The sequence below is a fragment of the Aequorivita iocasae genome, from assembly GCF_016757735.1.
Lineage (GTDB): Bacteria > Bacteroidota > Bacteroidia > Flavobacteriales > Flavobacteriaceae > Aequorivita > Aequorivita iocasae.
The window spans coordinates 230,687-288,062 of record NZ_CP068439.1; the positions used below are offsets into that span (position 1 = coordinate 230,687).

The following is a 57,376-nucleotide window of genomic DNA, read 5'->3' on the forward strand; positions in this document are numbered from 1 at the left end:
TCTTCAATTTTTCGCTCCGCATTTTGCTGCAAACCACGGATGCGCTGTGCCTTTATAAAAATTTGGTCGGTAAGGGACGGAAGCCTGAGAATGCGCCACGCGCTTCCGTAATCGTGCATTTTCTTGATAAACAGCTCCCTGCATTTTTCAATCTGGTCGTTATATTGATTTGAAGTATCGGCCATTAGTGATGTCTAAGATTTTGCGTAAATTTCGCTTAAATATATCAATTTAAAAAATTGCAGACCCTTAATTGCCGAGGCCAACTCATAGACCTTTCCAAGCCCAAAGTGATGGGCATTATAAATATTACGCCAGATTCGTTTTATGACGGCGGAAAAACTTTTTCAGAAAAGGAAATTTTGAAACAAGCCAAAAAATTGCTTTCGGAAGGCGCTACATTTTTGGATGTAGGCGGTTACAGTACACGCCCGGGTGCTGAGGAAGTTTCAGAAAAAGATGAGATTGAAAGAGCTGCTGGAGCAATTGAAACTATTCTGAAAAGTTTTCCACAAGCGTTGATTTCCGTAGACACTTTCCGAAGCGAAGTTGCAAAAAAAGCCGTGGAAGCTGGAGCAGCGATTGTTAATGATGTTTCCGGTGGAACTTTGGATGCTGAAATGTATAAAGTTGTTGCAAAACTGAAGGTGCCGTATATTTTGATGCACATGCGCGGTAACCCAAAAACGATGGCAAAACTTACCGAATATAAAAATGTAACCATTGATGTATTAAAAGATTTAGCTGAAAAAATAGCGCTTGCTAAATCGGAAGGCATCAACGATATCATTGCCGATCCGGGTTTTGGCTTTGCCAAAACCCGACAACAAAGTTTTCAGCTTTTGAATAATCTGGAGCTTTTTCAAAATTTGGACGTTCCAATTTTAGCGGGTATTTCCCGAAAATCCATGATTTACAAAACGTTGGATACTTCCGCAGAAAATGCATTGAACGGAACCACTTCGCTAAATACAATCGCGCTTTTAAAAGGTGCATCCATCTTAAGGGTGCACGATGTAAAAGAAGCCGTGGAATGTGTAAAATTGTTTGAAAACCTAAAATCTTGACGGCAATCCATTAAAATTTTTAAAGTACTTTTACAAAAAAACGCACACCTTTGGATTTTCTCGACATTCGGATTATAGACATAGTAGATATTTTACTGGTGGCTTTCCTATTGTATTACCTCTATAATTTGGTAAAGGGTACCGTGGCCATCAATATTTTGGTTGGAATAATTATAGTTTATGCCATTTACGTAGTCACCCAACTTTTGGAGATGGAACTTTTGAGCAAGATTCTGGGCGGCTTTTTAGGTGTTGGTATGTTTGCCTTGGTGGTAGTTTTTCAGCCCGAAATCAGGAAGTTTTTGTTGATGCTGGGCTCTACCAATTTCAACGCGCGACGAAGGTTTTTAAAACAGTTTAAATTCTCGGGAAATGATTCCACCCTTAAAACAAATCTGGAAGGAATTATAGCGGCCTGCAAAAAAATGTCTGCTTCACACACCGGAGCTTTGATTGTACTTCAGCGTAACAATAGCCTTGATTTTGTTAAAAACACTGGTGATGAAATGAACTTGGAAGTAAACCAGCCAATTATTGAAAGTATTTTTTTCAAGAACAGTCCGTTGCATGACGGCGCCATAATAATTGAGGAAAACCGAATTACTGCAACGCGCGTTATTTTGCCCGTTTCAAACGACAGAAAAATTCCGTTGCGTTTTGGGCTCCGGCACCGCGCCGCAGTGGGTATTACTGAAAAGACAGATGCGGTGTGCCTTGTTGTGTCGGAAGAAAACGGACAGATTTCGTATTTAAAGGATGGTGATTTTGTACTGTTTGAAAATGTGGATGAACTTATGAAAATTTTGAAAAAAGATTTAAGTTAAAGAGCTTCCTCAGCCATGAATTGTACTTCATAGAGATTTCTATATAAACCTTTTTCGAGTTTCAGCAATTTTTTATGAGTACCTTCTTCCACAATCTTTCCAGCGTCCATTACTATTATTTTATCCGCCTTTTTGATGGTTGCCAATCGGTGCGCGATCACAATCGAGGTTCTTCCTTTGGTAATTTTGTCTGTAGCAGTTTGAATCAATTCCTCGGAATAGGTATCTACGGAAGAAGTGGCCTCGTCCAAAACCAAAATACTGGGTTTGCTCACATAGGCGCGAAGAAAAGCAATCAACTGTCTTTGCCCAGAAGAGAGCATGCTCCCGCGTTCCTTCACATTATAATGATAGCCATCAGGAAGCGATTGTATGAATTTATGGACGCCTATTTCCTTTGCTGCTGCTATTACTTCTTCTTCGGAAATGTTTGGATTATTCAGCGTAATATTGTTTAAAATAGAATCTGCAAAAAGGAACACATCCTGCAAAACAACAGCAATTTGGCTCCTCAGTGACGCCAGTTTATAATCCTTTAAAGAAATTCCGTCTATCAAAATATCGCCGCTATTTATTTCGTAAAAACGATTCAAAAGATTGATAATTGTACTTTTTCCGGCACCGGTCGCGCCCACGATGGCCACGGTTTCACCGGGATTGGCCTTAAACGAAATTCCTTTAATCACTTCTTCATCTTCATTATACCCGAAGTGTACATTTTTGAATTCAATTTCACCGTTGGTACTGGTATAATCAACCGTGCCCGTATCTGCAATGTGCGATTTGGTATCGAGAATCCCGAAAACGCGGTTTGCCGCTACCATCCCCATTTGTAAGGTGTTAAATTTATCAGCTATCTGCCGAAGCGGTCTAAACAGCATTTCGGCATATTGTATAAATGCTGTAATTATTCCCAGTGTTACAAAACCTCCGCCAATAACATTCAAACCACCATACCAAACAACCAAACCCGTGGCTACAGCACCTGCCGTTTCTGCAATGGGAAAGAAAATAGAGTTGTACCAAACAGTTTTTATCCAAGCTTTACGATGGTCTTTGTTTATTTCCTGAAACCGTTCGTACTCGGTTTTTTCACGGGTGAAAATTTGAACTATTTTCATCCCTGTAATTCTTTCTTGAACAAAGGTATTTAGATTTGCCACTTGATTCCGAACGTCTTCAAAAGCTACTTTCATCGCTTTTTGGAACACACGGGTGGCATAGAGAATAAAGGGCAAAACAATAAAAACAATGAGCGACAACCGCCAGCTTTGGTAAAGCATAAACCCCGCGATTACGAGCATTTTCAATAGGTCACTAATAATCATAAACAAACCTTCGCTGAAAATACTTGAGATGGTTTCCACATCGTTCACAGCGCGGGTCGTCAATCTTCCGACGGCGCTCTTATCAAAATATTTCATTTTGAAACTCATCATCAAGCGGAAGAGTTTTTGGCGCATATCCCGGATTACGCTTTGGCCGAGCCAGTTTGTGTAGAATATAAAAGCGAATTGAAATATTACTTCCAGCATAAGTACAACCACCATTAAGATGATGTACTTCATAAACCCCTCTCCGTCTTTGGGAACCATGGAATTGTCTATGGCCAACTCCAAAAGATATGGACGCAGTACCGCCAGACCAGACATTACAATTGCCGCAAAAGCAACAAAATAAAACACCCCGCGATACGGCTTTGTAAAAGCCAGCAATCGCTTAAAAAGCTTAAAATCGAATGCGTTTCCTGTGGTTTCTGCCATTATGCTTTTATGTTATCGGGGTAAATAACTTTCGTTAAATACAATCCGTGTGCGGGTGCGGATGCACCCGCTTCTTCCCTACGTTTACTTTTCAGTATTCTCTTAAATTCTTCCAATGTAGTTTTTCCGTAACCCACATCTAAAAGGGTTCCAACGATTGCGCGGACCATATTCCGAAGAAAGCGGTCTGCGGCAATGGTAAAAATAAGTTTATTATCCGTAGCTTTCCAAAATGCTTTTACGATGGTGCAATTGTACGTTTTTACATCGGTTTTGGAACGTGAAAAGCATTGAAAATCTCTATGGGTAAATAGCATTTCAGCGGCTTGGTTCATTAAATCCAGTGCTGGTTTATTGTTTATCTGAAATGCAAAATCCTGAGAAAACGGGTCTTTTTTAAGCGAAATTAAATATTCATATTCTCTTTCAACCGCATCAAAACGCGCGTGAGCATCTTCCGTTACTTCAAAAATATTTTTTACTGAAATATCCTTCGGAAGAAAGGAATTCATTCTAAAGATAAATTCATCAAAATTTTCAATTTCATCAAAATCGAAATGGGCAAAAAGCTGTTTGGCGTGCACCCCGGTATCCGTTCTGCCAGCGCCCGTGAGCTTTATATCCTTTCGAAGCAAGGTTGAAATGGTTTCCTCCAAAACTTGTTGTACGCTAATCTGTTCGGGCTGGCGCTGCCATCCAAAATAATTTTTCCCGTTATAGGCTATTTCAATAAAATATCGCAATTATTTATTTTTCAGAATTGACAAAATTACAATTTAGAAATAAGCATTCGTATTATTACTTTGAAAAACTTGATACCTTCGCAAAATATTAAATACTCCATTTTGATAAAAATACTTTTGCTAAGTGACACACACAGTTACATTGACGAAAAAATCCTGAAATACGTAAAACAGGCTGATGAAGTATGGCATGCAGGCGATATTGGCGATCTTTCGGTCACAGATGCCATCAAAAAACTAAAACCACTTCGCGCGGTTTACGGAAATATTGATAACACGGAAGCGCGCATGGAGTTTCCGCTGCACAACCGTTTTATGTGCGAAGGGGTTGACGTTTGGATAACGCACATTGGCGGCTATCCGGGAAGGTACAATCCGTCGATCCGGCAAGAAATTTATTCCAATCCACCAAAAATCTTTATTTGTGGCCATTCGCATATTTTGAAGGTCATGCCCGATAAAACCACCGGACTGCTTCATATGAATCCCGGTGCGGTGGGAAAACACGGTTTTCAAAAAGTGAGAACTATGCTTCGGTTTGAGATTGATGGTGAAAAAATCCAGAATCTGGAAGTTATTGAATTTGAGAAATAGTTTTTGGCGAAAAGCGAAAAGGAATTAGGAATTGGAAAAATATTTGAAAACAAAAAACCCCCGAAGTTGGCATACTCCGGGGGTCTTGCACTAATATACCAAGATTGGTTTACCGTAAACGATCAACAGATTTTACGAGGTCCTCATCCCTTTTTATGGCCTTGTTGGCCAGCACTAAAAATACGATAGAAATGATGGGAAGAAGCACCCCAATACCCTTCTCTGAAACCAATGTTTCTCCGGATAAAGTAAGCGATCTGTAAACGAAAACTCCTAGTAATACAAAGTTTGATATGATGTTTAAACGGTTGAGCACAAACTGTAACTGCCGTTTTTTAAAACTTAAAATTGAAATGATAGTAAGCGCAATGGAAATAAATACAAGACCAAAGACCAACGGTTCATCACGCTCCATAACCGCTGCCCCATCTTCACCTAAAATAACGGGAAACCACATATATAAGGCTCCCATAATAAGTGCGGAAACGATTAAGTAAATGGTCTGGATGCGTTGAATCATGTTGCAAAAACTAAAATGTGCAGCAAAAATACTGTTTCTTTTTAAAAAAAATAACGGTACTTTTTAATTTATTGTTGTATTATTGCAGTAACAATTCGTAACCAACTCAACAAGGGTTACTTAGTCTTCGAAAAAATTTTCAACGTACTTACCTTCTCAAAAGGAACATAACAGTATCAACTTTAACAACAGTATTTTCTACATGTTTGAAATTTCAGATTTAAAAAGCAAAAAGCTACCTGAACTCCAGGAAATAGCCAAAGAACTTAATGTGCCGAAATATCGCACCCAAAAAAAATTGGACTTGGTCTATCAAATTCTCGATTATCAAGCTGCTAACCCAAAAGCGGTTAAAGCAGTCATTAAAGCCGAAGAGTCTTCTCCAGATACTAAGAAGGAGGAAAAAACTTCTTCTTCAAGTGACAATGCGGCCAAGGACCAAAAACAACGTCCTCAGAAAAATGAGAATAGGAACAAAAAACCTCAGCCTCAAAAAAAGCATCACGATAAAAAAAGTGATGACGACAAAAAACCTGCAGACGATAAGCGTTCCGGCAATGACAGAAATGAAAAAGACAGGAAGGACAAAAAGGAAAGCGATAAAAAACCGCAGCACCAAAAGTCAAGCAGCAACGACAACCGTCAGAAAAACCAACGTAACGACAATAACAACTCAGACAATCGCCAAAAGCACCAAAGCCACAAACAAAAAGATGGTAACGTGCATGACAATCGAAATAACGGAAATAAAGACTCCCGCAACCGTTATCGCGAACCGGATTATGAATTTGACGGCATTATTGAAAGCGAAGGCGTGTTGGATATTATGCAGGATGGCTACGGCTTTTTGCGTTCCAGCGACTACAACTACCTTTCATCGCCCGATGATATTTATGTATCGCAATCGCAGATTCGTCTTTTCGGATTAAAGACTGGAGATACAGTTCTGGGAGAGGTGCGCCCGCCAAAAGAAGGTGAAAAATATTTCCCTTTAATTAAGGTGAACAAAATAAATGGTCTGAACCCGAACGTGGTTCGCGACCGTGTATCATTTGAGCATTTAACGCCGCTTTTCCCTCAGGAAAAATTCAACCTTGCAGACAAGCAAAGTACCATTTCAACACGAATTATTGATCTTTTTGCACCTATCGGAAAAGGGCAGCGAGGCATGATTGTTTCGCAACCAAAAACGGGTAAAACCATGCTGTTGAAAGATATTGCAAACGCAATAGCAGCAAACCACCCAGAAGTCTATCAAATTATTCTTCTGATTGATGAGCGCCCTGAAGAAGTTACCGATATGCAACGAAATGTACGTGGTGAAGTGGTTGCTTCAACCTTCGACAAAGAGGCCAGTGAGCACGTTCGTGTGGCAAACATTGTAATTGACAAAGCAAAGCGTTTGGTAGAATGTGGCCACGATGTGGTAATTCTTTTGGATTCCATTACACGTTTGGCGCGAGCTTACAACACAGTTCAGCCTGCAAGTGGTAAAATATTGAGTGGTGGTGTAGATGCAAACGCGCTTCACAAACCAAAACGTTTCTTTGGTGCCGCCCGTAATATTGAAAATGGTGGCTCTCTAAGTATCATTGCAACCGCTTTGACTGAAACGGGTTCTAAAATGGACGAGGTGATTTTTGAGGAATTTAAAGGAACCGGTAACATGGAACTTCAGTTGGATAGAAAAATCTCCAACCGAAGAATTTTCCCTGCTATTGACCTTACCTCTTCAAGCACGCGACGTGACGATTTACTGCTTGATGAAAACACCATTCAAAGAATGTGGGTATTGCGCAAATACCTTGCGGATATGAACCCAGTGGAAGCAATGGAATTCATCAACGACCGAGTTAAACAGACACGAAACAACGAAGAATTTTTGATTTCGATGAACGGATAAAGTTTTTTAAAATAACCTAATTGAGCCCCGCAAAGTCTTGTGGGGCTTTTTTTATGACTTATAAATTACCACAGCCCTAAAAATGTTTTTATGCCTTTACTATATTTGTGAATATAATTTTCGATGAAAAAAACACTACTACATTTCAGTCTGCTTTATTTACTGTTTTGTTTCGCACTTCAGAACATTTCGGCACAAAATTTAAATACCACTTTTGAAACTTCAAACGGCCTACAAACTGCACCCTATGAAGAAGTAATTACATATTATTTAGCACTGGAGAAGAAATTTCCCTCCATCACTGTCTTTGAAATGGGCCAGACCGATAGCGGTCTTCCGCTTCATATAATCGTTTTTGATCCCCAAAATAAAAAACATTCAAAAGAAAATTTTTCAAAAAACGGAAGAAATCTATTATTGATAAACAACGGAATACATCCGGGAGAACCCGACGGAATTGACGCAACAATGCTTCTTTTTAGAGATTTTGCGGAAAATAAAATCACCCCTCCCCAGAATACAATCATCGCGGCGATTCCCGTTTACAACATCGGCGGTGCTTTAAATAGAAATAGCACAAGCCGCACCAATCAAAACGGTCCCGAGGAATACGGTTTTCGCGGCAATGCGAGGAACTATGATTTAAACCGTGATTTTATAAAAAATGACACAAAAAATGCTCGGGCTTTCGCTGAAATATATCATTGGTTGAACCCGGAATTGTTTATTGACAACCACGTAAGCAACGGCGCCGACTATCAATACGTGCTCACGCATCTTTTCACACAGCACAACAAATTGGGCGGAGACTTGGGCAACTATCTGCACACATCCCTAATGCCACAATTGGAGGATTCGCTTCAGCAAAAAAAATGGGACATCACGCCCTACGTAAACGTTTTTAACCAAGTGCCGGAAAAGGGTTTCTCGCAGTTTATGGATTCGCCGCGTTACGCCTCGGGCTATACAACGCTTTTCAACACCTTAGGCCTTACGGTAGAAACGCATATGCTAAAACCATACAATCAAAGAGTTGAAGGCACCTACGAATTGATGAAAAGTTTTATAAACATTGCTGACAAAGACGCCGAAACAATAAAAACACTTCGAAAAAATGCTTTGGAGAAATATAAAGTTGGCAGCTACTACCCCCTTTCCTGGGCAGTGGATTCCTCAAAAACCTCGACATTAAAATTTAAAGGTTTTGAAGGAAAAATGGTTCCGAGCAAAATTACAGGGGCAGAAAGGTTAAAATATTTCCGTGACAAACCGTTTACGAAAAACGTTACATATTACAATCATTTTACGGCAACGGATTCCGTTACAATTCCTTCAGCATATATTGTTCCGAAGGGGTATTGGAACGTAATTGAACTTTTGAAATTGAACAATATTAAATATTCCGAAGTTAAAAACGATTCAACCATTACTGCGGAAGTTTATCACATAAAAAGTTTTGAAACCGTTAAAAATCCTTTTGAGGGTCATTACCTTCATTATAAAACGGAAGTATCAAAAAGCACAGAAAATATTTCAGTTAAAAAAGGTAACATTTTAGTAAAAACCCAGCAGCCAGGGGTTCGCTATCTTTTGGAAACCCTCGAACCTACTGCTTCCGACTCTTTTTTCAATTGGAATTTTTTCGATGCAATCCTTCAGCAAAAAGAAAGTTTTTCATCCTATGTTTGGGAAGATATGGCTGAAAAATTTTTAACTGAAAACCCAGCAATTAAAAAAGAATTTGAAACCAAAAAGAAAAACGATCCTGACTTTGCGAATAACTGGTATGCACAGTTGGATTGGATCCACAAGCAATCGCCCAATTACGAGAAATCACACCTTCGTTATCCTATCGTTCGGGTGGGGGGTTAAGTATTCCTTTGGAAAGAGTAGTTTTATGTTTTCATAAGAATCCTGCAAAGCCTTTTGCGATTTTTCAAAATCTTTCCACTTCACTTTTTTGATTCCCTCTTGGGGCTCAGGAATAAGGGGCCCGTCGTAATCGCTGAACATTTCGTACCAATAGGTTATTTTCAGGCGGAATTTATTATTTCGGGTAAAAACGTGGTACGTTGTCATTAAAAATTCGCGAATTTCAAGATCCTTTACCCCTGTTTCCTCAATCACTTCCCGGATGGCAGCCTCACGGTGTGTTTCGCCTTTTTCAATTTTACCTTTCGGCAAATCCCACTTTTTGTTTCGCCGTATAAAAAGAATTTCCTTTTTGCTGTTATAGACCAATCCACCAGCGGCTTCAACCACTTTTATTTTCTTACGAAGAAAGCGTTCAAGTTTCTCCGCATTTTTGTGATATAGGTTCACGTAAAGGAGTTCGCCATTGTTTATTTTTTTTACCAACTTTTTAAAACGAGCCTGTTTTAAAGGAATGGTGGTGTAATGCTCCCCAATATTTTCTTCCGTAGAAAGAATAATGGGAATATCTTTTACAAAAACTTTATACATTTGCAGCATGATATTAAACAAAGAAACGGCGCAAAAAACCGCTGCCTTACTATTGCAAATTAATGCAATAAAATTGCAACCACAAAACCCTTTTACGTGGGCATCGGGATGGAAATCTCCAATTTACTGCGACAATCGCATTACGCTTTCCTATCCGATGATTCGGAATTACATCCGTGAAAACCTTGCAAAACAGATTGAGGAAATCTACGGAAAGCCCGAAATGATTGCCGGCGTAGCCACTGGCGCGATTGGAATTGGAGCTTTGGTTGCCGATTATTTAAACGTTCCTTTTTGCTACGTGCGTCCCGAAGCAAAGGGCCACGGACGCCAAAATAAAATTGAGGGCCATCTGGAAAAAAACACAAACGTTGTTGTTGTTGAAGACCTTATCAGCACCGGAAAAAGCAGTTTGTTGGCCGTAGAAGCTTTAAAAGAGGCCAATGCGAACGTGAAAGGAATGCTTGCCATTTTCAGTTACGGTTTTGATACTGCCGAAGAAAACTTTAAAAAGGCAAATGTTACCCTAAACACATTGAGCAATTATGAAATGTTGCTGGAAGAGGCCGAAAAATCCAAATATATCAATTCTGAAGAAGCTGCGCTGCTTTCTGAATGGCGGGAGAATCCTGCTGTTTGGGGGCAATAGTTTTGTGTTCAGTAGCAGTATTCACTTTTCAACTCATAAACTTCTAAACTCATAGAATGAAACTAAACAGCAAAAAAGTAACCACCCAAAAATCCGCAGCCGAACTTTGTAATTTTTTGGCTGATGTAAAGAATTTTGAAACATTGATGCCCGAAAATATCAGCAAATTTGAAGTTATCAGAGAGAATGCATTTGTGTTTGCACTAAAGGGAATGCCCGAAATTGCGCTGGAAGTAAAGGAAGTTGAAAAGCCAAACAAAATAGTTTTGGGCGCAATCAGCGATAAAATTCCGTTCACGTTAACTGGAAATATTGAAGAGGTTTCCGAAAATTCATCAACAGTGGAGCTTCTTTTTGAAGGTGAATTCAACGCGATGATGGCGATGATGGTAAAAGGGCCTATCTCCAAATTTATTGACACCCTAGCTTCTAATTTAGAACAGGTTTAGTAAATTAATTTAACCTCTTTAAGTTGAAATTTTCGCAATGCTTGGTTTTCGGTTTCAACCAAAAGCTCGCCAATTTCCGAAATGCCTTTTATTATTCCGTTGAATCGTAAACCATCGGGTGCTTCAAAAACCGAAACTTTCTCTTTTTGAAATAATTCATTTTCATACTTCAGTTTTATATCTTCAAAATTCTTTTGTGTCAGGTCTTTTAAATTTTGAAAAACTGAAATTACAATACTTTGAAATACTTCCTCCAAAAAAAAAGTTTTGCCCGTTTCAAGCTTTAGTGAACTTGCTTGCGGTAGCTTCAGGAAGTCAGTTTCATTTACATTGAGCCCAATTCCTATTATTGACTGGTTTACATAGTTGCCTTCCAGTACGTTTTCAATTAAAATCCCCCCAATTTTTTTATTGGCTGACAATATGTCGTTCGGCCATTTTATTGAAATATTTGGAACATTCAAACTTTTAAGCGCTTTCACAATAGCCAAAGAAACTGCCATAGAAATCATAAATTGCCGCTCTATCTGCAGCCTGCCAAAAGCCTTGAACATACTGAATGTAAGGCTTTGCCCTTCTCTTGATAGCCATACATTGCCCATTTGTCCACGCCCAGAAATTTGACGGTTTGTAAGCACAACCGTTTCGTCTTGCAAGCATGTTGCTTTTGCCAATTGCTTTAAGTAAGAATTGGTGGAATCGATGGCATTAAGTTTGATTATCTTCAAAACAATAATTATGTTTAGTATTCGCTTTTATGGCGCTTCAAGAAACAAAAAAGTAATAACTTTGCGAAAAAGAAAAGAAAAATAATTAATGCAGAAAAAACAAGCAGGAACAGATCAACTTATTACCCAAATTATACGAGGGATTGAAGAAGTAAAAGGAAACGATATAGAAATTCTTGACCTAAGGGAAATAGAAAACACCGTTTGTGACTATTTTATAATTTGCAATGGTACATCCAACACTCAGGTTAACGCCATTGTAAACTCCGTTCAAAAATCAGTAAGCAAAGCACTTAAGGAAAAACCATGGCACGTTGAAGGCAGCGACAACGCAGAGTGGATACTTATGGATTACGTTCACGTTGTAGTACACGTTTTCCAAAAGCATATTCGTGAATTTTATGATATTGAAGGTCTTTGGGGCGATGCAAAATCTGTTAAAATAGAAACAACACACTAAAAAGAAAATTGCCATATGGCTGAAGAAAATAAAAATAAAAAGAACGATTCAAAAAGACCCAAACCCACTTATTATTGGATTTACGCGGCAATAATAATGCTGTTCTTTGCAATTCAAATATTCGGTGGAGGCAGTTGGTCTCAGCCTGAAAAAACCAATCAGGCAAAGTTTGAGGAATTTTTGAAAAATGGTGATGTAGAAAAAGTAGATGTCATCAATAAAAAAATTGCACAAGTTTATCTTACCGACGCCGCAAAAGAAAAAGAAGTTCATTCCAAAAAAGGCAATACGCCTTCTTTTTTAGCCCCGGGTCCAAATGATCCCGATTATCAATTTGAATTTGGTGATCTCCAACTATTTCAAAATGATTTCCAAAAGATAAAAGCGGAAAACAATCTGTCCACATCCTTAAATTTCGAAACAGACAATAACGTCTGGGGCGATATTCTGATGGGCATTTTACCATTTGTTATTATTATCGCTATTTGGATTTTCATTATGCGTAGAATGTCCAGTGGCGCAGGTGGCGGTGCCGGCGGGCAACTGTTTAACATTGGAAAATCAAAGGCAAAACTTTTTGATGAAAAAACCGATGTGAAAACTTCTTTCAAGGATGTTGCCGGACTGGAAGGCGCCAAAGAGGAAGTTCAGGAAATTGTAGATTTTCTTAAAAACCCAGACAAGTACACTTCATTGGGAGGTAAAATTCCAAAAGGAGCTTTATTGGTAGGCCCTCCCGGGACAGGTAAAACTCTTTTGGCAAAAGCCGTTGCCGGCGAAGCAAAAGTGCCATTCTTTTCACTTTCAGGCTCAGATTTTGTTGAAATGTTTGTGGGTGTGGGTGCATCCCGTGTGCGTGATCTTTTCAAACAGGCAAAAGACAAATCTCCAGCAATTATTTTTATTGACGAAATTGACGCCATTGGCCGTGCCCGTGGCAAGAACAACTTTTCCGGAAGCAACGATGAGCGGGAGAATACATTGAACCAGCTGCTTACCGAAATGGATGGTTTCGGCACCAATACAAATGTTATTGTACTTGCCGCAACAAACCGTGCAGATGTTCTGGACAAAGCATTGATGCGAGCGGGTCGTTTTGACAGACAAATTTATGTAGACCTTCCAGATGTGCGCGAACGTAAGGAAATATTTGAAGTGCATTTACGCCCCATCAAAAAAGATGAAAACTTAGATACCGATTTTCTGTCGAAACAAACCCCTGGGTTTTCTGGAGCTGACATTGCAAACGTTTGTAACGAAGCAGCTCTTATTGCTGCCCGAAACGGTAAAAAATCTGTTGGCAAACAGGATTTTCTGGACGCCGTAGATAGAATTGTGGGTGGACTGGAAAAGAAAAACAAAATAATGACTATGGACGAAAAGCGCGCCATTGCATTTCACGAAGCTGGCCACGCCACCGTAAGCTGGATGCTCGAGCACGCGGCGCCTTTGGTTAAAGTAACCATTGTTCCGCGTGGACAATCCTTAGGAGCTGCTTGGTATCTGCCCGAAGAAAGGTTAATTATACACCCAGAACAAATGCTGGACGAAATGTGCGCAGCACTGGGAGGCCGGGCAGCAGAAAAAGTGATTTTTAATAGAATTTCAACTGGTGCGCTAAGTGATCTTGAAAAGGTTACAAAACAGGCCCGTGCAATGGTAACCATTTATGGTTTGAATGATAAAATAGGAAATCTTACCTATTACGACAGCAGTGGCCAGTCTGAATATAACTTCTCTAAACCATATAGTGAGAAAACTGCTGAACTGATCGATAAGGAAATTTCAGCACTTATTGAAAGTCAGTACCAACGCGCCGTAAAACTTTTGGAAGAAAACAAAGACAAGTTGACCGAACTGGCAAACGTACTTCTTGAAAAAGAAGTGATATTTAAGGACAATCTTCAAAAAATATTTGGCGATCGTCCGTTCGAAAAGCCAGAAGAAGCACCAAGAGTGGCAACAAGCTAATGTTGCCATTTTTGGCATAGTATTTAAACTTTGTTTTGCACGTAACAATACTTCAGTATAGATTTTATATATTTGAAGTTTAACGTATATATATGAACTCCTCAATTGATTATTAATGAGTCTATTCAAAAGACTTTTAAACCCTAATTATAAAAAATCGGCAGAGAAGGCCAAAAGGGCCGAAAAAGCCGAGCACAGCAGTTATTACCCAGAACAGAAACTTCCCATTGACGAAAAATTCACCTATAATTTCAAGAACAATGGCGGAAAATTTATTTATTGTGAAAACTGGGAAGAGGTAACCGAAGCTTTTGACAATATAATGTTGGAAAACGATTGGTACGAGCAGGATGTGTTTTGTATAAACGAACAGCTGTGCCAAAAATTTGATGGTTTTAATCTCAATTTTGTTAAAAAAACAGATTCAAAATTTTTTCTTTCCAACTGCGAATCGCTTATAGCCACTAACGGTTCCATACTGCTATCCTCCAATCAAATCAAAGAAAAGAAACTAAAAGAGCTCCCTTTCAATGTTGTTATTTTTGCCACTACCAGCCAAATTGTTGACACCATTAGCGAGGGGTTGCGAATTATAAAAAACCAAAGTTCAAATTACATTCCGAGTAACATTACTACTATTCAAGACTTTGAAACCGAAAAAGAAAAGAATTTTATGAGTTATGGAAGTAGCACAAAAAACCTATATTTGTTGCTACTGGAAGACTTATAATATGAAGGAAATTCTCGTACGGACCCTCTCGGGCGTATTATACATTTCGATCATCATTTTTGCAATGTTTACTTCGCGCGAATGGTTTATGGGGCTTTTCTTCGTATTGGCAGTCATTACCTTAAGTGAATACTTAAAGTTGGTGCGCCTCACCAGCTATCTAGCCTATTTTCTACTTGCCGCAGCTTTTTACTTTCTGAGTTATAATGTATTTGCCGACAATGCAGTGTATCTCTTTTTGATATTAAGTGGTTTTGTGAACCTTTATCTTTTAAAGGATGTACTGTGGACCAGCAAAATCCCAATGTTTGAAAAGAAGAAATATATTACCGTAATATTTTATATAATCAGTGGATTTGTGTTTCTTACCCTGATTCCTATAATGAATATTGATGGCAAGTTTATGCCAGAAATAATTGTAGCGGTTTTCATATTGGTTTGGAGCAACGATACCTTTGCATACTTAATAGGCAAAAATTTAGGGAAACATAAACTATTAGAGCGTGTTTCCCCTAAAAAAACTATTGAAGGCTTTGTGGGTGGTTTGCTGGGCGCTCTTTTGGCAGGATTTATTATCTTTAAAGTGTTGGAAAACTATAGCCCGCTAGAGGCTGAAAAGTACCCACTGTGGATTTGGATAGTTATGGCAATAATAGTTTCTGTGTTTGGCACCATTGGTGATTTAATTCAATCAAAGTTTAAAAGGCAGGCAGGTGTTAAAGATAGCGGCATTATCATGCCAGGGCATGGCGGATTATATGATAGACTGGACAGCATCATTTACGCAAGTCCTTTTGTTTATGCGTTTTTATTAATTGTTGACAATGTTTCATAAAGAAGGTTTCAAAATTATATTTACAGCGCTGGTAGTTGTTATCGGCCTTAGTCTTTTGGCAAATGTTTTTGTTGAAAACCCCACCATTCGCGGTGGAATTATCATTGCACTGATTATTCTTTTGCTCTTGGTTTTACAGTTTTTTAGAAATCCTAAACGGAATTTTCTGGTTCATCCTGAACGTGTGCTTTCTTCTGTAGACGGAAAAGTGGTGGTTATTGAGGAAGTTTTTGAAAAGGAATATTTCAACGATAAGCGATTACAGGTTTCAGTTTTTATGAGCCCTATAAATGTACACGTTACACGTTATCCTGTAGGTGGAAAAGTGGTTTACAGCAAATATCATCCAGGGAAATTTTTAGTGGCTTGGCATCCTAAATCTTCTGAAGAAAACGAACGTACTACTGTTGTGGTAAACAACGAGACATTTGGAGATGTACTGTTTAGACAAATTGCTGGCGCCATGGCAAAACGCATCGTGAATTATGCCGAAGCGGGCCAAGAAGTAGCGCAAGCTACCGATAGTGGGTTTATAAAATTCGGATCACGCGTAGATATATTTCTTCCACTTGATGCAAAGATTAAGGTAACCCTTAACCAAAAAGTAAAAGGTGGAATCTCTATAATTGCAGAGAAATAATGACCTCAGAAGAGCTTGACATAGCTTTTAAGAATGCCGTGAAGTGCATAAATGAACACACCGAGCCCTTTCCGGCAGATGTGCTATTGCGCCTGTATGCGTACTATAAACGCGCCACGAACGATGCCGATATTCCTACTGGAGGAAAACCACACATTTCTGCATTTAAAACCAATGCGCTTTTCCAAACACGGGGCTTAACTGAAGATGAGGCCAAACAACTTTATATTGAGGCCGTTAATCAATACTTTTTGTACAGAAAATAATCAGGCCTGTTGTGCCTTGTTGAATTTTATTTCGTACTCCTCAATAGCTTCACGGATTTTGTCAACATTTTCTGACGCCCGCTCATGCGCGCCCTCCATTGCCTTTTCAAGGTCTTTATCGGGATGCTGAAAAAGATCTGTAATTACATGGTTGATTTTATCGATAATACTCTTTTGGCTATTCTTGATGTCTTCCAATTTGTGAAGCATCCCCTCCATTTGTTCATACTTTGCTTGGTCCATAATGGTATTGTTTTGCAACAAGGTACGGGCAAATAGCTTTGAAAAGTGGAAAATTAACCTTGCTTTAGAAGAAATTAAGAAAATTTAACGCCTTTTAATACAATCTTTAAAATTGCAATTGTAAAATCTAACAAAAAATCTATTTTAATCCGGCCAAACTGGCTTTTAGGGTTTCAATCTTTGCAAGGGCATCGGCTTCTTTCTGTTTCTCAAGAGCAACAACCTGTTCGGGCGCGCCGCTTATAAAACGTTCGTTTTTCAATTTGCCTTGTACACTTTTCAGGAAACCTTCGGTATATTTTAATTCTTCCGAAAGCTTGGCAATTTCTTCCTCAACGTTTATAGCACCTGCAATTGGTATGAAATATTCGTTACTTTTTGCACGGAACGTGAGTGCGCCTTCCAGTTTTTCTGAAATGTAATTCAATTCGGAAATGTTCCCCAGCTTTGCAATTACGGCATCAAATCTCTTTGACGCATTGTCTTTATTGAGTACGGAAAGTGTGATGGCATCCTTAAAGGAAATGTTCTTCTCCTTGCGAATGGTACGAATTCCAGAGATTACTTCAGTAGCAAACTCGAAGTCTTTAATTATTTTTTCGTCAAAGGCTTGCTGTTTTGGCCACTGGGCAATGATTAAGGCTTCGAAAATGTCGCGCTGGGTGATGTGCTGCCAGATTTCTTCTGAAATGAAAGGCACGAAGGGGTGCAATATTTTCAAATTATCTTCCAAAACGGATATTACTTCCAAATAGGTTTTTTCTGAAATTTTTTCCCCGAAAGGTGGTTTTATCATTTCTAATAGCCACGAACAGAAATCGTCCCAAACCAATTTATAGGTCGCCATCAAAGCATCACTGATTCGGTATTTTCTGTAATGGTCTTCAATTTCGGCAAGCGTTTTCTGAAATTTGCTTTGGTACCACTGTAGGGCAATGATGTCGCTTTGTGATTGTTCCTTTTCCAAATCAACTTCCCACCCATCAATCAACCGATAGGCGTTCCAGATTTTGTTTACGAAGGCACTCCCCTGTTTGCAAAGATCTTCATCAAACATTAAATCGTTTCCTGCCGGTGAGCTTAAGAGCATTCCCACGCGCACGCCGTCGGCACCGTAGGTATCCATTAAATCTATTGGATCTGGTGAGTTTCCCAACGATTTGCTCATCTTTCTTCGCTGCTTGTCGCGAACAATACCCGTTAGATACACATTTGTGAAAGGTTTTTTGTTTCTGTATTCATAACCGGCAATAATCATTCGGGCTACCCAGAAGAAAAGAATTTCAGGTGCTGTAACAAGATCATTTGTTGGGTAATAGTAATTTATTTCTTTGTTGTCGGGCTCCAAGATTCCGTTAAAAACGTTGATAGGCCACAGCCAGGAAGAGAACCAAGTGTCTAGCGCATCGGGGTCTTGGGTTAGGTTTTCCGCTGTTAGTTGCTTGTTGTTGGTTTTTTCTTTTGCAAGTTTTACCGCTTCTTCAATAGTTTCGGCAACTACGAAATCCTCTTTGCCATCGCCATAAAAATATGCGGGAATTTGCTGCCCCCACCAAAGTTGTCGGGATATGTTCCAGTCGCGAACGTTTTCCATCCAGTGGCGATAGGTATTTATGAACTTTTCGGGAACGAGGTTAACCTCTTTTTGCAGCACGGCATCTAGCGCAGGTTGTGCAAGCTCTTTCATTTTTAGGAACCATTGGTCGCTCAGTTTAGGCTCGATTACGGCGCCCGTACGCTCGCTTGTACCAACTTTGTGCATATGGGTTTCAATCTTTGCAACTACGCCCATTGCTTCCAGTTCTTTTACAATTTCCTTCCGCACCAAAAAACGATCCTTTCCTTCGTAATGCAAGCCGAAGCTATTCAAGGTTCCGTCATCATTCAGAATATCTACTATTTCAAGATTGTGCTTGTCTCCAAGCATTTTATCATTTTCGTCGTGGGCGGGAGTTACTTTTAAACAACCCGTACCGAATTCCACATCTACATATTCATCTTCTATAATCGGAATCACACGATTACAAACAGGAACGACTGCCTTTTTTCCGCGAAGGTGTGCAAAACGTTCATCATTTGGATTGATACAGATTGCTGTATCACCCAAAATGGTTTCGGGGCGCGTTGTAGCAATGGTCAAAGTGTCGTTGCTACCTTCAATTTTATAATTTAGGTAATATAAATTGCCTTGTTTTTCTTCGTAAATAACCTCTTCGTCCGAAAGCGTGGTCTTTGCCTGTGGATCCCAATTTACCATTCTGTAGCCGCGGTAAATGTTTCCTTTTCTGTACAAATCCACAAATACTTTTATTACGGAGGCTGACATATCTTCATCCATAGTGAACTTGGTTCGCTCCCAATCGCAGGATGCACCCAATTTCTTCAACTGTTCCAAAATTATTCCACCGTGTTTGTGGGTCCATTCCCAAGCATGCTCCAAAAATTCTTCGCGGGAAAGTGTTGCTTTATCAATGCCTTCAGCTTTTAATTTTGCCACCACTTTCGCCTCGGTAGCAATAGAAGCGTGGTCTGTACCCGGTACCCAACAAGCGTTGAACCCCTGTAGGCGCGCACGGCGGATCAAAACATCCTGCAAAGTATTGTTGAGCATATGGCCCATGTGCAAAACTCCCGTAACGTTTGGCGGCGGAATAACGATGGTGTATGGCGTCCTGTCATCTACTTCAGAATGGAAATATTTATTCTCTAACCAGTAGCTATACCACTTGTTTTCAATCTGTTTTGCATTATATTTTGCTTCTAAAGCCATACTTTGGTCTGATATTTGAGTAATGAGTTGCAAAAGTAATTATATCCGTAGGATAATAAAAGTGAATAAGTTATTTTGCAGGTTGATTAAAAGTTCTATACTTTAGCATACATTAAAAAAACAAAATCATGAAAAAATTAGCTCTTATAGCTCTTGTTGCCTTAATTGGCTTTGCAGCGCAAGCGCAACAAGCAAAAATCAGTTTCAAGGAAGACACCGTTGACTACGGCACCATTGCAAAAGGCAGTGACGGCGTTCGTGTTTTTGAGTTCACCAATACTGGCGATGCCCCACTTATTATTAGCGATGTAAAATCCAGTTGCGGTTGTACTGTCCCGAAAAAACCAGATGGCCCTATTGCTCCTGGAGCAAGTAGCACTATCCAAGTTAAGTATGACACAAACCGTGTTGGACCAATCAGAAAAACTGTTACCGTTTATTCAAATGCCAGCGAACCAATGGTGGCTTTAAAAATAAAAGGTGAGGTTATGAGCGACTCCAGCAGTGTGTTGGAAAAAAGCTAAATAAACTTTACTATTTAAAAAAATCTGGTTGAAGCATTGATGCTACAACCAGATTTTTTTTTAGAACACACTTCTTAAATAGAATTTTATTTTATTAATATATCCTCCTCTTTTAACTTCGAGGGATATTTTCCTGCCTTCATCAGACGAAAACATTTCTATCAATTCGTATAATTTATATTGATAGCAGGGCTTACCGTTTATGGTAATGATTTCATCACCTTTTATAACTCCGGCTAAAGCTGCCGGGGAGCCCTCACGTACATCTGCAACTACATATTTTGGCACTAAAGATAAATGCACTTCTGTAGTAATGGAGATACTGTTCATGGTTAAACTTTCGTTTGTATTTCCCCTGTTTGAATTTACCACAGCCTGTCTTTCTTCTTTTACGAGTTCCATCCCTTCATGCTCCAGTGTAAGGCCACTCATATTATAGTTAAAAGGATCCTTGAACGTATGATTTTTCTTAAAGCGTACCAATTTCTTGCCATAATCAAATGTTACGGTAAACCTGCTTAAGAAACCTCCACCTACGCTGCCATCACGTTCTTCATAGTAGCGGGCCCTAAGAATGGCATCTTCTTCCGGAAAGGATGTATTCACATTACTTAGATAAAAACTTCCTATTAAAAGACCAGGTATTCTTGTGCGCTTTCCATAGATATTTCCACTAAGACCCAGTCCCAAAAAATCTTGATAATAATTTTTTGTTGGCAACTCCTTTATGAAACCATCATTATCAAAAAGCCACATAACATCGCTGGATCCAGAATCTACCAAAAGTGTTACTTCTTCCTTTTCCTTAGAGGCTTCAGATTCAACCTGCAATGTAACATAGGGTTTACCACTTACAAAGTTCAATGGCAAGTCCTCACACTTTTTACAGGGTTTTAGCTTGTGTTTTTTAGAATTATAGACAGTTATAACTTCCGCTGTGTAATTAATCTTGACGATAAAATTCTGAAAAAATTCATTCCCCAAAATTCCATGAACGGGAATACCCATTCTTGGTGAAAAATTAAGCGTGCTGTCAAAAATTATATATAAATCATGGTCGTTATCGATAACATTGCCCAATCTTAATTTATTGTTCAAACTCCTTAAAGCCTGAACGGCGCCACCCGACCCCAAGCCTTGTAAAAAAACCGGTGTAGTATTGCGGAGTTGTAAACTGTCAGCCTCCTCCAGGCTGAAAAGGATAGTAGATTTTACCCCTGTATCCAGAATAAAGGAAAGCGGGGTACCGTTGATTTCAATTTGGACAATAGGGAGATTGTTTACAAGCTTGAAAGGAATTTTATCCCTTTTTTTATTTGACTGAAGAAAAAAGCCTGTCTGTGCCACCAAGGCAGCAGAAAAACAACAACAGATAAAAAAAACAAAGACTTTTTGCAAAATTTTAATAATTTATTTGTAAACATTTGAAGATATAAAAAAAAGGCGAATGTTGTTTCGGGCAGAGTGGTTTTATAAAATATATTTTGCAACTTTGCCATAAACAAATTTACTATGCCTTCAGTTTCAAACAAGGGAAAGCATATGCCGGAATCACCCATCCGAAAACTGGTTCCCTACGCCGAAAAAGCCTATAAAGCAAATAAAACCGTTTATCACCTTAACATAGGCCAGCCCGATATAAAATCGCCAGAGATTGCTATGGATGCCGTGGCGCACCACCATTTGGAGATTCTTGCCTATACCCGTTCTGAAGGTTCGCAGGAATACCGTGAAAAAATTGCCAATTATTATAAGAATAATAATATTCCAGTTGAAGCTAACGATATTATCGTCACAACGGGCGGAAGCGAAGCACTCCTGTTTGCAATGGGAACCATTGCCGATGCCGATGATGAAATTATTATTCCCGAACCTTTTTACGCTAATTACAATGGTTTTGCAACGGCTTCCGGCGTTAAGATTGTTCCCGTTATTTCAAAAATCGAAGACAACTTCGCCTTACCTCCAATTTCAGAATTTGAAAAACTTATTACCCAAAAAACCAAAGCTATTCTTATCTGTAACCCTGGCAACCCTACCGGATATCTTTATTCAAAAGAAGAAATACAGACCTTGGCCCAAATTGTAAAGAAGCACGATTTATTCTTGGTGGCCGATGAAGTGTACCGTGAATTCACCTATGACGGCTATAAACATTTTTCCATCCTTGAAGAACCAAGTCTGGCAGAAAACGGAATTATTATCGATTCGGTCTCAAAAAGGTATAGCATGTGTGGCGCGCGCATTGGTTGCTTGGTTTCAAAAAACAAACAGGTTATCGCCACCGCTTTAAAGTTTGCCCAAGCACGTTTGAGCCCTCCAACGTTTGCACAGATTGCAAGCGAAGCTGCGCTGCAGACGCCCCAAAGTTATTTTGACGAGGTGATTACCGAATATCAGGATAGAAGAAATACTTTGGTAGCGGCACTTAAAGACATTCCCGGTGTGCAGGTGGGCGAACCAAAAGGCGCCTTTTACTGTATTGTTCAGCTTCCTGTTAAAAATAGTGATGCCTTCGCGCAATGGCTTTTAGAAGAGTTTGATGATAATGGCGAAACGATTATGGTTGCGCCCGCAGCCGGATTCTATTCCAGCGCTGGCGTTGGTTTGAACCAAGTGCGCATTGCCTATGTTTTAAAAAAGGAAAGCCTTATTCGCGCAGTAGAAATCTTAAAACTTGCGCTTCAAAAATATAAGGATTGATGCGCGTTGAAGAAAACAAATCGCTTAAAAACCTCAATACCTTTGGCATAGCCTGCAACGCCCGTTATTTTGTTTCGGTTAAAACTATAACTGAACTGAAACAGGCACTTTCACAAAAACCTTCCGAGGAACTTTTTATTCTGGGAGGTGGCAGTAATATGCTTCTTACAGGCAATCTGGACGCTTTTGTTCTTCACATAAATCTAAAAGGAATTGAAATTCTGAAAGAGACCGAAGCTGAAGTTTTTGTAAAAGCAATGGCCGGCGAAAACTGGCACGAGTTTGTTAAATATTGTATCGAAAAGGGTTTTGGAGGTTTAGAAAACCTTTCCTTAATTCCCGGAAACGTTGGCACGGCCCCCATCCAAAACATTGGTGCTTATGGCGTGGAACTGAAGGATACGTTTGTAAGCTGCAATACGGTTGAAATTCAAACTTTAAAAGAACGAGAATTTACAAAAGATGAATGCGCTTTTGAATACCGAAATTCAATTTTCAAAAATGAGGCAAAGGGGAACTACATCATTACCAGCGTTACCTTTCGGTTGACAAAGAGAGACCATAAAACCAGTGTTTCCTACGGCGATATTAAGAAGGTATTATCTGAAAAAAACATTGAGACACCCACAATTAAGGACATTTCTGAAGCGGTTATCACTATTCGCCAATCGAAACTTCCAGACCCAAAAGTGTTGGGCAACAGCGGTAGTTTCTTTAAAAATCCGGTTGTAGATTCGGAAACGTTTCAAGAGTTCCGAAGAAATTTTCCGGAAGCGCCATTCTATGAGGTTTCGCCTACAGCATTTAAGATACCCGCTGGCTGGCTGATTGAAAAAGCAGGGTTTAAGGGCCAGCGATTTGGCGATGCGGGCGTGCACAAAAACCAAGCCCTGGTTTTAGTGAATTACGGAAAAGCAAGCGGAAAAGAAATTTGGCAACTTGCGATGGACATTCAAAAAAAAGTTAAGGAATTGACTGGAATATTTATTGAAGCAGAAGTAAATGTCTTTTAGTTTAAGTGCAGCAGACCATTCACAACATAAACCGCTCCATTTGAGCTTGCAATACTCCCTTTTATAACTTGAACCTTCACACCTTTATCATCGGTAATACTAATATCTTCGCCAACTTTGGATGCCACGAGCGTACTGCCTTCCAGCGTCTTTAAATTTGCTTTTCCATTCTTATTGATGGTTTGGAGCAATGTTTCCTTCTCCAAATTACCTTCAACTATATAAGATTTCAAAAATTCCTCAAGCTTTGCTTTATTGTCTGGGCTTGAATAGAATTTTCTTTTTTCTACAGTTAAAGATTCCAAAGCTGCATTTGACGGTGCAAAAACGGTAAAAGGCCCTGCATTGTTAGAAAGTAAATCTGTTAAACCAGCACTCACAGTATAACTGGCAAATTTTTTAAGCTCAGGCTCAACAATGATTCGTGCCATAAGGCTGTTTAGCATTTCAATATCCTCTGGAGTCAAATCCTTTTTTTCAGCTCTTTTCACTATTGGTTTTTCTGCAATTTCAGTGGTGTTATTTTTCTCTTCACCATTCTGTGTTTCATTTTTACATGAAACCATCAAACAGAAAATCATCATTAAAGCTAAAAAAGTAAATGGTTTTTGCATCGTTAAATTATTTATAAGTGAGGCTAAAAATACTTAAAATACAAGCACAACAAAAAGAAAGATTGTATTTTTGTAGCCTAATTTACGAGGATGAAACTTTTACTTATCACTTTAGCATTATTACTGCTTGGCGTTGCGGGCATCGCCATAAAAATCTGGGCAAAAAAAGATGGAAAATTTGCCGGAACCTGTGCAAGCCAAAGTCCATTTTTGAATAAAGAAGGTGAAGCTTGTGGTTTTTGCGGAAAAACTCCGGACCAGTTTGACAGCTGCGTAGAAGAAAGCCACAAACTGGAAACATCAAATTCCAAATAAAGTCCTTCTCTTTAATTCTTCAATCTTAAATTGTTAATCAAAAAATCGTAAATCCCTATGGTGCTACTTTACGTTTTCGGCGCAATTGCGTTGATTAACTGTGCATATTACCTGCTCTTTTCAAAATTTTCATTTTTAAAACCTTCTAAAAAAAACACTTCAGAAAAACATTCCGTTTCCGTAATAGTATGTGCCAAAAATGAAGCTGAAAACTTAAAAAAACACATTCCGCTTTGGCAAGAACAGGAATATCCAAATTTTGAGATTATTCTTATAAATGATGCGTCCGTAGATGAAACACTGGACGTTATGGAAGCTTTCGCCGAAAACGACCCTAGAATTCAGATCGTAAACGTAAAAAACAACGAAGCTTTTTGGGCCAATAAAAAGTACGCACTTACCTTAGGAATAAAACGTTCAAAAAACACACGCCTCATTTTTACCGATGCCGATTGCTACCCAGTCTCAAGGGCATGGCTGGCAACGATGGCTTCAAAATTTTCAGAAGAGAAACAATTGATTTTGGGCTACGGCGCTTATGAAAAACAGCCCGGATTATTAAATAAGATAATCCGTTTTGAAACATTGATGACTGCTGTTCAATATTTTTCGTATGCCGAAGCGGGAACCCCATACATGGGCGTGGGGCGCAATCTGGCCTATACCAGTAATCTTTATTATGAAAACAATGGTTTTATGAGCCACATCAAAATCCCCTCGGGTGATGACGACCTATTTGTGAATGAAGCCGCAACCTCAAAAAATGTGGCTCTTTGCATAGAACCAAAAGCCTTTACATATTCACTTCCGAAGCAGAAAAAGAAGAAATGGATTATCCAAAAAAAGAGACATTATTCCACGGCCAAGCTTTATAAGCCAAAGCATCGTCTGCTTTTAGGAGCTTATTATCTAGGCAATCTTTTTTTCTGGTTGCTTGGCATCGCTAACTTGTTCACCGAATTTTGGTATTTCGCATTGGCAATAATTTTTATTAGGCTCCTTCTACAATATATTATAATTGGCACTGCGGCCAAAAAACTAAAAGAGCAGGATCTCGTTTTGCTCATTCCTTTTTACGAATTGTTTTTAGTCTTCACGCAAATAAGTATCTTTATTTCCAACAGCGGCGAAAAAAACGCACAATGGAAATAACTTCGGAAGAAATAACACTTCATATTGAAAGAGCAAAAAAAGGAAAGCAGGGCGCTTTCAAATTTTTGCTGGATTATTATTGGAATGAAGTGTTTGGTTTCCAAATGAAAAGAGTGCGGAACGAGCACGAAGCAGAAGATATTACTATTGAAACCTTTGCGAAGGCTTTTGACAAAATTGAAACTTTTGACGAAAAATATACCTTTTCAACATGGCTAATTACAATTTCAAAAAACATCCAAATAGACAAAACGCGTAAAAAAAACGCCTCCATTTATTCAAACACCACTGATACCTCAAACGAGCAGATACAAAAAATAGCAGACCACTCACCCACTCCCGAGGATAAATTAATACGGGAACAAAACCTGGATGAGTTGCTGCGCTACATAAAACAGCTAAAACCACATTACCAAGAGGTAATCAATCTTCGGTATTTTCAGGAAATGAGCTATAATGATATTTCCGAAACGTTGGAAGAGCCACTTAACAATGTTAAGGTTCGCTTGCTGCGCGCAAGAAAACTTTTGGCTGAAATTATTACCAAAAAAGACTAAAGAGAAAATTTGTAACGAAACTCAAATTCCAAATTACAAGAAAAAAATGGAGTTTTCCTTTTGGGGGTCAGGGTGCTTTTTTTCGTACTTTTGTTTCCCTTATGAGCACAGAAACTTTGGAAATTCAAAAACCAGCGCCAAAACCAAAATGGTTGCGCGTTAAGCTTCCCACCGGAAAAAAATATACCGAATTGCGCGGCTTGGTAGATAAGTACAAACTTAATACAATCTGCACCTCCGGCAGTTGCCCGAATATGGGCGAATGCTGGGGCGAAGGCACAGCCACCTTCATGATTTTGGGAAACATTTGTACCCGTTCTTGCGGTTTTTGCGGCGTAAAAACAGGCCGCCCTGAAACTGTAGATTGGGACGAGCCCGAAAAAGTGGCGCGCTCTATAAAAATCATGAATATCAACCATGCTGTTGTAACTTCCGTAGACCGTGACGATTTAAAAGATATGGGATCCATTATTTGGGCAGAAACCGTTAAGGCAATACGCAGGATGAATCCAGAAACAACCCTGGAAACCTTAATACCCGATTTTCAGGGCAACACGCGAAATATAGACAGAATAATTGCCGTGCAACCTGAAGTGGTGAGCCACAATATGGAAACCGTAAAACGATTGACACGAGAAGTAAGAATTCAAGCAAAATACGAACGAAGCCTTGAAGTTTTAAATTATTTGAAACAATCCGGAATGCCGCGAACCAAAAGTGGCATCATGCTAGGTTTGGGTGAAAAGGAAGACGAAGTTTTACAAACCATGGAGGATTTGAAAAATGTAGGATTGGATATTTTAACTATTGGTCAATATTTGCAACCTTCAAAAAAACACCTTCCGGTCAAAGAATTTATAACACCAGAGCAATTTAAAAAATATGAGAGCATTGGCTTGGAAATGGGTTTCCGACACGTGGAAAGCGGTGCTTTGGTGCGTTCCTCGTATAAAGCGCAAAAACATCTTACTTAATAAATTACCAATTTCTTAAAATGGAAAAGAAAACAACTGTTGGCATTAATGGTTTTGGCCGCATTGGCCGCAATCTTTTTAGATTATTACTGAACCACCCTTCCATTGAGGTTGTTTCGGTAAATGATCTGGCCGACACGAAAACCTTGAGTCATCTATTAAAGTATGACAGTATCCACGGGGTTTTAAAGGAAGAAATTTCGCATACGGTAAACGAAATTAATGTTGCGGGCCATAAAGTAACATTTACTTCGGAAAAAAATCTAGAGGCCTTATCGTGGAAAGATATAGATTTCGTCATTGAATGCACAGGGAAATTTAAGTCCAAAAAACAGCTAGAAACCCATTTGAAGAACGGTGCAAAAAAAGTGATTCTTTCCGTTCCTCCTTTGGAAGATGACATAAAAACGGTTGTAGTAGGCGTAAATGACAGCATCCTGAATGCCAATGATTTGATTATTTCAAATGCTTCCTGCACGACAAACAATGCCGCACCTATGCTTAAAATAATCCATGAGCTTTGCGGTATTGAACAAGCATATATAACCACAGTACACTCCTACACAACAGATCAAAGCTTACACGACCAGCCCCATCGGGATTTAAGAAGAGCTAGGGCTGCCGGCCAATCCATTGTTCCCACAACAACTGGAGCTGCAAAAGCATTGACCAAAATTTTTCCAGAACTTTCAGATGCCATTGGCGGTTGCGGCATCCGCGTTCCCGTGCCAGATGGCTCATTAACAGATATAACCTTAAACGTAAAAAAAGAGGTAACCATTGAAGAAATAAACAATGCCTTCAAAAAGGCTTCAGAAAATTCACTTGCAGGAATTCTTCAATATACTGAAGACCCCATCGTTTCCATAGATATTGTAGGCAATACCCACTCATGCATTTTTGATGCGGGAATGACCTCAGTAATTGGCAAAATGGTAAAAATAATTGGATGGTACGATAACGAAATTGGCTATTCGTCCAGAATTATAGATTTAATTGATAGAATTTCCGTGAAATAACTATATTTATTGCCCTTTAAACTAACCGATGCACCAACTGATTTTAAAATACAAGATTTTCTTGCCCCTTGTTTTGTGTTTGCTGGTTTCAGTTAAATCTTTTCCCATCCAAATCCATGATACCATTGTGGCAATAAAACAGCTGCAATATTCCGCCAGCAAGGCCGTGGAAACCGAAAATTTCATGGAAGCCGTCAAGAATCTAAATGATGCCAACAAGTTGGCAATGCTCCCAAAATATAAAAGCTATAAGCCAGATGTAGAATTAAGCATCGCTGAACTTTTTTATAATCTGGAATATTTTGACAAAGCCATTGAAGAAACCCAAAAAGCTATTGATAATGGCGAAACCTATAAAAATTTTTACAGGCTGGGTAAAGCTTATAACTTATATGCATTAATCCTTGTAGCCCAAGGAAATATAGAAAGCGCTGAAAAATATTTGCGCATGGCCGACTCTATATACACCGATCTTAAGGATGAAAAAAGTCGGGCAAAAGTTCTATATGGAAAAGGACTATTAGAAATTCGCTTGGGCAATTATAAAGAAGCCATTTCACATTTAAAGCCTGCTGCACAAAGTTTTAAAGAGCAGGGAATGCTTTATCAAGAAGTAAACGCATACAGTTATCTGGCCGATGCTCTTTCATTGGTAGATCCCGAAGTATATCCCAATCCTCTGGAAGAAGCAAAAAAATTGTTGAATAAAATTTCGGAAATTTCATATTCGCAAGGCTTCACAAAATTTCTTGTTGAAAATCATCGAATCAATTCTCAAATATTAATTGCTGAAAAAAGAAACGACAAGGCCGAGGAAGAACTCAAATATTACCTTACACAAAAAGATTCATTACGGCAAATCCACCTAAAAGCCATTGAACGTGGCATACAGGCAGAATCTGCCATTGGCGACTTGAACGAAATAATAGCAAGCCAACAGGATGATCTAAGCAAACAGGAAAAATCACTCTTTTTTGGAAAGCTCACCGGATGGCTCAGTATTGCTTTAATATTAATATTATCGCTTTTAACGCTTTCACTCTATAAAAACAACAACTTAAGGGCAAAGGCCAACGAACTTTTACAAGATAAAAACACCGAGCTGCAGGAGGCAAAGGAAAATGCTGAAAAAGCCTCCCAAGCTAAGGCACAGTTTCTTTCAACCATTACACATGAGCTGCGAACGCCCATGTATACAGTTACAGGATTGACGCACCTCCTCCTTGAAGAAGACCCCAAACCGGAACAAAAAGAACACTTGAATTCCCTTAAATTTTCAGGGGAGTATCTACTTTCTTTAATTAACAACATACTTGATCTCAATAAGTTAGAAGCCAATAAAGTGGAGATTGAGAAAGCTCCTTTTAACTTAAAGAAACGTATTGATGGGGTATTGATCGCACTAAAAAAATCCGCAGAGGTAAAGAACAACAATATACATTATGAATATGACCCAACTTTACCACAAGATGTACTTGGAGATTCATTGAAAATATCTCAGATCCTCATTAATTTAATTAGCAATTCTATCAAATTTACTGAGAATGGTGATATCTGGGTTCGGGTTAAAAATGCTGAAAAAAGTGCAAAAAAGGTAGTTGTCCATTTTGAGGTGGAAGATACTGGAGATGGTATTTCGAAAAAGAAACAGAACACTATTTTTGAATCCTTTTCACAAGGCTCCCTTCAAATAAACCGAAAATATGGGGGGACCGGCCTAGGACTTTCTATTGTAAAAAACCTGTTGGAACTTATGGGCAGCAAAATATTTTTGGAGAGTAAGTTAGGAGAGGGTTCCAAATTTTGGTTCAATATAAGTTATGAGATTGCAGAGACTGAAAGCAAACCAACCGATTTTAAAAATCTAGAGGTTGTACTAGAGAACGACATATTTGAGGACAAAGCGGTTATGATAGTTGAGGACAACAAAATCAACCAAATGATCACCAAAAAGATTCTTGAGAAAAAGAAAATGATCTGCACCGTTGTTGATAACGGCCTAGATGCTATAAAACATGCGAGTGAAGAAAATTTTGATGTAATATTGATGGACATCCACATGCCGGGAATAAGTGGAATTGAAGCTACCAAAAAAATTCGGGAATTCAATAAGACAGTACCCATAATAGCTTTGACCGCCATTACCATAGAAGAAAACTTGGAGGATTTTTACAAAGCCGGTTTTAATGAATTTATCCCAAAACCCTTCAATGCAGAAGATTTCTTTGAAAAGATAAACAGGGTGCTGCGCAGCAATGATTTTTTGGTGAAGTAATTATAGTTTCTCGTTTATTGCTTCTTCAATCCTGGCTTTAAACTTTTTTTCCGCATCATTTAAGATTACCGTCTTAATAGGCAGATAAAAGATTTCCGTTACTTTTGAAAGAGCCTGCAATCGCATAAAATCCTTTTCAGTAGTAAGTATTAAAGGATATTTTTTTAATTCTTCAATCTCAGATGAACTAAAGTTATGATGGTCAGGAAATGATTTTTCTTTAAAGTTCAACCTTTCTTTCTGTAAAAAATCTATCAAAGGCTTTGGAATTGCAATACCCGTAACCAAAAGAAATTCTTCGTTTTTTAAAGATGATAGCGGTTTTTTCTCCTTCGGATTTTTAATTTCTGAAGCATAGCCGATTTTTGAAAAATAAATTTCCTGATGTAATTTTGGGCGCAGCTCTCGTTTTATGGATTCAATTGTAGCGTCAGAAATATTTTCGGGACATTTTGTAACAACAATTATATCAGCGCGGTTTGCCCCAAATTTCGGCTCCCGAAGATTTCCCGTGGGAAGCATACAATCGTTCACATACAAATCATCAAAGGAAGTGAGCAAAATATTCAGCGAAGCGGTTACTTTTCTATGCTGAAAGGCATCGTCGAGTAAAATTACATCTGTTTTACTTTGTAGTTTTTCAATTCCCGTTTGGCGATCTTCACAAACAGCAACGGTTATTTCGGGAAATTTCTTTTTGAATTGAAGCGGCTCGTCGCCTACTTCTTCCACAGTACTTTCAGTTAAAACTTCGCGGTAACCCGTCGTTTTCCGTTTATAACCTCGGCTCAAAATAGCAAGCTTTTGATTGTCCCTTAAAAAGGAAACCAACAGTTCAATCATCGGCGATTTTCCGGTTCCTCCCGTGGAAAGATTTCCCACGCATATTACTGGAAAATTATAAGCTTTGCTTTTCAGTAAATTTTTATTGTAAAAAAAATTCCGAAGCGTAGTAATGCCACCGTACAACAGTGAAAAAGGAAATAATAACTTCCGTAGAAAATTCATTTAACGAAAGTACTAATTCCACAGAAAATGATGATTACTTTAAAATAAAAAATAGAAGCGCTAAAAATTCCGCAAACTATTATCTTTACTGAAAATGTAAAAATGAAGGTAAAAGAAGTAATTGCACTACTTGAGGAACTCTCCCCACTCTCCTATTCCGAGGGCTTTGACAATACCGGACTGCTTATAGGCGACGGTGATGCGACTGTCTCGGGAATTTTAGTTACGCTGGATACGCTGGAAAAAGTAGTGGATGAAGCAATTGAAAAAAAATGCAACCTCATCGTTAGCTTTCACCCCATTATTTTTTCGGGATTGAAAAAAATTACCGGAAAAACCTATGTGGAACGGGTGGTTCAAAAGGCTATAAAACACGATATTGCTATATTTTCAAACCACACCGCACTGGACAATTCCTGGAACGGGGTAAATGCAAAGATCTGTGAAAAGCTTGGGTTGAAAAATCGTTCGGTGTTAATGCCACAAAACGAAACCATTAAAAAACTCATTACGTTTGTGCCTTCAAAAGATGCCGAAAAAGTTAGAAACGCCCTTTTTGCAGTTGGTGCAGGCAATATTGGTAATTATGAAAATTGCAGTTTCAATATTGAGGGAAAAGGCAGTTTTAAGGGTAACGAAGACTCCAATCCCGTAATTGGAAAAAAAGGTGAAACTCATTTTGAGGAAGAAACACAGATTGGGATTACTTTCGGCAAACATCTACAAAGCAATATTTTAAAAGCCTTATTTGAAGCACATCCGTATGAGGAAGTTGCTTATGAAATCACCACCCTTGAAAACCAAAACCAACATTTGGGAATGGGAATGGTGGGTGAATTTGAAAAAGCGATGGTTGAAAAGGAATTTCTAAAATTTCTAAAAAAGACAATGAAAACAGATTGCGTTCGCCATTCTGCACTACTAAATAAACCAATAAAAAAAGTTGCCGTGCTTGGCGGAAGCGGAAGTTTTGCCATTGAAGCAGCAAAAAACTCCGGCGCAGATGCTTTTGTTTCTGCAGATTTTAAATACCACGACTTCTTTAGGGCTGAAAACACAATACTTTTGGCAGATATTGGCCATTATGAAAGCGAACAGTACACAAAAGACCTTTTACATTCTTTCCTTAAGAAAAAAATCACTAATTTTGCAGTCCTTTTATCACAAATAAATACCAATCCTATTAGCTATTTATAATTTATGGCAACAAAAACCGAAGTTACTGTTGAAGAGAAGTTAAGAGCACTGTATGATCTGCAACTTATTGATTCCAGAATTGATGAAATAAGAAGCGTTCGTGGCGAACTTCCGCTGGAAGTGGAAGATCTTGAGGACGAGGTGGCAGGAATGAACACCCGTTTGGAAAAGCTTAAGGCAGACCTTGAGGTAATTGAAGACCAAATCAAGGAAAAGAAGAACAACATTGAAGAGTCTAAAGCACTTATCAAAAAATATACTGCGCAACAGGACAACGTTCGCAATAACCGTGAATATAACTCTTTAAGCAAGGAAGTTGAATTCCAAGAGCTTGAAATTCAACTTGCGGAAAAAAACATTAAAGAATATCGTGCGCAAATAGAGCAAAAAAATCAAGTAATTGAAGAAACAAAGGCACGTTTTGACGAGCGCTCTGAGCATTTAAAGCACAAACAGAACGAGCTTGACGAAATTTTGAAAGAAACCGAAAAAGAAGAGCAGACGCTAATCAAGGAATCTGAAAATTTTGAAACTCAAATTGAGCCACGTCTTATAAAAGCTTATAAGCGTATCCGAACTAATGTGAAAAACGGTTTGGCTGTAGTTGCTGTAGAACGTGGTGCTTCGGGAGGTTCTTTCTTCACCATTCCACCACAAGTGCAAATGGAGATTGCAGGTCGAAAAAAAATTATTACTGACGAGCACAGTGGACGAATCTTAGTTGATCCAGATTTAGCTGCCGAAGAGCGTGAAAAAATGGAAGCTAAGTTTGCAAAACTTAAATAAATACAACCCTTAATTATAACAAAGCCTTCACATATTGTGAGGGCTTTTTTTGTACTTTAAATGCAAGGTTTTCTATTTACTGAAGACCAATTCCACAAAATCAAACAATATGAAAAAAATCACATTTATCATTGCAAGTATTTTTCTTTTCTCGCTTCAGGGCGCTTGCAAACCTTCCAATGAAAGTAATAAGCAGGCTGAGGCTATTGCCCAAAAAGAACAAGTTCCAGTTCAAACCGAACCTGTTAACGGCCTAAAGAGAGCGTATTTTGCAAGTGGTTGTTTTTGGTGTGTTGAGGCCATTTACGAAAGTGTAAATGGTGTTAAGGAAGCCATTTCAGGCTATAGTGGCGGCGAAACGAAAAACCCAACTTATCAAAATCATGCAGATCACGCAGAAGCAGTGGAGGTAATTTATGATCCTGAAATTGTAAGTTTTAATCAGTTGGTTGATGTATATTTCGGCTCACAAAATATAACCCAAGTGAATGGTCAAGGCCCTGATCACGGGAAATCGTACCGCTCTATTATTTTTTATCAGAATGATGAAGAAAAGAAAATTATTGATGAAAAAATTAATGCACTGAATAAACAATTAAATGGAGATAAAGTTGCCGCACAAGTTTTGCCATTCCAAAAATTTTGGGATGCAGAGAACTACCACCAAAATTACGAGCGTAACAATCCCGATAATCCGTACATTCAAAATGTGTCCATCCCGCGGTTAAATCGATTTAAGGAGAAGTTTCCGGAGCTTTTGAAAAAAGATACAGCGCATTGAAACATTATTATAATTCAATTTCTGTAATAATTTGGTTATAATTGAATATATTGTATTTCTATTAAATTATAAACATGAGATTTAGTTTTATTACACTTGGATTTTTATTTTTTATTTCCTGTGGGTCTGACGATTCTGTATCAGAGCCAAATTTAGTTTTTAATGTAACGGTTACTGAAGTAGAATATTCCCACGCAGTGCTTAAATGGAATCATCCCAATTCGGAAACTGATTGGCTATATCGCGTTGTTGTTGACAACCAGATACTTGTGGATGGGTTAAGCGGTACTGGTTTTACTATCAATAATTTAGAGGAATCAACAGATTTTTCAGGCAGTGTATTTGCCATCGGTGCTAATGATTCAGATACTTTTGATGAATTTAGCTTTACAACACGTGCCTTTGATTATTGCCTAGATCAAAATATCGTGCGTATAGATTACCAATATCAGATAGATAATTTTAATTGTACCGAGGTTGATGCTTTAATAATCAATCAATACCCTTATGACCCAATTACCGACTTATCGGGTCTGTCTATATTAGAAAAGGCAAACAGCATTAGTATTGGTAGTGTAAATGTTACTTCGCTTCATGGTTTAGAAAATGTGAGAGCAAGAACCGAAAACGGAGTTTATTTTTCAATTGGAGGATCTCCAATGATACAAGATATATCAGCGGCAGAAAATTTTATTGAGGAAGCACACACTTTTTACTTTACTGATATGCCAAATTTCCCGGACCTTTCATTTCTTCAATTTACTGATAAATTAAAAAACATATATATTCGTAGGAATGTTTCAACTTTACCAGATTTTGGAAATCATCCAATGCAAAATGTCGAACTGATAGGTCTTCCAATTAACGATTTCTCTGCATTTCGAAACACCCCAGAAATACAAAAATTTAAGATAGTAGCCTTAAATAATATCACAGGTTTTGCAGGTTTTGACCATATAGAAAAAATGTATCACTTAGAAATACTTGGCTGTAGAAATCTTACCAATTTAAACGACCTCGAAACCTTAACAGGCAGCACAGGACAGGGTGATTGGGCTAATAAAATTTCCTTCTTTGCTAGAGAAAATGATAATTTAACAAATTATTGTGGCTTGACAAATTGGATGCTAAATACCGAAATGAAGATTGGTTGTTTCAACCCTCCTGGTTGCACAGATATGAGGCCCCAATTTAATACCCAAGAAAATGCGTATAATCCTACTGAAACACAAATTGAGTCGCCAGCTGAGTGTAGTTTGTAAAATTTATAATTATGAAAAAGGTTTTAGCACTATTAAGTTTATTTATTGTTATGAGCTGTGGTTCTGATGATGAAAACAATACACCAGAAAATCCATACAATTTCGAAATGGAGGTAGCCGTAAGTGATATCACGCTTCACGAAGCCACTATTTCTTGGAACAAACCTTTGCCTTCAGAATGGAGTTCTGTTACTTATGAAATAGTCCTAAACAATGAAGAAATAGCAAGTGGCATACAAACCAGTGAGTATACTTTTACAAATCTTGAGGAAAATAAAGTTTATACAGGAACCGTATATGCTGCTGGCGATAATGGGCAGGAATCGTCTGCTAACTTTAGCTTTACAACTAAACCATATATTTTTGAAATGGCTGTGGAAATTGATGAAATTGGTATCTACGAAGCCTCAATTTCCTGGAATGCTCCTTTACCATCAGAATGGGGAAGTGTTGTTTATAAAGTGGTTTTAAATAATGAAGTTATTGTAGATGGTTTACAAAATACAAATTATACAATTTCTGATCTTGACGACAACAGAGGATACAACGGGACTGTATTTGCGAAAGGAACAAATGGTGATGAAACTTTTGCTCATTTTAGTTTTACAACGCTACCCTACACAATTACAGGCGGTTCAGTCACTCTTCACAATCAACAGGAAGTGGATGATTTTTTCTATTCTGAAATAGGTTTAAGTCTAACCATAACAGGTTCTGATATAACTGATATCTCAAATTTATCGTCACTTGTGTCATTGGGAGACGATCTTATCATTAAAAATACATCTTTAACAAGTCTAAATGGATTACAAAATATAATACCCGAAACAAGCCATAGAAAATTAGAAATCATTGACAACCCTCAGCTCTCTGATATTGGAGATGTCTCTGGATTCTCGTCCACTATGAAGGAATTAGAAATTAATAAAAATGCTTCCCTTAGCAACATTTCAAACCTTCAAATTTCCTCCACCCTCACCTCAATAAGATTTGGATATACTCCAATAAGCGATTTTTCGATATTCTACATAAATAGCAATTACATGTTTATTGAATTCGACTATATGCCGCCAACAGCAAATATGGCTAATTTATTTTCAGGTATACAGTCTGCAGACAATCTCACCTTAAAAAATTTAGCTGTAACTGATTTATCATTCATATCAAATTTTACTGTCGGTAGTGACCTATATCTTGAAAACATACCAATTACAAATTTTTCGTCCCTTTCATCTTGGACCACCATTTACTACTTCAAATTAAGAGACATGCCACTAATAACTAATATGGAAGGACTTGATAGCTTAGAGAGGGTTCTAACTTTTGATTTTAATAATAATCCAAATCTTGTATCATTTGATGGGTTATTAAGCTTGGACGGTAGCGGTGCTTGGCCTAATGACTCCATTTCTCTATTTTTAGTCAACAATTCGAATCTTAGAGATTATTGTAGCTTACGAGAATTTTTAAACATTGTTCCTTATCGTTATGAAAATGGTATTCCTTTTTACAATGTAACAGGCAATGCCTATAACCCAACAAAAGAAGAAATAAAAACTGAGGCGGGTTGTTCGCTTTAATTTCTAACAGCTTTAACCTCAAAAATCAACGGGTACATTTTGTTTGAAAGCTCAAACATCCCTTTGTCATTCTCAACTAATCCTGGAAATATGTCATAAGGAGAAGCATCATATTCTTTTAGATATTCTATTTGAAGACCAGCTTCGGCAAGCGAAGATATCACTTCACCCAAACTGTGGTTCCAGCCGTATTCCTTACTTATTATTTTTGAATTTTTATCGGCATACGTACCTTGGTATTCCTCATAAATCGCTTCTTTTTGCTGGTAGCCATATTTCATCTCTGGAGGTGAAACGGTATAATCAAACATCCATGCAATGGGATGGAATTCTACAATATAAAAAAATCCGCCGGGCTTTAACCGTTCCGAAATTATCTGCGCCCACGGTTTTAAATCAGGCAACCAACCAATCGTTCCGTAGCTTGTAAAAACAATATCAAATTTTTCTGAAATATATTTCGAAGTGTCCAAAACATTGCAACAAACAAACTTCGCATCAAGTTTCAATTCTGTGTTCAGTTGCTTTGCCAATTTGATTCCTTCATCAGAAATATCTACGCCCGTACACTTGGCACCCATTCTTGAAAAGCTCAGCGTATCTTGACCAAAGTGGCATTGAAGGTGCAAAATACCTTTCTTTGATACATCGCCCAAAGCATCCAACTCATATTTATTTAACGAGGATTTGCCTTTTCTAAAATTACTCAGGCTATAAAAATTACTCTCCGCATGTACAGCAACTTTGGAATTCCAGGTATTTCGGTTGGTTTCAAATTTCTCGAGATGCTCCATAAGATGGATTTTTTTATCAAATATATTCAATTAACGCAAAAAACACAGTTGATAACAATTTTGATATTTTTTTGCGATTTTCGTTAAACAAGGGTTAAAAAAATTGAAAGATGAATGGTTTTGTTGTAGTTTTAAATTATACTAACTTTAAAAACTAATTATTATGGGTGACATCATCTGGTTAATTGTAGTACTCCTTATTATAGGATGGCTCGTAGGCTATTTCGGTTTCGGTGAGGCCGTTGGAAGTCTAATTCACATTTTACTGGTCTTGGCAATTATTGGTATTTTATACCGTTTGGCAACCGGCCGCAGACCATAATCCAATTAAAAACTAATTATTAATTCTTAAACAACAAACTGATATGAAAAAAGTATTTCTAATTTTATTTGCCGCAGGTTTAATGGCCACTAGCTTTACAAGCTGCCGCGAAAAGAAAACAGTTGGAGACGAAATAGAAGACGTAGCAGACGATATAGAAGACGCTGTAGATTAATTTTTTAAATATTAAAAACAAAAGCCCTCTCAACTATTCTTGGGAGGGCTTTTTCTTGTTGGATTTTTCAGCTATTATAGATTTCCATTCGGGATGTTTGTCAATATATTTTTTTATAAATGGGCAAACCGGCACCACTTTTAACCCTCTGAGCTCTATTTGTAGCAAAACCTTTTCTGTCATTTCACTAGCCACACCCTGCCCAGATAGCGCATCAGGAACTTCGGTATGATTTAATGATAAAATACCGGGCTGCACGGAATATGCTATCACAGCTTTATGTCCATCAATATCGGTTTCAAACCGGTTCTCTTCTTTGTTATCGATTACTCGCATTATGATGGTGAGATTAGTGGGTTAAACACATTAAAAATACAAAAAAATTAAAAGCCAAATGTATTCCTTACATTTACAAAAACACATAAGTTATGAAAATCGCTTTTGCCACCCTCTTTTTATTTTTAATGCTTTTGGGCTGTAATAATGGTCAAAATACTTCAGAAAATCCTAATACTGCATCAAAAGTAACTGACTCTCTTGAAAATACAAGCATTAGCTATAAAATTGCAAACGCCAATGGTTTTCAACATTGGAAAAACATTTCCGAAATAAAATTTACCTTCAATGTAGATCGTGGCGATAATCACTTCCAACGCTCGTGGATCTGGAAACCTAAAATTGGCGATGTGACAATGGTTTCTGTAAACGATACCGTGAATTACAATCGTTCAAAAATGGATAGCTTAACTATGAAAACCGATGCTGCATTTATTAATGACAAATATTGGCTTTTGGCTCCCTATCAGATTGTTTGGGACGAGGGTACAACTTTTTCAGAAAAGAAAAACACCGTGGCACCAATTTCAAAAGACACGTTGAACCAGCTTACAATTGTTTACGGTAACGAAGGCGGCTACACTCCAGGCGATGCGTATGATTTTTTTTACGATGAAAATTACAGAATTAAAGAATGGAATTACCGAAACGGAAATGCAAAAAAACCTTCCATATCAACAACTTGGGAGGATTATGAAAATTTCAACGGACTTGAAATTTCAAAAATGCACAAAGACAGCACGGGCGGCTTTAAACTATATTTCACAAAAATTAGTGTAAAAAAAGACAGTATACGCTAATTTTTAAGAAGTTTTTGAGTCCAAAGGATTTTATCACCCTCGTATAAACTGAAAAAATAAAGCCCCGCCCGTAAACCGGAAACATCTAGGACAAACTCATTATTTGTATTAAAACTTGTAGAAGATGAGAGCACTTTTCTCCCTAAAACATCAAAAAGCACTGCTTCAACATTTTTATCTGTTTTATATAGAACCGTAATTTTATTATCTGCGGGATTGGGAAAGAGCACGCCATTTTTGGCAATTTCGCCAGTAAAAAACTTTTCGGCAAACGAAAATGCTTCCTGCCCAATTTCGTAACCAATTTTCCTTCCTGCAATATCGTCCACAGGAGGATGGATACCGCCCCAAATGCGCGACAGGCTACACTGGTCAGACGCATCGCGATAGGTTGCCCATTGCAACTGAAAGCTCTGGCTTGGTCCTTCCTCAAAAACCAAAAATTCGTTTTTCTGAATATCGAAAGTGCCCATTCCTCCCGGAAAATATTCACTTCCGGTTAACATAGTCAAAACCTCAGCTGCAGCTCGAGAAAATGTGGAATGACCTGAAACGTATCCAGCAAAAGGCGGTGTTACAAACGATGGCCGTTGGTACGGCCACCATTCTGAAGATATTATCCATCCAACGCCAGCCTCGTCTGTATTGGGATTGACAATATATTCTGGGCCACGCCAGGTATAAAGTTTAATTTTTCCAACATTTTCATTGAAATTTCCCGCTAAAGAATCTCCTTCCTTAATCACTTCAATTCTTCCAGGAATTAATGGTAGTCCATGGGGGTCATAATTTTGTAAATTAGGATCACTGGACTGTCCATGCTCTCCCATATAGCGTATTGCACTCACAGGACGCACAAAATCATAATAGCCTTTTATTCCCCACGCTGAAATTGCAACATCGTGTAAGGTGCCGCCCAAAATAAAATAACTCTTTACGTCCCATTCCAAATCTGATAATACCGCACCCTTTCCCTTAATTTTTTTTATTGTAAGTGGATTGTCATTAATATAATTTAACAATACAAACCAATGTCCCGGCGGCGTTTCGCTATCTGGGCCATCTGCCCAAAATTCTGCCAAAGCGCGAGCGTAATCACCTCTATAAACCAGCTGGGGCTCGTAAGCCTGTCCTGTAATTGGGTTTAAAACTCTCCCTTCACTTGGGTCTCCGCCACTTTCCAAATCATAAAACTCCTTATATTCCGAAAGGGTCTGAGGGTAGGTATCCATGGATAAATTTCCTAAACTTTTGGGAGATATATCTACCATTACACCATCAGAAGGAGCCAAATGTGCGCCCCAAGCCGCTACAAGTGCGAAATTCCACTTATAAGCATCTTCAGCGCCCAGGCCATCTTGAATATAGCACGGCGGCCCGGGATCGTGATATACCCAATATTCATATCCTGGAACTTGATGAACAGTTTTGTCTTCTTCGGTTAATGAAAACGGTACCACCCTGCCCCACTCTGGCCCTAAAAATGGTGGTTGCCCACCTGGAATGGTGTGACCGCTTTGGTCAACATACGCTTCTATTTTCAAGGGTTGCCAGTGGTTTGGAAACTCCATATCCGGATTTCCCGCAATATCCATATTGAGCGGCTCATTAAGTGGCACATAAAATTGATTTGCATAATTATTGGCCTCATTGGAACCATCTTGAAAGCCAAATTCAATGATTTTTTCAGCTATATAATTACCTAATGCTGCTGGATTTCCATTGCTATAATCTGTATTGGTATAATTTTTATCATACCCTAGGTCATCCATCAATATATCTATAGATTCCATAATTTCTGCTGCTTCAGGGGAATTTGCGAAACGGTGTCTCATCAATCTGTAAACGCCGTAGCTAATGGCTTTTTCACGAGCTTTCAGAGTAGGCTCATTTGATTGAAATCCATCAAAAGGACATTGAAATCCCGCAATGTTTTTTCCCAAAAAATAGGTATCTGCCTGTTTATTGAAAACAGCCCACATATCGTACATTATTACCGAAGAGTGAAATAGATTACGCGCGTGGATGGTGGGCCGGGCATAATCGTTGCGGATTCCATGGAGCATTTCCTCGTTCCATTGCCTTGCGACAGATTGTGAAAACGACTGTGTGCTAAGGGTTAAAAAGAGATATAAAAGTATTTTTCGAAACATTTTAACACATTTTTAGATAGACACAAGACTTTTGAATTGTACAGCAAATTAAACAAATATTAATTCCTATTTTTGTGAAAAGCCGATAAATTTCAACACAGCCAAATGTTCCACAACTCTTTAGAATATGCAAAAAAACAAGATGCAGCTGATGCGCTTGCTTCTTTCAGAAATAAATTCCACATTCCAACAAATGCAAACGGCCAGAAAATAATCTATCTCTGTGGAAATTCCCTTGGATTACAGCCAAAAATTACTTCAGAATATATAAATGAAGAATTGAACGATTGGGCTAATCTGGGCGTGGAAGGGCACGTGGAAGGAAAACATCCATGGCTTCCATATCACGAATTTTTAACTGAAAATATGGCGAAAATCGTGGGAGCGAAACCTTCGGAAGTGGTTATGATGAATACGTTGACGACAAACCTTCACTTAATGATGGTTTCGTTTTACCAGCCTACAAAAACCAAATATAAAATTGTGGTTGAAAGCGATGCTTTCCCAAGTGATAAATATGCTGTTGAAAGTCAACTGAAATTTCACGGAATTGACCCGAAAGAAGGATTGATTCTTTGGAAACCCAGAAAAGGCAAGGAACTTTGCCGTTTTGAGGATTTGGAGGAAATTATGCAAACCCACGGAAGCGAAATCGCTTTGTTGATGATTGGCAGTACCAATTACTACACGGGTCAATCCTTTCCACTTAAAAAAATTACGGAATTGGGACATAAATACGGCTGCATGGTTGGTTTCGATTTGGCACACGGTGCGGGAAACATTCAACCAAACCTGCACGAAACGGGAGCAGATTTCGCCGTTTGGTGTACCTATAAATATTTAAACAGCGGTCCGGGAAGTCTCGGCGGTTGCTTTGTTCACGAACGCCACGCACATAATGAAAACCTCAACCGTTTTGCCGGTTGGTGGGGCCACAATAAAAAAACGCGTTTCAATATGCGCCATGAATTTGACGCATTGCCCGGAGCTGAGGGATGGCAATTAAGCAATCCTCCAATACTTTCAATGGCCGCCATTCGTGCTTCTTTGGATACATTTGCGGAAGCAGGCTTTGAAAACCTTCGGAAGAAATCTGAAAAACTTACTGGATTTTTAGAGTTTCTATTGGATGAAATGAAAAACGATTCAATCAACGTAATCACTCCAAGAAACCCCGAGGAACGCGGCTGCCAACTTTCAATTCAAGTGAAAAATGCCGATAAAAATTTGCACACAAAATTAACTGAAGCCGGAGTAATAAGCGATTGGCGTGAGCCGGATGTAATCCGCGTTGCTCCTGCCCCACTTTACAATAGTTTTGAAGATGTGTTCCGTTTTTCGGAAAAATTAAAAGAAGTTTTAAAAAGTTGACCTAGGACTTTTCGACGTAGGACGTAAGACAAAAACACAACACCACTTGTCTTATATCTTAAGTCCTATCGTCATAAGTCATATATAATTTAAGTATGAATAAGAATATTTTAATCATCGGCGCCGGTCTCTGTGGAAGTCTTCTCGCACTGCGGATGGCTCAGCGGGGTTTCGAGATAACTTTAGTTGAAAAACGTCCCGATTTACGAAAAGTAACCCAAGATGCCGGACGTTCCATAAATCTCGCATTGAGCGATCGAGGTTTACGAGGATTACGACTGGCGGGGGTTGAAGATGAAGCCAAAAAACTCTGTATCCCCATGAACGGGCGGATGATCCACGATACAAAAGGAAATACTTTTTTAAGTCCGTACAGCGGAAGAAAAGATGAATACATCAACTCAATTTCGCGTCCCGGATTGAATATGCTTTTATTGGATGAAGTAGAAAAAATGGCGAACGTAAAAATCATTTTTAATCATTCCTGCGAAAGTGTTGATTTAGAAAATGCTTCCGCAACTTTCAGAAATTACAATTCCAAAGAAGAAACAACAATTTCCGCAGATGCTATTTTTGGAACGGACGGCGCAGGTTCCGCAGTCAGAAAAAATATGTTCGAGAGCCATAAATTTCTTTTTAGTTTTTCGCAGCAATGGCTTAGTCACGGTTATAAAGAACTTGAAATTCCCGCTTCTGAAAATGGCGAATATAGAACGTATAAAAATGCATTGCACATTTGGCCCCGCGGCGAAGATATGTTGATTGCGCTGCCAAATCTTGACGGTAGTTTTACGGTTACATTGTTTCTTCCGTATGAAAACAGTGAGTATTGTTTTGCGAATTTAACTTCGCCGGAGATGGTGCACGAATATTTCAACAAAGAATTTCCCGATGTGGTGGAAATGATTCCGAACCTTGCCGAGGAGTTTTTTGGAAACCCAACAGGACCTTTGGGAACCGTAAAATGTTCACCTTGGAATGCCTTCGGAAAATTACTTTTAATGGGCGATGCCGCGCATGCAATCGTTCCCTTTTATGGACAGGGAATGAACGCTTCCTTTGAGGATGTAGTGGTTTTTGATGAAATTCTGGAGAAATATGCTTCCGAAGAAAAAATCAATTGGAACAATCTTTTTAAGGAATACGAAGCACTTCGAAAAAAAGATACAGACGCGATTGCAGATTTGGCGGTGGACAATTTTCACGAAATGAAAGAACACACCGCAATGGAAATTTTTCAAAAGAAAAGAAAACTGGAAACCGCTTTTGAGGCAGAATTTCCCGAGGAATATTACAGCAAATATTCTTTGGTTACCTTTAAGGAATCAATTACCTATTCCGAAGCAATGAAACGCGGACGGGCACAGGACAAAGCGATTTTAAATCTTTTGGACGATGGAAAAATAAAAGATGAAATGTCGTTAAAGGAAAAACTTGAATTGGTAAAAACTGAAACCGAAGCCATTCTTCACGATGATGAAGTGGCATTTGGATAAAATATAAATTATGAGCAACAAAAGCAGATTGGTTGAAGGAAAAGCAACGCCCCGTGGCGCATATCCACACGTAAAGCGCGTGGGCGATTTTATATTTATCAGCGGAACAAGTTCGCGATTGCCCGATAATACGTTTGCTGGCGTGCATAAAGTGGATGAAATGGGGACAATGCATTTCGACATAAAGGAGCAGACCCGCGCCGTACTTGAAAATATAAAAGATTATTTAGCCACTGAGGGCGCAACAATGGCCGATGTGGTGGACGTAACAAGCTTTTTGGTAAATATGAACGACTTTGCGGGCTATAATCAAGTGTACGCTGAATATTTCAATAAGGAAACTGGCCCAACCCGTACCACCGTTGCCGTACACCAATTGCCGCATCCGCATTTGGTTGTTGAGATTAAGGCGATGGCTTTTTCTCCAGTTAAGAGTTAAGAGTGCTGAGTTATGAGTGAAATGCAAAAAATCCTAAACTACATAAACGGCGAATACGTTGAACCGCTTTCCAAAAGATGGTTGGAGAACTACAATCCTTCCAATGGCGAAGTGTATTCACAAATTGCAAATTCAAATGCCGAGGATATTGAAGCTGCATACCAAGCCGCAAAGGAAGCCTTCCCAAAATGGAGCAATACAACCATTGACGAACGAAGCAGAATTCTTTTAAAAATTGCAGATTTAATTGATGAAAAATTAACTGAGTTGGCCGAAGCCGAAGCAAAGGATAACGGCAAACCCGTGAGTTTGGCTTTGGCAGTAGATATTCCAAGAGCTTCTGCAAACTTTCGTTTTTTCGGAAACGCAATCACCCAATTTGCCAGTGAAGCGCACGAAAGCGTGGGTTTATACACAATGAATTTCACCCTTCGCCAACCTTTGGGCGTTGTGGGTTGCATTTCACCGTGGAACCTTCCGCTGTATTTGTTTACTTGGAAAATCGCTCCCGCAATTGCTGTAGGTAATACGGTTGTCGCAAAACCCAGCGAGGTTACACCGCTGACCGCTTTTCTTTTAGGCGAAATCTGCACCGAAGCCGGTTTGCCGAAAGGCGTTTTGAATATCGTTCACGGTACGGGTCCATCCGCTGGACAAGCGATTGTGGAACATAAAAACATTAAAGCGATTTCCTTTACTGGAGGAACAAAAACAGGCGAAAACATTGCACGAACTGCGGCACCGATGTTTAAAAAGTTGTCATTGGAACTCGGCGGAAAAAACCCAAACCTAATTTTCGCTGACTGCGATTATGAAAAAATGCTGGAAGTAACTGTGCGTTCTTCCTTCGCAAACCAAGGTCAAATCTGCCTTTGCGGAAGTAGGATTTTTGTGGAAAAACCGATTTACGATCAATTCAAAAAGGATTTTGTTGAAAAGGTAAAGCAACTAAAAGTCGGGAATCCCTTTGATTCCGAAACCAATTTAGGGGCTTTGGTTTCAAAACCGCATTTGGAGAAAGTGGAATCCTATATAAGGCTTGCTGAAAAAGAGGGCGGAAAAATTCTTTTCGGCGGAAATAAAGTTACTGTGAAAAATTTCGAAAATGGCTATTATTTGGAACCCACGGTTATCGAGGTTTTTGACGATCAATGTCGCGTAAACCAAGAAGAAATCTTTGGTCCGGTAGTTACGATTATGTCTTTCGAAACCGAAGAAGAAGCTTTATGTATGGCAAATTCCGTGAAATATGGTTTATCTTCCACCCTTTGGACATCAGATTTAAACCGTACGATGCGCGTTTCAAAACAAATTGAAGCCGGAATCATTTGGGTAAATACGTGGCTGAACCGTGATTTACGAACGCCTTTCGGTGGAATGAAAGAAAGTGGTATGGGCCGAGAAGGAGGTTTTGAAGCACTTCGGTTTTTTACGGAGGCGAAGAATGTTTGTATTAAATATGAATAAGTATGTCAGGCTGAGCGCAGTCGAAGCCCGATTGAAATTATAAATTAAAAACCCTTCATCTGCGCTCGGGGTGACAAAATAGATATTATGAATTTAGATTTAACAGATAAAAACGCAATGGTCTGCGGAAGTACCGCCGGCATCGGAAAAGCAACCGCTATTCAATTGGCAAAATTGGGTGCGACCGTAACATTGGTAGCTCGTGATGAAGAAAAATTGAAGGAAACTTTAATCGAACTTTCGTACGAGAAAGGCCAAAAGCACAACTATTTTGTGTCAGATTTCACCAAACCCGATGAAGTAAAAAAGAAAGCAGAATTGGCCGCTTCAAACAAAACATTTCACATTTTGGTAAATAATACGGGCGGTCCAAAAGGCGGCCCCATTTTTTCTGCAGAAACAGACGAGTTCGAAAAAGCATTTTCTATGCACGTGGTCTGCAACCAGATTTTGGTGCAGGCACTCGTTCCGGGGATGAAAGAAGCAGATTACGGTAGAATTATAAATATAATTTCCACCTCAGTAAAACAACCCATTGACGGACTCGGCGTAAGCAACACCATTCGTGGCGCGGTTGCCAATTGGAGCAAAACGCTCGCGAATGAATTGGGACAATTCGGAATAACGGTAAACAACGTTTTACCTGGTTTTACCGCTACTGATAGGCTTGAAGACATTGTAGGAAACGCTGCAAAGAGAATGAACAAAACGGAAAAGGAAGCGAGCGATTTTATGAAAAGCCTCGTGCCCGCGCGTCGTTTTGCCCAGCCAGGCGAGATTGCCAATGCAGTCGCGTTTCTTGCTAGCGAAGCTGCCAGCTACATCAATGGAATAAATCTTCCCGTGGATGGCGGACGCACCAAAAGTTTGTAACTTTAGAATTCTTTAAATTTTCCTATGAAACGAAAACTTCGCATTAACGGCCACTCACATCTGCTTCCCTATCCCGAGGAAATTCCAAAGTTTATGAAGGATAAAGGAATTTTTTGGGTAGATAAAGACCGTAAATTTATGCTTCAAAAAGATTGGAGCAGGCCTGTTACCGATTCCAGTTTCTTTTTGAATGAAAAGCTGGAATGGATGGAGCGTTTCAAAATAGATCACGCCGTGGTTTTAAACCTTTCCCAGCTCTATGGAAACGGACTCCGCGTGGAAGAAATGAAGCAAGCGCTTCGTTTTCAGAATGACTTTAACGCAAAAATACAGCACGAGCATCCTTCAAAATTTACATGTGGATTTGTGGTACACCCCGGATTTGTACGCGGCGCACTTTGGGAAATGGAACGCTGTGTGGAAGAGCTGGGAATGCAGCTTCTTTGTTTGCCTACACATTATATGGACACCATAGGTACATGGCGCTGCATTTTTGATGAAGAAAACGAGCCCATTTTTGAACTGGCTTCAAAGTATAATCTCGCTGTTGAAATTCATCCGTATGATGGAGAAAAATTCATAAAACTTGAAAACACCGCATGGCGCTTCCACCTTATTTGGATGCTGGCACAATGTGCCGATGCCTATCATTTTTTAACATTGAATGGATACGCCGATAAATTTCCCGGAATGCGCACTTGCTTTGCTCACGGCGGCCAATTGGCACAGATAAACCTGGGAAGAAGAATCCAAGGTTTTGATGGCCGTCCCGATCTTTTTAAAGGAAAAGTGCACCCCCGAAAATCTGTTGGCCATAAAAATATTTTCTTCGATACATTGGTCCACGATACCGGTTCATTGGAACTGGTGGTGAAAAACCAGGGCGCAAAACAAGTTTTAGTTGGCTTGGATGACCCGTATCCGCTGGGGGAAATGGAAAGTGCACCACAGTCCTCCTATCCCGGAAAAATTTTGGATTTGGCTTTGGAACGCAAAATTATAACCCAAGAAGAGGCGGATGCCATGTGGGAAGACAACGTAATCCGCTGGCTTTGCGGCGATGATGAAGCTGCAAAACAAAAATTGGTAAACAGAATTCTTGGCGAAAATGACCGAAGTAGCTAAATTCTATATTCTTTCACATATATGTATTTCCTTTTTGGGCGGGGTTTTGCTGTTGGCACTTTGGTACAATATCCGCAACAGATTCAGCCAACTTTTGGAAGAGGACGATTCGCAAAAGAGGGTAGATAAAGCCCTTCTTTACTTAAGTTTTGCAATGTTCATTTGGGTGCTTTCGGGCTGCTGGATTTATGGCGGAACCGTTTTCAACTACACACAAACCCAGGGTTACAATATTGCCGTAAACCTATTCTCCATCGTAAACAATATGTTTTTGTTGCTTGCGCTATTCTACTTTTATTATGCACCGGGTTTTATTTACCACAATAAAAAGAACGTAAAAAAAATTATTGCCGTAATTATTTTTACCTCAATAATTACCTTTTTACTTCCCTATTTGTTGGGCGATGGAAATGTTGACAGAAATATCAGAATCAGCGCAATTCCCGATTTATTGCTTTCCGGCTTTCTCTCTTATTTATTGGCGATTTCTTTTTACAGAACCTTTGCTTATCGAGGTTTGAAAGTGATTGGCGTCATTTCAATTTTGGTGATCGTTTTGATTTTTGTATCCCAGATTTCTGAAGTTTTCTTAACCTTCGGAAATGATTTCAGCAATAATTTCATCAAAATAATTGCGAAAACTTCTTTGATTTCTATCTTTTTGGTGTTGGCGACAACTTGGGTAATTCGGCTTGCAAGCACCCCAAAACCGAATGAAATTACCATTCACTTTTTGGATTGGAGTTTGGTAAAATTGAATATTCCGACGAAAAATATTTACGACCAAACCATCGATTTTGGTTCAAAAACCACACAATATAAAAATCTGCTGAAATTTGCCATCCGTAGAAAATATGCCGAAGGCGATTCGCAGACAATTCCGGTAAACCTCGGCGGCGAAATAAAAAACCAAACGTACCTTACCCGAATTATCGAAAACATCAACGATATTCTTCAACTCGATGATTCGCAAAAACTCGATCGTCGCGATCTTTTTACCTTTATTGGCGAAAGCAAATACCGGTTGCGAATTGTTCCCCATAACATTTCCATCGACAAAAGATTGCTGGAAGAATTCTCGGAAACTATTGAAAACAAAGAATACAAAGCGTTTTTGTAATTCATTGTAACCTTATTTACAATTAATCACATTCAACTATTTTTTAGTATTTTTTAGAACAGCACAAATTTTCGCTAGCAGTCTGTTTTACATTGCTTAAAATTAAAATTTCAATTATGGGCAATGTAATTTCCGAAGGGGATCAACCTCAACTTTTCGGCCATCCAAAAGGTCTTCTTTATCTATTTTTCGCTGAACTGTGGGAACGTTTTTCCTTTTATGGAATGCGCGCCTTGCTCGTTCTCTACATGACCAAACATCTTTTGTATGATGACGATATGGCTTTTGGCGTTTACGCCGCTTATATGTCTTTGGTTTATGTAACGCCCATGATTGGTGGAATTTTAGCCGATAAAATTCTCGGCTATCGAAAAGCAATCATTCTCGGTGGAATATTAATGGTGTTTGGCCACTTTTTTCTTTCAATTGAAATGCCGATATTCTTCTATGGTTCATTGGGATTGATAATTGTTGGGAATGGTTTTTTCAAACCAAACATTTCCTCATTCGTAGGTGAACTTTATGCGCAAGGCGATTCCCGTCGTGACTCAGGTTTTACCATTTTCTATCTCGGAATCAATTTGGGCGCTGCAATAGCACCATTGCTCTGCGCTTGGTTCGCCGTTACTTATGGCTGGCATTACGGTTTCGTCTTAGCAGGAATTGGAATGGTTACGGGGCTTCTGGTTTTTAGAAGTGGTTTAAAAAATAATGTATTCGGAAATAAGGGGCACGTTCCGAATCAGCAGATTTACGATGACAAAAAGTTCGGTATAAATAGCGGAAAACTGATTGTTTTGGCAGCGATTGCCTCGGTTGGCGTTTTTGCGACTTTGGTTCGCTTTAATGAATTTGAAGGCTATTTGGTATGGATTGTTTCCGCTTTTTTGATTTTTTACATTGGGTTTATTCTTACAAAAGTTACATCAAAAGAAAGAAAAAGACTGCTCGTAGCGGTTTACTTTACCATACTTTACACACTGTTTTCGGCAATTTTTGAACAAGCTGGAAGCTCATTAACACTTTTTGCAGACAGAAACGTGAATTTGGTTGGAATGGACGCAGCAGGGACCAATAGTATAAATGCAGGATTTATCATTCTTTTAGCAATTCCGTTTTCCCTGCTTTGGACTTTTTTAAGTCGAAAAAAAATAAATCCGAATTCTACCGTAAAATTTGGTCTCGGTCTTCTATTTCTTGGGCTTGGCTTTATTGTTTTTGCACTTTCGGCACACAGCGTTGATGATTTTGCAAAGACCTCGATGAGTTATTTGGTGATTGGCTACATGGTTTTGACGATTGGGGAATTATTTCTTTCGCCCATCGGGCTTTCAAAAATGACGGAGCTTTCCCCTTTAAAATATGTTGCTTTCATTATGGGCGTTTGGTTTTCGGCAAATTTTTACGGTCATTTTTTCGCGGGAAAAATTGCAAAATTGACTACGGTTTCAGACGGAAATACAAATGTTTTTTCGGAAGGGTTCTTCGGAAAAATTACGGAATATATCACCGGATTATCACCACAAATTGCCTCGGGACAAAGTGATGCCTTTCAACAATTGTTCTCGTACGTTTCGGTATATGCGAGTTTTGGGGTAATTAGCGTGATTGTGGGTATATTTGCAATACTCATTTCGCCAATCATTAAAAAGATGATGGCCGGTATTCACTAAAAATTTTTAAAATGGATTTTCTTCCCGAAAAAATAAACGATTACGTTGAAAAGTACTCGCAAGCCGAACCAAAATTGCTTGCAAAACTAAATCGCGAAACCTGGCAAAAACAGATGCAGCCACGTATGCTGAGCGGGCATTTGCAGGGGCGGGTTTTAAGTATGTTTTCCAAATTGATTCAGCCAAAAAATATTCTTGAAATAGGGACTTACACGGGTTATTCTGCTTTGTGTCTAGCCGAGGGAATGCGGGAAAACGGTGAGCTTCATACCATTGACATCAATGAAGAATTGTTCGATTTTCAACGGAAGTATTTTGACGAATCGCCTTTCGGGAAACAGATTTTCCAACATTTGGGCAATGCTTTGGAAATAATTCCGAAGCTTGAGAAAACTTTCGATTTAGTTTTTATTGATGCAGATAAAAACAATTATCCAAATTATCTGAAAATAATTCTTCCGAAGTTGAATAAAGGCTCAGTTATTTTAAGCGACAACGTACTTTGGAGCGGAAAGGTTGTTGAAACGTTGAAAGAAGGCGATGAAGACACAAAAGCGCTTATTCAGTATAATAAATTATTGAATGAGCATCCAAAACTTGAAACGGTACTTTTGCCAATTCGCGACGGACTTACCATTTCACGGGTTGTGGATTAGCTTTTTGTGTGCCAAAACTTTTTTGCACAGAAAGTAAAAGAAAAAGGCAAATAGGGTTCCAACCAATGCCCCCACAAAAATATCACTTGGGTAATGCACGCCCACATAAATCCGGCTCATTACGAAAACAAGCGGCCAAATATACGCAAGGTATATCCACTTTGTGAATTTCCGCAGAACCAAAACCATAAAAGTGGTTATCGCAAAACTGGAGGAAGCATGACCCGAAAAGAAACTATAATTGGTTGGCTTTTGCAAAATACGGATTAATTCTCCAAAAGCTTCTACATTATTGGGCCGCAAACGTGCCACATAATCTTTTACAAAACCCGTGAAAAATATAGTTATTCCGAAGGTCAACAAAACAAAAAAAGCAACTGTTGCGCCTTTTTTCAATTTATAGTAATAAAATATGAGTAAAAAAAAGAAGATAAATAATGGCGTCCAACTTTCAATTTGTGTAACATACACCCAAAAGCTATCAAAGCGTTCGAAACCTAAACTATTTAGATAAATAAACAGTTCCCGATCCCATTGCTTAAGGGTTTCCAGCATTTAAAACTTTCTTTTTATTGGGCCTGTAATTTCATCGACCTCATCTTTCACTTGGTCTATCTCCTTCCGGACATCTTTGGTAATATCTATATCAATGTCCTGTTTTTCAGCACTTTTGGTGATTTCAGATTTAATATCGTTGGTAGCGTCCTTTACCTGTCGCATCGCTTTGCCCATTCCGCGAGCAATCTCTGGTATTTTGTCAGCACCAAAGACCAAAAGCACGATGAAAAGGATAAAACCTATTTCGGCACCGCTGATAAAAAGAAAAATTGCCTGTGAAATCATGGTGCAAATATACTAATGAGTTATGAGTTATAACAGATGAGTTATGAGTTTTTATAAAAATCGTTTAATACAAAAAACCCTTCTACAAAAGATTTTGAAGAAGGGTTTTCGGCAAACTTTTATCAATTAATCGGGACTTGTTTGGCTTTTGAACTTATCAAAAGCACTTAATTTTTTACGCTTGGGCCAAGTGTTGTTAGTTGTGTCAATGTCAGCAGTTTCCTCATCAGGATCTATCTCAATTTTGGTGATTTCTTTTTCAGATCCAAAAAACTTACCTACAGAATCATCATTTTTTCGCCAAATCTCTGCTGGATAGGTAATTTTTTCCGAAGTTCCATCGCTGTAGGTTAATTCTACAATAATGGGCATTGGAATCCCTCCTGGTTTTTCAAAAATTATCTCGTAGAAATATCTTGGATTTTTTAAATTGGCGCGCTCTTCCACTGGAATATTGTCTGCTATATATTCTTTCAAGGTTTTCACATCTTCAATTTTCACATCGCGCATGCTCTCTTCAAAATCTTCACTATCCTCTTTTACAAAATATACCAAGGGCGGCAGATTGCTCTCTTTTATACCGTTGGCATCCATCATTTGTCTGGCTTCTTTATTTATTTTAGAAGTAACGAAGAATTTTTTAACCTCTTTCACCCCAATATCCACATAATCTGTAGTGTAAAACCACTCTCTCCAGTACCAATCCAAATCTATTGCCGAAGCATCTTCCATTGTTCTGAAAAAATCTTCGGGAGTTGGGTGTTTGAACATCCAGCGGTTTGCATAGGTTTTAAAGGCAAAGTCAAACAATTCCCGCCCCATGATTGTTTCGCGAAGAATGTTAAGGGCCGTTGCAGGTTTTGCATATGCGTTTGCTCCAAAATTATAGGTATTCAATCCTTTGGTCATAATGGGCGCCAACTGGCTTTGGTCGCCAGCCATATAGTCCACAATTTTGTTTGCAGGGCCACGACGTGAAGGATATTTTTTATTAGGTGCTATAGCTTCAGGATATTCCTCTCCAAAATCCTGTTCGGCCACATATTGGGTAAAGGTATTTAACCCCTCGTCCATCCAGGTCCATTGGCGCTCATCACTATTCACGATCATCGGAAAATAATTATGTCCTACCTCATGAATTATCACGCTTATCATTCCATATTTTGTACGGTCGCTAATGGTTCCATCTTTGTCTGGTCTTCCATAATTCCAGCAAATCATGGGGTATTCCATTCCTTGGTTTTTAGCACTTACCGAAATGGCTTTGGAGTACGGATAATCAAAAGTCATACGTGAATAGGTTTTTAATGTACTTGTCACAGCGCGTGTTGACCAATCTTCCCAAAGCGGGTTAGATTCTGGTGGGTACAAAGAAACTGCCATTACAGAACCACTGCCCATTTTAACGGCCATCATATCCCAAATGTATTTTCGGGAAGTTGCAAAGGCATAGTCGCGTACATTTTCTGCTTTAAATTTCCAGGTTCTTTTGGCTGTTGAAAAATTCTTGGAAGCAGCTTCGGCCTCGGCTTGGGTTACAATAACAACAGGCTTGTCAAAAGATTTTTGAGCAGCTTCGTAACGATCCATCATCGTTTTGGTGAAAATTTCCTTTCTGTTTTGAAGCTCTCCTGTGGCATCCATAATATGGTCTGCCGGAACGGTAATATTTACTTCAAAATTACCGAAAGGAAGTGCAAATTCATCTCTTCCCCAGAATTGGCTATTTTGCCAACCTTCCACATCATTGTAAACGGCCATTCGTGGATAGAACTGTGCTATTACATACCCACGATTGCCATCCTCAAAAGTTTCATACCCACTGCGGGCGCGGTCTACTACGTGATCATTGATGTTGTACCACCATTTGATAGAAAATACAAATTTTTCGCCTGGGCTTAATTTCTTCGGCATATCAATTCGCATCATCGTTTGGTTGATAATATACTTTAATGGGGCTCCTTTGGCATCTTTCACCTCCAAAATGTTGAAGCCTCCATCAAAAGGAGTTCCCATATAATTATTTACAAAATTTCCGGCCATATCTCCGGGCAATGCATTAGAAGGTTCAATCAAAGGCGATTTGGAATCTTTTGCCCTTTTATTCTGATCTAATTGCACCCAAAGATATTCCAAAACATCCGGTGAATTGTTTGTATATGTTATAGTCTCAAAACCGGAAAGCTTTTTGTTTTTGTCATCCAGCTCTATGTCCATTACATAATCCGCTTGCTGTTGGTAATATTTGGGCCCTGGCGCTCCACTTGCGGTGCGGAACATGTTTGGTGTAGCAAACTCTTCATAAAGTTGTTTAAAACGATTGGTATTGTAATGGCCAGGCTCACGCTTTTGGGATTCTGTCTCATCTTGCGCAGAAACAGTACCTGCAAAGAGAAAAAGAGCCATACATAAAAGGGAATTAAATAATCGCATACTAATTGGGAAGTTTAAAGTGATTTTATTTTGATAATGTTTTAGTTAAATTTCAGCGTGCCGTTGGGTTCATCCTTATCCAGCATCAAACTTTTACGGGTAGTAGGTGTTTTTAGGTGAATGATATTTTGTTGCTCTGGAAACATTTCAAAGAGTGTTTTATTTTCTATTTCAATAGCATTCAGCGTGGGAAGGTTTGTAACTTCTATATAGGCAACGAGCATATCTGTATCATACTCTTTTCCTATGTAATCAAGTTTTACGGACTTTCCGTTCACCTGTATTTTCAGTTTTGAAAGAATATATCGTTTTACATCTTCATCAGTGGTTTTGGTCTCCTTTTTGGTGCCTAATGAAAGAGAAGAATCGTAGCGCTGCTGCAGTGCATCCTCAATATCATCAATAAATATTTTAGTTATTATTTGAAGTGATTGTTTTTCCTTTACATATTCAATTTTCGTAATGCTCACATAAAATTTGTGCGCCGTAGTGGCTGAAAATAGCGGAAAGATGAGCAAAAAAAGGAGAATTCTAAAATATTTCATATAAAAAATAGGCAAACTAATGGAACATTAGACGGTTTCCAAAAGGCTATGTTACAAAAAATTATTCTTTATTTTCTTCAGAAAGACGATTTTTGTAAATCTTTGCTTTTTCATCCAAAATTAACAGCACACTGCCGTAGTGTTCTTTTTTAAAATCACTTTCAATGGGGGACGTTTCAGCACAGAAAAGTAGAAAATCATATACTCTATTTTCAGGAATTTCATAGGTGGTTTTGAAAAATGGAATTGTATAATAATTTATCATTTTTGCCACGGCATTGTTTTCATATTCCCACTTTCTTCGAATTTTCAAATTTTTATAATACCCCGAAATATGCTTGTACAGAGCCTCAAGGTTTACACTAAGCGGCGTTACCGCAAAGTACATGGGCACAATTTTTTCTTCGGGCTCGCCCTTAAAGCCCGGGATCCCCACATCGTCAAAATTTATAGGTTTTTCTGTCTTTATTTTTTTGAGGTCTGCAGCAATATTTCCCGTGAGATTGGGTTCCAAAAAAACTTCATCCAGTTCGTTCACAAGTTCGGTAAGTTGCACTGTTATTACACCTTTTTCAAAAATAGCTTCCGTAACGGTCACTTTCTCTGGCATATATTTTATAGAAGAAAAAATTAGGGTATCCCTCGGTTTCACTTTTATGGTAAAATGCCCATTTTCATCGGTAATGGTGTTAAACCGTGAAGAAATGTTCAAAACGTGAACTCCATCAATGTCAATGTCGTTGGTGATTTTTCCCTGCAGCGATTTTTCCTGTGCGGCTAGTTGAAATAGCCCTAACATGGAAAGAAGCAAAATATAAAAATTCCTTTTACTCACCCCGTTCTTTATATTCCTTGCTTTTTATAAAAAGAAACTCTATTAACTGCATTTCGTTTTCAGGGTTCAATAAATCTTTTTCCCGTTTGATTTCTTGTGCATAAAAAAGAGAATCAACTGCTCTGTATTCCGAAACATCAAAATTTGCCGCAATAAAATCAGTACTGAAACGCTGTTGAATATTTTTGATTATCGTGCTTTGGGTCTCTTGCGGCCCTAATAATAATAGAAGTAGTCTTTTTGTCATTCACTAAAAATACGGATTTGTTTTGTTAGGGAAAAGGTAAAGTTTTGGATGGTGGGTGTTAAAGTTAGGTATAGCTTATTGTAACTATTTTGGTTAATAATGTTGGAATTTATCCTACTTCTCTTAGCTTTTCAGCTATACCTGTATGTCATTTAGATACACGTGTAAGCCATTTAGATACACGCGTAAGTATTTTAGTTACAGCGGTAAGTAATACATTTACATATTTAAGTTTTTAAGTTAAGGCTGTCCTTAAAAAATTATCCTTTCTTCTTTTTTAAATTATGAATATAGG

59 protein-coding genes (1 of these 59 only partly in view) are annotated in these 57,376 nt (G+C 38.6%); 39 read left to right on the top strand and 20 right to left on the bottom strand.

Annotated elements, in window-relative coordinates; genetic code table 11:
* A protein-coding gene (locus JK629_RS01130) for a DUF1599 domain-containing protein (RefSeq protein WP_202336814.1) crosses the window boundary here: on the bottom strand, positions 1-185 show its start. It extends 358 nt beyond the left edge of the window; 185 of the gene's 543 nt are visible here — the first part of the coding sequence; the start codon lies at positions 183-185; its stop codon lies off the left edge, out of view.
* A gap of 54 nt (positions 186-239) precedes the next feature.
* Between JK629_RS01130 and folP the strand changes: the two genes are divergently transcribed.
* Both folP and cdaA read left to right on the top strand, forming a co-directional pair.
* Complete coding sequence (gene folP / locus JK629_RS01135) at positions 240-1,067, top strand: dihydropteroate synthase (protein WP_225626075.1); 828 nt, start codon at positions 240-242, stop codon at positions 1,065-1,067.
* Between the two features lie 50 nt (positions 1,068-1,117).
* Complete coding sequence (cdaA, locus tag JK629_RS01140; RefSeq protein ID WP_202336815.1) at positions 1,118-1,891, top strand: diadenylate cyclase CdaA; 774 nt, start codon at positions 1,118-1,120, stop codon at positions 1,889-1,891.
* Here cdaA and JK629_RS01145 read toward each other — a convergent pair.
* Together JK629_RS01145 and truA are read right to left on the bottom strand one after the other, a co-directional pair.
* Entirely contained in the window at positions 1,888-3,654 is a 1,767-nt protein-coding gene (locus tag JK629_RS01145) for an ABC transporter ATP-binding protein (RefSeq protein ID WP_202336816.1), read from the bottom strand. The two genes, cdaA and JK629_RS01145, sit on opposite strands and share 4 nt — an antisense overlap.
* Positions 3,654-4,397, bottom strand: coding sequence for a tRNA pseudouridine(38-40) synthase TruA (gene truA, locus JK629_RS01150; protein WP_202336817.1), 744 nt, complete (start codon positions 4,395-4,397; stop codon positions 3,654-3,656). The genes JK629_RS01145 and truA overlap by 1 nt, the downstream gene beginning before the upstream one ends.
* 102 nt (positions 4,398-4,499) lie before the next feature.
* On the opposite strand from truA, the gene JK629_RS01155 reads away from it, so the two are divergent.
* A complete protein-coding gene (locus tag JK629_RS01155; protein WP_202336818.1) occupies positions 4,500-4,991 on the top strand; it encodes a metallophosphoesterase family protein in 492 nt (163 codons plus the stop codon).
* Between the two features lie 109 nt (positions 4,992-5,100).
* Here the strand turns inward: JK629_RS01155 and JK629_RS01160 are convergent, their stop codons facing one another.
* Positions 5,101-5,511 (bottom strand): DUF4293 domain-containing protein, encoded by a 411-nt coding sequence (locus JK629_RS01160; protein ID WP_202336819.1) that lies wholly within the window; start codon positions 5,509-5,511, stop codon positions 5,101-5,103.
* A gap of 202 nt (positions 5,512-5,713) precedes the next feature.
* Here JK629_RS01160 and rho point away from each other — a divergent pair, with 202 nt between their 5' ends.
* Complete coding sequence (gene rho, locus JK629_RS01165; RefSeq protein ID WP_202336820.1) at positions 5,714-7,414, top strand: transcription termination factor Rho; 1,701 nt, start codon at positions 5,714-5,716, stop codon at positions 7,412-7,414.
* A gap of 123 nt (positions 7,415-7,537) precedes the next feature.
* Entirely contained in the window at positions 7,538-9,286 is a 1,749-nt protein-coding gene (locus JK629_RS01170; RefSeq protein ID WP_202336821.1) for a M14 family metallopeptidase, read from the top strand.
* Here JK629_RS01170 and JK629_RS01175 read toward each other — a convergent pair.
* A complete protein-coding gene (locus tag JK629_RS01175) occupies positions 9,248-9,877 on the bottom strand; it encodes an NUDIX hydrolase (RefSeq protein WP_202336822.1) in 630 nt (209 codons plus the stop codon). The genes JK629_RS01170 and JK629_RS01175 overlap by 39 nt on opposite strands.
* Before the next feature lie 7 nt (positions 9,878-9,884).
* Here JK629_RS01175 and pyrE point away from each other — a divergent pair, with 7 nt between their 5' ends.
* Complete coding sequence (gene pyrE / locus JK629_RS01180) at positions 9,885-10,526, top strand: orotate phosphoribosyltransferase (RefSeq protein WP_202336823.1); 642 nt, start codon at positions 9,885-9,887, stop codon at positions 10,524-10,526.
* Positions 10,527-10,582: 56 nt separating this feature from the next.
* Positions 10,583-10,975, top strand: coding sequence for an SRPBCC family protein (locus tag JK629_RS01185; protein WP_202336824.1), 393 nt, complete (start codon positions 10,583-10,585; stop codon positions 10,973-10,975).
* Here the strand turns inward: JK629_RS01185 and JK629_RS01190 are convergent.
* Positions 10,972-11,703, bottom strand: a complete 732-nt coding sequence (locus tag JK629_RS01190; RefSeq protein WP_202336825.1) for a biotin--[acetyl-CoA-carboxylase] ligase — start codon at positions 11,701-11,703, stop codon at positions 10,972-10,974. The two genes, JK629_RS01185 and JK629_RS01190, sit on opposite strands and share 4 nt — an antisense overlap.
* 88 nt (positions 11,704-11,791) lie before the next feature.
* Between JK629_RS01190 and rsfS the strand changes: the two genes are divergently transcribed.
* From rsfS to JK629_RS01220, 6 genes are all read left to right on the top strand, one after another.
* Entirely contained in the window at positions 11,792-12,163 is a 372-nt protein-coding gene (rsfS, locus tag JK629_RS01195; protein ID WP_068761045.1) for a ribosome silencing factor, read from the top strand.
* 15 nt (positions 12,164-12,178) lie between these two features.
* Positions 12,179-14,134: an ATP-dependent zinc metalloprotease FtsH gene (gene ftsH, locus JK629_RS01200; protein WP_202336826.1), complete on the top strand. Its 1,956-nt coding sequence runs from the start codon at positions 12,179-12,181 to the stop codon at positions 14,132-14,134.
* A gap of 115 nt (positions 14,135-14,249) precedes the next feature.
* Positions 14,250-14,864 carry an LUD domain-containing protein gene (locus tag JK629_RS01205; protein WP_202336827.1) on the top strand — a complete coding sequence of 205 codons (615 nt, stop codon included), beginning with the start codon at positions 14,250-14,252 and terminating at the stop codon, positions 14,862-14,864.
* A 1-nt stretch (position 14,865) separates the two neighbouring features.
* Complete coding sequence (locus tag JK629_RS01210) at positions 14,866-15,699, top strand: phosphatidate cytidylyltransferase (protein WP_225626077.1); 834 nt, start codon at positions 14,866-14,868, stop codon at positions 15,697-15,699.
* Entirely contained in the window at positions 15,689-16,339 is a 651-nt protein-coding gene (locus JK629_RS01215; RefSeq protein WP_202336829.1) for a phosphatidylserine decarboxylase family protein, read from the top strand. The genes JK629_RS01210 and JK629_RS01215 overlap by 11 nt, the downstream gene beginning before the upstream one ends.
* On the top strand, positions 16,339-16,605 hold the full coding sequence (locus JK629_RS01220; protein WP_202336830.1) for an acyl-CoA-binding protein: 267 nt from the start codon (positions 16,339-16,341) through the stop codon (positions 16,603-16,605). The genes JK629_RS01215 and JK629_RS01220 overlap by 1 nt, the downstream gene beginning before the upstream one ends.
* Here the strand turns inward: JK629_RS01220 and JK629_RS01225 are convergent, their stop codons facing one another.
* Both JK629_RS01225 and JK629_RS01230 read right to left on the bottom strand, forming a co-directional pair.
* Positions 16,606-16,848, bottom strand: coding sequence for a hypothetical protein (locus tag JK629_RS01225; RefSeq protein WP_202336831.1), 243 nt, complete (start codon positions 16,846-16,848; stop codon positions 16,606-16,608).
* Positions 16,849-16,987: 139 nt separating this feature from the next.
* A complete protein-coding gene (locus tag JK629_RS01230) occupies positions 16,988-19,618 on the bottom strand; it encodes a valine--tRNA ligase (protein ID WP_202336832.1) in 2,631 nt (876 codons plus the stop codon).
* Between the two features lie 128 nt (positions 19,619-19,746).
* On the opposite strand from JK629_RS01230, the gene JK629_RS01235 reads away from it, so the two are divergent.
* Positions 19,747-20,142 carry a DUF1573 domain-containing protein gene (locus tag JK629_RS01235; protein WP_202336833.1) on the top strand — a complete coding sequence of 132 codons (396 nt, stop codon included), beginning with the start codon at positions 19,747-19,749 and terminating at the stop codon, positions 20,140-20,142.
* A 60-nt stretch (positions 20,143-20,202) separates the two neighbouring features.
* Here the strand turns inward: JK629_RS01235 and JK629_RS01240 are convergent, their stop codons facing one another.
* Positions 20,203-21,540, bottom strand: a complete 1,338-nt coding sequence (locus JK629_RS01240) for an aspartyl protease family protein (RefSeq protein ID WP_202336834.1) — start codon at positions 21,538-21,540, stop codon at positions 20,203-20,205.
* A gap of 114 nt (positions 21,541-21,654) precedes the next feature.
* On the opposite strand from JK629_RS01240, the gene JK629_RS01245 reads away from it, so the two are divergent.
* Positions 21,655-22,845 (top strand): pyridoxal phosphate-dependent aminotransferase, encoded by a 1,191-nt coding sequence (locus JK629_RS01245; RefSeq protein WP_202336835.1) that lies wholly within the window; start codon positions 21,655-21,657, stop codon positions 22,843-22,845.
* A complete protein-coding gene (gene murB / locus JK629_RS01250; RefSeq protein WP_202337958.1) occupies positions 22,845-23,858 on the top strand; it encodes a UDP-N-acetylmuramate dehydrogenase in 1,014 nt (337 codons plus the stop codon). Before JK629_RS01245 ends, murB begins: the two co-directional genes overlap by 1 nt.
* Here the strand turns inward: murB and JK629_RS01255 are convergent.
* Positions 23,855-24,472 carry a fasciclin domain-containing protein gene (locus JK629_RS01255; RefSeq protein ID WP_202336836.1) on the bottom strand — a complete coding sequence of 206 codons (618 nt, stop codon included), beginning with the start codon at positions 24,470-24,472 and terminating at the stop codon, positions 23,855-23,857. The genes murB and JK629_RS01255 overlap by 4 nt on opposite strands.
* Before the next feature lie 90 nt (positions 24,473-24,562).
* Here JK629_RS01255 and JK629_RS01260 point away from each other — a divergent pair, with 90 nt between their 5' ends.
* From JK629_RS01260 to JK629_RS01285, 6 genes are all read left to right on the top strand, one after another.
* The gene (locus tag JK629_RS01260; RefSeq protein ID WP_202336837.1) at positions 24,563-24,787 is read left to right on the top strand and encodes a membrane or secreted protein; all 225 of its coding nucleotides are present in this window, start codon (positions 24,563-24,565) and stop codon (positions 24,785-24,787) included.
* A 57-nt stretch (positions 24,788-24,844) separates the two neighbouring features.
* Positions 24,845-25,939 (top strand): glycosyltransferase, encoded by a 1,095-nt coding sequence (locus tag JK629_RS01265; protein WP_202336838.1) that lies wholly within the window; start codon positions 24,845-24,847, stop codon positions 25,937-25,939.
* The gene (locus JK629_RS01270; RefSeq protein WP_202336839.1) at positions 25,930-26,496 is read left to right on the top strand and encodes an RNA polymerase sigma factor; all 567 of its coding nucleotides are present in this window, start codon (positions 25,930-25,932) and stop codon (positions 26,494-26,496) included. The genes JK629_RS01265 and JK629_RS01270 overlap by 10 nt, the downstream gene beginning before the upstream one ends.
* Positions 26,497-26,597: 101 nt before the next feature.
* Entirely contained in the window at positions 26,598-27,470 is an 873-nt protein-coding gene (lipA, locus tag JK629_RS01275) for a lipoyl synthase (RefSeq protein WP_202336840.1), read from the top strand.
* A 20-nt stretch (positions 27,471-27,490) separates the two neighbouring features.
* Positions 27,491-28,489 (top strand): type I glyceraldehyde-3-phosphate dehydrogenase, encoded by a 999-nt coding sequence (gene gap / locus JK629_RS01280; RefSeq protein ID WP_202336841.1) that lies wholly within the window; start codon positions 27,491-27,493, stop codon positions 28,487-28,489.
* Positions 28,490-28,517: 28 nt separating this feature from the next.
* Positions 28,518-30,764, top strand: a complete 2,247-nt coding sequence (locus tag JK629_RS01285) for a tetratricopeptide repeat-containing hybrid sensor histidine kinase/response regulator (protein ID WP_225626079.1) — start codon at positions 28,518-28,520, stop codon at positions 30,762-30,764.
* On the opposite strand, the gene lpxK is transcribed toward JK629_RS01285, so the two are convergent.
* The gene (gene lpxK, locus JK629_RS01290) at positions 30,765-31,772 is read right to left on the bottom strand and encodes a tetraacyldisaccharide 4'-kinase (protein ID WP_202336842.1); all 1,008 of its coding nucleotides are present in this window, start codon (positions 31,770-31,772) and stop codon (positions 30,765-30,767) included.
* Positions 31,773-31,874: 102 nt separating this feature from the next.
* On the opposite strand from lpxK, the gene JK629_RS01295 reads away from it, so the two are divergent.
* The 5 genes from JK629_RS01295 (at position 31,875) to JK629_RS01315 (ending at position 37,378) form a co-directional block, all read left to right on the top strand.
* Positions 31,875-32,969, top strand: a complete 1,095-nt coding sequence (locus JK629_RS01295; protein ID WP_202336843.1) for a Nif3-like dinuclear metal center hexameric protein — start codon at positions 31,875-31,877, stop codon at positions 32,967-32,969.
* Positions 32,970-32,972: 3 nt separating this feature from the next.
* Positions 32,973-33,755, top strand: coding sequence for a zinc ribbon domain-containing protein (locus JK629_RS01300; RefSeq protein WP_202336844.1), 783 nt, complete (start codon positions 32,973-32,975; stop codon positions 33,753-33,755).
* A 109-nt stretch (positions 33,756-33,864) separates the two neighbouring features.
* A complete protein-coding gene (gene msrA / locus JK629_RS01305) occupies positions 33,865-34,536 on the top strand; it encodes a peptide-methionine (S)-S-oxide reductase MsrA (RefSeq protein WP_202336845.1) in 672 nt (223 codons plus the stop codon).
* Between the two features lie 74 nt (positions 34,537-34,610).
* Positions 34,611-35,798 carry a fibronectin type III domain-containing protein gene (locus JK629_RS01310; protein ID WP_202336846.1) on the top strand — a complete coding sequence of 396 codons (1,188 nt, stop codon included), beginning with the start codon at positions 34,611-34,613 and terminating at the stop codon, positions 35,796-35,798.
* A gap of 11 nt (positions 35,799-35,809) precedes the next feature.
* Positions 35,810-37,378 carry a fibronectin type III domain-containing protein gene (locus tag JK629_RS01315; RefSeq protein ID WP_202336847.1) on the top strand — a complete coding sequence of 523 codons (1,569 nt, stop codon included), beginning with the start codon at positions 35,810-35,812 and terminating at the stop codon, positions 37,376-37,378.
* On the opposite strand, the gene JK629_RS01320 is transcribed toward JK629_RS01315, so the two are convergent.
* A complete protein-coding gene (locus JK629_RS01320; RefSeq protein WP_202336848.1) occupies positions 37,375-38,172 on the bottom strand; it encodes a class I SAM-dependent methyltransferase in 798 nt (265 codons plus the stop codon). The two genes, JK629_RS01315 and JK629_RS01320, sit on opposite strands and share 4 nt — an antisense overlap.
* A 163-nt stretch (positions 38,173-38,335) precedes the next feature.
* Between JK629_RS01320 and JK629_RS01325 the strand changes: the two genes are divergently transcribed.
* Positions 38,336-38,494, top strand: coding sequence for a lmo0937 family membrane protein (locus JK629_RS01325; RefSeq protein ID WP_014781235.1), 159 nt, complete (start codon positions 38,336-38,338; stop codon positions 38,492-38,494).
* Between the two features lie 43 nt (positions 38,495-38,537).
* Entirely contained in the window at positions 38,538-38,669 is a 132-nt protein-coding gene (locus JK629_RS15570) for a hypothetical protein (RefSeq protein ID WP_262896513.1), read from the top strand.
* Positions 38,670-38,702: 33 nt separating this feature from the next.
* On the opposite strand, the gene JK629_RS01330 is transcribed toward JK629_RS15570, so the two are convergent.
* Entirely contained in the window at positions 38,703-39,005 is a 303-nt protein-coding gene (locus tag JK629_RS01330; RefSeq protein WP_202336849.1) for a GNAT family N-acetyltransferase, read from the bottom strand.
* Positions 39,006-39,097: 92 nt separating this feature from the next.
* On the opposite strand from JK629_RS01330, the gene JK629_RS01335 reads away from it, so the two are divergent.
* Positions 39,098-39,805: a hypothetical protein gene (locus JK629_RS01335; protein WP_225626081.1), complete on the top strand. Its 708-nt coding sequence runs from the start codon at positions 39,098-39,100 to the stop codon at positions 39,803-39,805.
* Here the strand turns inward: JK629_RS01335 and JK629_RS01340 are convergent.
* Positions 39,802-41,958 carry a T9SS type A sorting domain-containing protein gene (locus JK629_RS01340; protein WP_202336850.1) on the bottom strand — a complete coding sequence of 719 codons (2,157 nt, stop codon included), beginning with the start codon at positions 41,956-41,958 and terminating at the stop codon, positions 39,802-39,804. The two genes, JK629_RS01335 and JK629_RS01340, sit on opposite strands and share 4 nt — an antisense overlap.
* 105 nt (positions 41,959-42,063) lie before the next feature.
* On the opposite strand from JK629_RS01340, the gene kynU reads away from it, so the two are divergent.
* The 9 genes from kynU (at position 42,064) to JK629_RS01385 (ending at position 52,178) form a co-directional block, all read left to right on the top strand.
* A complete protein-coding gene (gene kynU, locus JK629_RS01345) occupies positions 42,064-43,329 on the top strand; it encodes a kynureninase (RefSeq protein WP_202336851.1) in 1,266 nt (421 codons plus the stop codon).
* 95 nt (positions 43,330-43,424) lie between these two features.
* The gene (locus JK629_RS01350; protein WP_202336852.1) at positions 43,425-44,825 is read left to right on the top strand and encodes an FAD-dependent oxidoreductase; all 1,401 of its coding nucleotides are present in this window, start codon (positions 43,425-43,427) and stop codon (positions 44,823-44,825) included.
* A 10-nt stretch (positions 44,826-44,835) separates the two neighbouring features.
* A complete protein-coding gene (locus JK629_RS01355; RefSeq protein ID WP_202336853.1) occupies positions 44,836-45,264 on the top strand; it encodes a RidA family protein in 429 nt (142 codons plus the stop codon).
* Between the two features lie 21 nt (positions 45,265-45,285).
* Positions 45,286-46,731 (top strand): aldehyde dehydrogenase, encoded by a 1,446-nt coding sequence (locus tag JK629_RS01360; protein ID WP_202336854.1) that lies wholly within the window; start codon positions 45,286-45,288, stop codon positions 46,729-46,731.
* Between the two features lie 87 nt (positions 46,732-46,818).
* Positions 46,819-47,604 carry an SDR family oxidoreductase gene (locus tag JK629_RS01365; RefSeq protein ID WP_202336855.1) on the top strand — a complete coding sequence of 262 codons (786 nt, stop codon included), beginning with the start codon at positions 46,819-46,821 and terminating at the stop codon, positions 47,602-47,604.
* Positions 47,605-47,628: 24 nt separating this feature from the next.
* Positions 47,629-48,729 (top strand): amidohydrolase family protein, encoded by a 1,101-nt coding sequence (locus tag JK629_RS01370; protein ID WP_202336856.1) that lies wholly within the window; start codon positions 47,629-47,631, stop codon positions 48,727-48,729.
* On the top strand, positions 48,713-49,849 hold the full coding sequence (locus JK629_RS01375; RefSeq protein ID WP_202336857.1) for a hypothetical protein: 1,137 nt from the start codon (positions 48,713-48,715) through the stop codon (positions 49,847-49,849). The genes JK629_RS01370 and JK629_RS01375 overlap by 17 nt, the downstream gene beginning before the upstream one ends.
* Before the next feature lie 116 nt (positions 49,850-49,965).
* A complete protein-coding gene (locus JK629_RS01380) occupies positions 49,966-51,522 on the top strand; it encodes a peptide MFS transporter (protein ID WP_202336858.1) in 1,557 nt (518 codons plus the stop codon).
* An 11-nt stretch (positions 51,523-51,533) separates the two neighbouring features.
* Complete coding sequence (locus JK629_RS01385) at positions 51,534-52,178, top strand: O-methyltransferase (RefSeq protein ID WP_202336859.1); 645 nt, start codon at positions 51,534-51,536, stop codon at positions 52,176-52,178.
* Here the strand turns inward: JK629_RS01385 and JK629_RS01390 are convergent.
* The 6 genes from JK629_RS01390 to JK629_RS01415 all read right to left on the bottom strand — a co-directional run bounded on the left by JK629_RS01390 (position 52,161) and on the right by JK629_RS01415 (position 57,081).
* Complete coding sequence (locus tag JK629_RS01390) at positions 52,161-52,733, bottom strand: phosphatase PAP2 family protein (protein ID WP_202336860.1); 573 nt, start codon at positions 52,731-52,733, stop codon at positions 52,161-52,163. The two genes, JK629_RS01385 and JK629_RS01390, sit on opposite strands and share 18 nt — an antisense overlap.
* The gene (locus tag JK629_RS01395) at positions 52,734-53,021 is read right to left on the bottom strand and encodes a Sec-independent protein translocase subunit TatA/TatB (RefSeq protein WP_202336861.1); all 288 of its coding nucleotides are present in this window, start codon (positions 53,019-53,021) and stop codon (positions 52,734-52,736) included.
* A 126-nt stretch (positions 53,022-53,147) separates the two neighbouring features.
* Positions 53,148-55,454, bottom strand: a complete 2,307-nt coding sequence (locus tag JK629_RS01400) for a M1 family metallopeptidase (RefSeq protein WP_202336862.1) — start codon at positions 55,452-55,454, stop codon at positions 53,148-53,150.
* A gap of 41 nt (positions 55,455-55,495) precedes the next feature.
* Positions 55,496-55,999 (bottom strand): DUF6702 family protein, encoded by a 504-nt coding sequence (locus JK629_RS01405; RefSeq protein ID WP_202336863.1) that lies wholly within the window; start codon positions 55,997-55,999, stop codon positions 55,496-55,498.
* Between the two features lie 61 nt (positions 56,000-56,060).
* The gene (locus JK629_RS01410) at positions 56,061-56,798 is read right to left on the bottom strand and encodes a carboxypeptidase-like regulatory domain-containing protein (RefSeq protein ID WP_202336864.1); all 738 of its coding nucleotides are present in this window, start codon (positions 56,796-56,798) and stop codon (positions 56,061-56,063) included.
* Positions 56,799-56,826: 28 nt separating this feature from the next.
* Positions 56,827-57,081 carry a hypothetical protein gene (locus JK629_RS01415; RefSeq protein WP_202336865.1) on the bottom strand — a complete coding sequence of 85 codons (255 nt, stop codon included), beginning with the start codon at positions 57,079-57,081 and terminating at the stop codon, positions 56,827-56,829.
* Positions 57,082-57,376 lie beyond the last annotated feature (295 nt).

What these genes read in the sequence shown, in the direction of transcription:
- JK629_RS01300 (WP_202336844.1), top strand. Translation starts at nt 32,973, where the DNA reads ATGGCAACAAAAACCGAAGTTACTGTTGAAGAGAAGTTAAGAGCACTG.
- JK629_RS01160 (WP_202336819.1), bottom strand. Translation starts at nt 5,511, where the DNA reads ATGATTCAACGCATCCAGACCATTTACTTAATCGTTTCCGCACTTATT.
- JK629_RS01400 (WP_202336862.1), bottom strand. Translation starts at nt 55,454, where the DNA reads ATGCGATTATTTAATTCCCTTTTATGTATGGCTCTTTTTCTCTTTGCA.
- JK629_RS01285 (WP_225626079.1), top strand. Translation starts at nt 28,518, where the DNA reads ATGCACCAACTGATTTTAAAATACAAGATTTTCTTGCCCCTTGTTTTG.
- JK629_RS01350 (WP_202336852.1), top strand. Translation starts at nt 43,425, where the DNA reads ATGAATAAGAATATTTTAATCATCGGCGCCGGTCTCTGTGGAAGTCTT.
- JK629_RS01210 (WP_225626077.1), top strand. Translation starts at nt 14,866, where the DNA reads ATGAAGGAAATTCTCGTACGGACCCTCTCGGGCGTATTATACATTTCG.
- lpxK (WP_202336842.1), bottom strand. Translation starts at nt 31,772, where the DNA reads ATGAATTTTCTACGGAAGTTATTATTTCCTTTTTCACTGTTGTACGGT.
- JK629_RS01145 (WP_202336816.1), bottom strand. Translation starts at nt 3,654, where the DNA reads ATGGCAGAAACCACAGGAAACGCATTCGATTTTAAGCTTTTTAAGCGA.
- murB (WP_202337958.1), top strand. Translation starts at nt 22,845, where the DNA reads ATGCGCGTTGAAGAAAACAAATCGCTTAAAAACCTCAATACCTTTGGC.
- JK629_RS01185 (WP_202336824.1), top strand. Translation starts at nt 10,583, where the DNA reads ATGAAACTAAACAGCAAAAAAGTAACCACCCAAAAATCCGCAGCCGAA.
- JK629_RS01340 (WP_202336850.1), bottom strand. Translation starts at nt 41,958, where the DNA reads ATGTTTCGAAAAATACTTTTATATCTCTTTTTAACCCTTAGCACACAG.
- JK629_RS01360 (WP_202336854.1), top strand. Translation starts at nt 45,286, where the DNA reads ATGCAAAAAATCCTAAACTACATAAACGGCGAATACGTTGAACCGCTT.
- JK629_RS01225 (WP_202336831.1), bottom strand. Translation starts at nt 16,848, where the DNA reads ATGGACCAAGCAAAGTATGAACAAATGGAGGGGATGCTTCACAAATTG.
- JK629_RS01265 (WP_202336838.1), top strand. Translation starts at nt 24,845, where the DNA reads ATGGTGCTACTTTACGTTTTCGGCGCAATTGCGTTGATTAACTGTGCA.
- JK629_RS01260 (WP_202336837.1), top strand. Translation starts at nt 24,563, where the DNA reads ATGAAACTTTTACTTATCACTTTAGCATTATTACTGCTTGGCGTTGCG.
- msrA (WP_202336845.1), top strand. Translation starts at nt 33,865, where the DNA reads ATGAAAAAAATCACATTTATCATTGCAAGTATTTTTCTTTTCTCGCTT.
- JK629_RS01325 (WP_014781235.1), top strand. Translation starts at nt 38,336, where the DNA reads ATGGGTGACATCATCTGGTTAATTGTAGTACTCCTTATTATAGGATGG.
- JK629_RS01395 (WP_202336861.1), bottom strand. Translation starts at nt 53,021, where the DNA reads ATGATTTCACAGGCAATTTTTCTTTTTATCAGCGGTGCCGAAATAGGT.
- JK629_RS15570 (WP_262896513.1), top strand. Translation starts at nt 38,538, where the DNA reads ATGAAAAAAGTATTTCTAATTTTATTTGCCGCAGGTTTAATGGCCACT.
- pyrE (WP_202336823.1), top strand. Translation starts at nt 9,885, where the DNA reads ATGATATTAAACAAAGAAACGGCGCAAAAAACCGCTGCCTTACTATTG.
- JK629_RS01390 (WP_202336860.1), bottom strand. Translation starts at nt 52,733, where the DNA reads ATGCTGGAAACCCTTAAGCAATGGGATCGGGAACTGTTTATTTATCTA.
- JK629_RS01355 (WP_202336853.1), top strand. Translation starts at nt 44,836, where the DNA reads ATGAGCAACAAAAGCAGATTGGTTGAAGGAAAAGCAACGCCCCGTGGC.
- kynU (WP_202336851.1), top strand. Translation starts at nt 42,064, where the DNA reads ATGTTCCACAACTCTTTAGAATATGCAAAAAAACAAGATGCAGCTGAT.
- JK629_RS01380 (WP_202336858.1), top strand. Translation starts at nt 49,966, where the DNA reads ATGGGCAATGTAATTTCCGAAGGGGATCAACCTCAACTTTTCGGCCAT.
- JK629_RS01415 (WP_202336865.1), bottom strand. Translation starts at nt 57,081, where the DNA reads ATGACAAAAAGACTACTTCTATTATTATTAGGGCCGCAAGAGACCCAA.
- JK629_RS01295 (WP_202336843.1), top strand. Translation starts at nt 31,875, where the DNA reads ATGAAGGTAAAAGAAGTAATTGCACTACTTGAGGAACTCTCCCCACTC.
- JK629_RS01320 (WP_202336848.1), bottom strand. Translation starts at nt 38,172, where the DNA reads ATGGAGCATCTCGAGAAATTTGAAACCAACCGAAATACCTGGAATTCC.
- JK629_RS01410 (WP_202336864.1), bottom strand. Translation starts at nt 56,798, where the DNA reads ATGTTAGGGCTATTTCAACTAGCCGCACAGGAAAAATCGCTGCAGGGA.
- JK629_RS01385 (WP_202336859.1), top strand. Translation starts at nt 51,534, where the DNA reads ATGGATTTTCTTCCCGAAAAAATAAACGATTACGTTGAAAAGTACTCG.
- rho (WP_202336820.1), top strand. Translation starts at nt 5,714, where the DNA reads ATGTTTGAAATTTCAGATTTAAAAAGCAAAAAGCTACCTGAACTCCAG.
- JK629_RS01170 (WP_202336821.1), top strand. Translation starts at nt 7,538, where the DNA reads ATGAAAAAAACACTACTACATTTCAGTCTGCTTTATTTACTGTTTTGT.
- JK629_RS01365 (WP_202336855.1), top strand. Translation starts at nt 46,819, where the DNA reads ATGAATTTAGATTTAACAGATAAAAACGCAATGGTCTGCGGAAGTACC.
- JK629_RS01255 (WP_202336836.1), bottom strand. Translation starts at nt 24,472, where the DNA reads ATGCAAAAACCATTTACTTTTTTAGCTTTAATGATGATTTTCTGTTTG.
- JK629_RS01175 (WP_202336822.1), bottom strand. Translation starts at nt 9,877, where the DNA reads ATGTATAAAGTTTTTGTAAAAGATATTCCCATTATTCTTTCTACGGAA.
- ftsH (WP_202336826.1), top strand. Translation starts at nt 12,179, where the DNA reads ATGGCTGAAGAAAATAAAAATAAAAAGAACGATTCAAAAAGACCCAAA.
- JK629_RS01315 (WP_202336847.1), top strand. Translation starts at nt 35,810, where the DNA reads ATGAAAAAGGTTTTAGCACTATTAAGTTTATTTATTGTTATGAGCTGT.
- JK629_RS01310 (WP_202336846.1), top strand. Translation starts at nt 34,611, where the DNA reads ATGAGATTTAGTTTTATTACACTTGGATTTTTATTTTTTATTTCCTGT.
- gap (WP_202336841.1), top strand. Translation starts at nt 27,491, where the DNA reads ATGGAAAAGAAAACAACTGTTGGCATTAATGGTTTTGGCCGCATTGGC.
- lipA (WP_202336840.1), top strand. Translation starts at nt 26,598, where the DNA reads ATGAGCACAGAAACTTTGGAAATTCAAAAACCAGCGCCAAAACCAAAA.
- JK629_RS01335 (WP_225626081.1), top strand. Translation starts at nt 39,098, where the DNA reads ATGAAAATCGCTTTTGCCACCCTCTTTTTATTTTTAATGCTTTTGGGC.
- JK629_RS01205 (WP_202336827.1), top strand. Translation starts at nt 14,250, where the DNA reads ATGAGTCTATTCAAAAGACTTTTAAACCCTAATTATAAAAAATCGGCA.
- JK629_RS01405 (WP_202336863.1), bottom strand. Translation starts at nt 55,999, where the DNA reads ATGAAATATTTTAGAATTCTCCTTTTTTTGCTCATCTTTCCGCTATTT.
- JK629_RS01270 (WP_202336839.1), top strand. Translation starts at nt 25,930, where the DNA reads ATGGAAATAACTTCGGAAGAAATAACACTTCATATTGAAAGAGCAAAA.
- JK629_RS01235 (WP_202336833.1), top strand. Translation starts at nt 19,747, where the DNA reads ATGAAAAAATTAGCTCTTATAGCTCTTGTTGCCTTAATTGGCTTTGCA.
- JK629_RS01370 (WP_202336856.1), top strand. Translation starts at nt 47,629, where the DNA reads ATGAAACGAAAACTTCGCATTAACGGCCACTCACATCTGCTTCCCTAT.
- JK629_RS01375 (WP_202336857.1), top strand. Translation starts at nt 48,713, where the DNA reads ATGACCGAAGTAGCTAAATTCTATATTCTTTCACATATATGTATTTCC.
- JK629_RS01245 (WP_202336835.1), top strand. Translation starts at nt 21,655, where the DNA reads ATGCCTTCAGTTTCAAACAAGGGAAAGCATATGCCGGAATCACCCATC.
- JK629_RS01230 (WP_202336832.1), bottom strand. Translation starts at nt 19,618, where the DNA reads ATGGCTTTAGAAGCAAAATATAATGCAAAACAGATTGAAAACAAGTGG.
- JK629_RS01215 (WP_202336829.1), top strand. Translation starts at nt 15,689, where the DNA reads ATGTTTCATAAAGAAGGTTTCAAAATTATATTTACAGCGCTGGTAGTT.
- JK629_RS01220 (WP_202336830.1), top strand. Translation starts at nt 16,339, where the DNA reads ATGACCTCAGAAGAGCTTGACATAGCTTTTAAGAATGCCGTGAAGTGC.
- rsfS (WP_068761045.1), top strand. Translation starts at nt 11,792, where the DNA reads ATGCAGAAAAAACAAGCAGGAACAGATCAACTTATTACCCAAATTATA.
- JK629_RS01330 (WP_202336849.1), bottom strand. Translation starts at nt 39,005, where the DNA reads ATGCGAGTAATCGATAACAAAGAAGAGAACCGGTTTGAAACCGATATT.